Consider the following 57,671-nt stretch of genomic DNA (forward strand, 5'->3'; position numbering starts at 1 on the left):
CCTTTACAAAGGGTACAGTTTATTTATGAACTGCTGCTTTTTTTACAATTTGGATTAGAAAAGCAAAGCGCTGGTTCTGAATTCTATCAGCTGAAGAAAAATCGCTGATTTATTTCCAGACTAGTAATATAACTCGGCTTTTTGTAAGATGAAATCAAATACGGCTGTTATAATACATATACATTATCGTTACACCATATAGAAGAGTCAGGAGGTTGGGTAGATGAATTATCGTATCAAAGTTACCTTGCTGCTATCCATTCTGATGAGTTATATACCGGTTCAAGGGCAGGCAGACGCCTCAGCCCCTCTAAATGAAAGTCGATTATTTCAAAAGCTGGATCAGCTGCGTAGCGAACAGATGATTATCGTCACCGCAAGCCGTCAAAGCTCTACGGCAGGCAGACTGTATCTATATGAGAAGCAGACCGATGGCTGGCATCATCAAATCGGACCGATCCCGGTCGTATTGGGTCAAAATGGGCTTGGTAAAACAAAAGAAGGCGATGGGAAAACTCCTATTGGTACGTATACACTCGGTACGGCTTTTGGCAGCAGCTCTCTACCACCTGACGGGCTGAAGACCGATTACCGGACAGCAGGTGCAGATGACTACTGGGTTGATGCATCGAAGTCTCCAGATTATAACAGCTGGGTTGCTTATGAAGGGAATCCTGATGATCGTTGGTCTTCTTTTGAACGATTGAATAATCCATTATACAAACATGCCATGGTGATCAACTATAATACCGATCCGGCTCTACCCGGTAAAGGTAGTGCCATTTTCATGCATATCTGGCGTGCAGCAGACAAACCGACAGAAGGATGTATTGCCATGTCAGAGTTAAACCTGCTGAAGGTACTTACTGCTATAGATCCTGATAAGTCACCGAAAATCCGTATAGCAGTAGGAAACCAGATCTACTGAGGACATTCATTGCCAAGCTGCCCCCGGGTTCATTATAGACGGGCAACTTGCTCCGGTCATACGGATGATTCCTTGCTTTTTATAATGATACGGTCATGCTATAATTACAGTTAGTGCTTTTTTGTTTATGTCTGCAACAATCGATTAACATCCTTGATATTAGTCAGGCTGTGTTAAATGAGCGATAACATTTCATTTAGCATACTGCCTGTACACTCAGGAAATGTTCATGGTGGGGGAGTGACAGCATAGCATGTCAAAGCAAACAAAAGATTATTCCCAATATTTCGACTTCTCGGATGCCAAAGTCATCTCCGAAGATGAACATGGCAAAAAAATCCGCATTCGCGGACGCGAGATTCATATTATTTCCGAGCCCAATCAGCGCGAAGAGAAAAAGCGCGGCAAGCAGGAGACTCAGGTCATGTATGAAAATGCAGTTCCCGAGGAGCTTCGACAAATTGGTCTGGGCAAACACTATCTGGTCTATACATTTGGCTGTCAGATGAACGAGCATGATTCGGAGACGATCAAAGGTATGCTGGAACAAATGGGCTATCAGGCGACCGAGAGTCGTGAAGAAGCGGATATCATTCTGCTGAATACCTGTGCCATTCGCGAAAATGCGGAAGATCGTGTATTTGGCGAACTGGGTCACCTCAAAACCCTTAAGCTGGAGCGTCCGGGCTTGCTGCTGGGGGTATGCGGATGCATGGCGCAGGAAGAAGGTGTAGTCAACCGGATTATGCAAAAGCATAATTTTGTTGATATGATCTTCGGTACCCATAATATTCATCGTCTGCCGCAGCTGGTCCAGGGCGCACTGTTTAGCAAAGAAATGGTCGTCGAAGTATGGTCCAAAGAGGGCGATATCGTCGAGAATCTGCCGAAAAAACGTCAGGGTATGCGCGGCTGGGTAAATATTATGTATGGCTGCGACAAATTCTGTACGTACTGTATTGTTCCATATACCCGGGGTAAAGAGCGCAGCCGTCTGCCGCAGGATGTTATTGCGGAAGTACGCGAGCTGGCCCGTCAGGGATTCAAGGAAATTACACTGCTTGGCCAGAACGTTAATGCCTATGGCAAAGATCTGGAAGGCATGAATTATACGTTTGGCGATCTAATGGAGGATATTTCCAAAATCGACATTCCACGTGTGAGATTCACTACGTCACACCCGCGCGATTTTGATGATCGTCTGATTGAAGTGCTGGCTCAGGGTGGTAATCTGGTAGAGCATATTCATCTGCCGGTTCAATCAGGCAGTACGGAAGTGCTCAAACGAATGAGCCGCAAATATACGCGTGAGCGTTATCTGGAGCTGGCACACAAAATCTATAACTCTATTCCGAATGCGGTGCTGACAACCGATATTATTGTTGGATTCCCGGGAGAGACCGATGAACAGTTTGAAGAAACGCTGTCTCTGGTACGTGAAGTAGGCTTTGATTCTGCCTATACATTTATCTATTCTCCTCGTGAAGGCACACCAGCGGCCGGAATGGAAGACAATGTACCGATGGAAGTGAAAAAGGAACGTCTGCAGCGTCTCAACAGCACGATCAAGGAATACAGCCGTATCGGCAGTGAAAAGTTCCTCGGTCAGGTTGTAGAAGTGCTTGTAGAGGGTGCCAGCAAAAATAACGATCAGGTGCTGGCAGGACGTACCCGTACGAACAAGCTTGTTCACTTTGAAGGTTCAGAGGACCTGATTGGCGAATTTGTGCATGTACAGATTACCGATTCCAAATCGTTTTATATTAAAGGCGAGCTAGTCGCCGAGCCTGCAGCTATCGGCTGATCGACAGGCAGGAAAGGAGACTTGAACCGATGGAACACGAACATCATCATGAACAGGATTCAGCGGTCTCAAATATACCGGGTATGGACACCTCCGGGCTCTATATTCGTGAAGATATTATCGCCAAAACCCGTGAATTGTCAGATCTGATTGGCGGAAGTGAAGAGGTTGTTCATTTTCGAAAAGCAGAACAAATGATTCAGTCCCATGAACGGGTGCAGAATCTGATCAAGACGATCAAAAAGAAACAAAAAGAGATTGTAGCTTTTGAATCGCTCCGCAACGAAAAGATGGTTGCCAAGATCGAAGCGGAAATAACTGCTCTGCAGCAGGAGATGGATGATATACCACTGGTATCCGATTTTCAGGAAAGCCAGGTGGAAATTAACGATCTGCTGCAAATGGTAGTCTCCGCGATCTATGATACGGTATCCGAGAAAATCAATGTCGAGAGCGGCAAAGATTCACCTCCTTCGTCATGCGGCGATTAATACACTACCTGAGACGCGGAGCTTATGCCGCGTCTTTTTTATTCGTTCAGACCAGCCCTACTAGACATTTTGCGCCATTGTATTGATAAAAGGTATATCCATTACACAGAAAGAAGTGACCTGATTATGGAATCCTCCAATTATTCTAGCGGTGCTTTATCCATTCGTCTCAGGCAAGCGGACGAGCCATTGCCGCTTCCTCTTCTTTTAATAGGTAATCGGGCTTATGGATCTGTAGAACGGTATGCCGAGTACTGCCGTTGGTGGCTGGCAGAGTATGAGAACCGGATAATAGGTATATGCGGTATCCTCCAGCGAAGTACAGAAGAGTGGGAGATTGTGAACATGGCGGTCTCTCCGGAGTATTCACATCAAGAAATCGGCGGTCAGCTGCTGATAGAAGTACTGGATGCCCTGAGAGCTGCGGACGCCGGCAAAGTGACAGCAGGTATTCGCAGTTCCTGTGTAGATATGCTGGCTTTTTATCAAGAACATGGATTCCGGATGGTGGCAGTGGAACAGGATTATTTTGCCGGATTGGATCAGCAGCATGTGGGGAATAAGGTCTGCAGCTGTGATCGAATCATGATGGAGCGTGTGTGGCCGGATGCTGTGAAGCAGCGGAGACCGGTAGTCATGTCTCATTTTCATGCGAGTGTATCGATACGTATTGCCCAGATTCGCGACGCTGGTCCGTTGCTGCGCATGAAGAAGCGGCTGGATCAACAGACTACCTATATGCTGCTGGAACCAGGCGAGCGAATGATGAATGAAGCAGAGCAGAGGGATATGATTCGTTATGCTCTTCGAAGCGCTAATTCCAATATTTTTCTGGCAGAACGGGATGGGCAGATTATTGGCTATCTGGAAGCGATGGGCGGCAAAGTGTCCCGCAATCGACATAGCGCTTACGTTGTAATAGGCGTACTACAGGAATATGCCAACCGTGGAATTGGAAGACGATTATTCCAGACCATGTTGCAATGGGCACAGGATCGGGAGCTGCATCGTATTGAACTAACCGTACAATCTGCCAACGAGCGTGGCATTCATCTATATCGCTCACTTGGTTTTCGTATGGAAGGGATTCAAAAAAATGCATTACTCGTAGACGATCGATATGTGGATCTCATTCAGATGGGGCTACTTTTGTAGAATATTATTTTATGTAAAACAAGTACCAAGACTGCTATGTAGCAGTGAAATCCATTTATATCAGCTTCAATAATGGGGCGTTGATAAAATCACTATGGAACTAACAGGAGGAACGCCCGATGACACAGTGGGATGAAGTATTAAAAGCAAGTGAACAGATGTACTGGGGGCTGCTTGGCTGCCGATTGATCAAAAGTGAACTGGATCATATTACGATAGGACTGACAGCAACGTCACGTCACCTGAACCATATGCATATTGTTCATGGTGGTGTGCTGATGTCCATGATGGATCAGGCGATGGGAATGATGTCGATGGCACTGCAGGATGGACAGCCTTGTGTAACTACCAATATGAATACACATTTTGTACAGGCCATGACCGAAGGTGACCTGCTGGCTGAAGCTCGCGTTATTCACCATGCCGGACGCACAGTTACGCTGCAGGCTGAAGTGAAGGATGGCAATGGCCTGACTGGTGCTATTTCTACAGCTACTTTTATTGCAACTCGTCAGAAGTAAAATGGATCAGCAAATAAACGTTGACCTGCTTTCCACAATGAGTCATAATGATATTATCAAAAAGATAAAATGAACAGTGGTGATGAAAATGACCGATAACAGCAAGCAGCATATGTACGATGTCAAAAAGTACCGTACGCCCGATGGAGCGCCTGCCGATATTGTTATGTTTACACTGACTAAAAAAGAACGGAAAACATTTACCAAGACGCTTCCACTGCGGGAACTCAAGGTCATGCTAATCCGCCGCCGTTCCTGGCCATTTGCCGGAAAATGGGCATTGCCTGGCGGATTCTCAAGAGATACCGAATCTTTGTTTGAGACCGCCCAGCGCGAACTCAAGGAAGAGACCGGTGTCGATGCAGATGCGCGTCATCTGGAATATCTGGGTGTGTATAGCAAGCCTGGACGAGATCCACGCGGCTGGATTATCTCTCATGCCTTTTTTGCATTAGTAGAAGAAGAAATTCTAGAAAAACGCCAGGCTGCCGATGATGCAGAAGAAGTGGGATTGTTTACCATTGAAGAAGCATTAGAGCAGCTGGAACTGGGTTTTGACCATCGCGATATTATCCAGGATGCCTATCACCGGATTCAGGAGCAGATGCTTAGTACAGTAATAGCCAAGAAGTTTCTGCCACCAGAATTTACGCTGAGCGAATTGTATCAGGTAATCAAAGCAGTCGTGCCTGATTTTGAAGAACCGAACTTTATTCGTAAGATTACTTCGACACGAAGCCGTAAGGGGATTATTGAAGAGGTTCGTGATGAGCAGGGAAATCCGCTCAGCTCCAACCAGTATTCCCAGCGTCCGGCTCAGCTGTACCGGTTCACCGGTCTGATGCCGCGTTTGTCCATTTATTCCTGATCACTCACCGTGCTGTATATGAGCCGGTTGAATCCCAAAGGAGGCCTATCTGATGAAAGCCTTGATTGTAATTGATTACACAAATGATTTTGTGGATGGCAAGCTGCCTGTAGGACAGCCGGGTATTGATATAGAGCCAAAGATCGTAGAGCTGACGGAACAGTTCGTGAGGGAGGGCGAATGGGTAGTCATGGCAGTAGATCTGCATGACGAGAATGATTCATACCATCCTGAATCTTCTCTGTTTCCACCGCACAATATTCGGGGAACAACAGGACGCGATCTGTACGGACGCCTCAAGCAGGTGTATGAGCAGCATCAACAGCAGATCTATTGGATGGACAAAACGCGGTACAGTGCTTTTGCAGGGACGGATCTGGAAATGCAGCTGCGTCAGCGAAAGATTACCGAATTGCATCTGATTGGTGTCTGTACGGATATTTGCGTCCTGCATACGGCCGTGGATGCCTATAACCGCGGTTTTCAGATCACTGTGCATGAAGATGCAGTAGCAAGCTTCAATGCAGCCGGTCATGAATGGGCACTTGGACATTTTAAAGGTACGCTTGGAGCAAATGTGGTTAAAAGTTAATCATGCCGATTATTGCCCAATATGTGCAAGTATTCACATATCGGGCAATAGGGCAGGTATAACAAAAATGAGGTGAATGAACTGATGAAACAGCTGGGACTTGCTTTACATACGGATAAATATCAGATCAATATGATGTATGCGCACTGGATTAACGGAACTCATACGAAAAAGGCAGTATTTGAAGCCTATTTCCGCAAGCTTCCGTTTGGCAATGGATATGCCGTTTTTGCCGGTCTGGAGCGGATCGTTAACTATATCAATAATCTGACTTTCCATGAAGATGAAATTGCATTTCTGGCAGAACAGGAAGAAGAGTATGACACTCGTTTCCTGGATGAACTGCGTCAGTTCCGTTTTCATGGCAGCATATCTGCAATGAAAGAAGGAGCCATTGTTTTCGCAGATGAGCCGTTGATTCGAGTAGAAGGAACTATTCTGGAAGCACAGCTTGTTGAGACGGCGTTGCTGAACTTTATGAACTATCAAACGCTGATCGCAACCAAAGCTTCCCGCATCAAGCAGGTGGCCGGAGATGATATTCTGCTGGAATTCGGTACACGGCGAGCGCAGGAGGCTGACGCGGCAATCTGGGGCGCGAGAGCAGCATATATTGCCGGCTTCCATGGTACATCCAATGTATTGGCTGGTGCCAAATTTGGTATTCCTGCCAAAGGAACGCATGCGCACTCCTGGGTACAAAGTTTCGGCAATGAACAGGAAGCTTTTGATCGTTATGCGGCTGCACTGCCGGATGGCGTAACATTGCTGGTGGATACATTTGATACACTGGGCAGTGGAGTACCTCATGCGATCAAAACAGCCAAGGAGCTGGAAGCTCGTGGCAAAAAAATGAGTGCGATACGTCTCGACAGTGGTGACTTATCCTATCTGTCGATCCAGGCGCGTAAAATGCTGGATGATGCTGGGCTCTCCTATGTCAAAATTGTCGCTTCTAATGATCTGGATGAGAATACAATTCTGGATCTCAAAGCACAGGGCGCACAAATTGACACCTGGGGTGTAGGGACACAGCTGATTACAGCTTCGGATCAGCCGTCACTTGGCGGCGTATACAAGTTGGTAGAATGTGATATTGACGGTAAAATGCAGCCGGTGATCAAAATCTCGGCCAATCCCGAGAAAGTAACAACACCAGGCAGCAAAGATGTATACCGGATTATCAGTACTGGCAGCGGCAAGGCCATCGCCGATTATATCTGCTTCCCGAATGAGGATGAGCCGCGTGAAGGCAAACGCCTCAAGCTATTTAACCCGCTGCATCCTTATATTCGTAAATATGTATCGGATTATCAAGCGATCCCGATGCTGGAACCGGTATTCGTTGAGGGCAAGCAAGTCTATGAGCTGCCATCTCTGGATGAAATCAGAGCGTATCATCGTTCTCAACTGGAACAGTTCTGGCCGGAATATCTGCGCAAGCTGAACCCGGAGATCTATCGTGTAAATATCAGTCCCAAAGCGTGGGAAATGAAACAGAAACTGATTGCCGAGCATCTACCTCCGGAAGAAGCCTGAGCAGAAGCAGACAAGTAGCTATCATGCCTATTACTGGATAACTCGGTATGCAAACGGATGATAGCGTAAAAAAGATCTGGCATATGCATCACTTCGTAGTACATTATCTATTTTTTGCTGTTACCTTAATCACGTATCCAGATTATTGACAAAGCCTGTTTCTCGAAAGAGGAGCAGGTTTTTCTGTTTGAAGTATGATGATAATCGTTCACTTGCATCCTCTAATTAAAAGATCTGACTGGGCAGAAAAAGCAGCGTTCAATGGCAAAGCTATGTCTGTATAAGGCAATTTTCCCAATTGAAGCTTTATTGAAGTACTGTGCGAAACAAATTGTATTTTGTATTAGAGATACCTATTTTGGTTAAAGTACTCAAAGAGCGTACGTATGCATCATACTCATATAATCAGCTACTTGCTGCTCGATAAGCATTTCTGCGAATTCCTAATTCCGGTACGTTAACAGATTATATTGCAATAACAGCAGATTCTGTAGCAAGATAATTGACGTCTGGATCAAGCAACTATACTGGTATATGAGAAAGATTATAGGCACAGAGCAGCACATGAGCTACACTGCTTGGTAGATATAAGTACAACAGAGAGGATGGATCAGGATGGAACAGACATTTCGCGCATATGTATTGGAGAAACAAGGAGAAGAGGTAACAGGCTCGGTCCAGCAGCTGACTGCTGATCAGCTCCCAGAAGGAACCGTTACAGTCAAAGTAGACTATTCCGATGTTAACTATAAAGATGGACTTGCCAGTCGGGCGGATGGCAAAGTCGTGAATGAATATCCATTTGTACCGGGCATTGATCTGTCGGGAGAAGTCGTGGAGTCTTCGGACAGCGTATTCCAACCTGGAGACCAAGTGCTGTGTACCGGCTATAAGCTGGGTGTAAGCCACTATGGCGGTTACAGTGAATATGCCAGAGTCCCTGCAGAGTGGCTGGTTAAGCTTCCAGCAGGCCTGAGTGCAGAAGAAGCGATGATGATCGGTACAGCAGGGTTTACCGCTGCCATGTCTGTGGATGCTCTCGTGCAAGGAGGCGTACAGCCGCAAGATGGTCCTATCCTCGTAACCGGTGCGACCGGTGGAGTGGGGACGATGGCTGTATCTATTCTAAGTCGGTTAGGCTATGAAGTGCATGCTTCCAGTGGCAAGGCCGAGCAGAGCGATTGGCTGCAGAAGCTGGGAGCCAGCCAGGTAGTAGCAAGACAGGATACCGAACAACCTGTCAAAGGAGCGCTTGGTAAAACAGCCTGGGCAGGAATTATTGATCCTACCGGCGGAGCTGCACTTGGTGAACGGCTCAAGACGGTTAAATATCGTGGGGTTGTTGCTGTATCCGGTAATACGGCAGGCGTGAAATTTGAGAGCAGTGTATTTCCATTTATCCTGCGGGGTGTGCAATTAATCGGAATTGATTCGGTATTTTGTCCAGTAGATATTCGTCAGCGTATCTGGAATCATCTGGCAGGAGACTGGAAGCCCGAGACGGCACTGCAGCAGGGAGTCACTGTATACGATATGGAAGAGATTCCCCAGGCGCTGGCAACCGTACTGGCAGGTCAGGCAGTAGGCAGACAATTAATCCGTATTCATAATCAACCGGAAGCGTAATATTATTTGTATACAATGATAGCAGGACTTAATAATATGATTCTCCACTGAATATCCATATCGTTAGTGCATTTTGTTTGGACAATGTACAGGTGTTCATAATGATCAATTCGTATCACAATAGCAAAGCTAATAATGTATAACAAAACAGATAGGTGGATGTACAGCTACCCGATCATCGGTATAAACACTAATCATTCCGATGACCGGGTAGTGAATACATGCTTTCTTATCTGTTTTTGTGATTCAATCCTTTATTTGCTTGATAATTCTGATTATATTGCTTGAAATGTGCAATTTACTTTTTGTAAATCTCACGCATCACATGACCCAGTTCCGGCAAAATGATTCGCTCCATAGCGAGTTTGACCGCACCGCGTGAACCTGGCATGGAGAAGACGGCAGTACGTCCTATGGTTCCGGCAATGGCTCGGCTTAGAATAGCGGCGGAACCGATATCCTCAGCAAAACTCAAATAGCGGAAAATCTCGCCGAATCCCGGCAGCTCTTTGGTTAGCAGGCTTTGTACTGCTTCATAGGTTACATCGCGCGGAGCAATACCAGTACCGCCTGTCAGTAGAATCGCTTCAACCTCTTCACGTTCGGCATGATTATGCAGCAGCTCACGAATCTCCTGATAATCATCCTGGACAATCCGGTAATCCACCACCTGATAGCCGTGTTCTGTCAGCAGATGTTGAAGTAACTGACCGCCTGTATCCGTCTCGGGAGTACGTGTATCGGAGACGGTGATTACCATACATTTAACAGTATCCGGGGCTTCTGCCCGGTGTTCATCTACAGATCGCATAAGTGGATCAGCTCCTTTATTTGGATCATATAACATTCTCCTATGAAATGGATATATGGATAGATAAGTACGGAAAAACTGGCTGCCAAACAGCTCTTTTATTTTATCATATCCAACCTGTTTACCGCATGGTTGTACAATTGTCCGGAATTTGTATAGGTTTTGCCAATATCCATAAGAGAAGCAATCTTTCAGCTAGCCCATTCTGGATACAAAATAAGCAGATGTATTCAATTGCAGGTTATTTGCTTTATAATATTTATCAGCTGTTTATTTCAAGACTGCATCCTATGATTAATTAGGGCAGCTGATATATAGCAGAACAAGAATAATGTATCCCATGATGACTATAAGTTACCTTGATAAGGATATAACAGAGTATAAGGATAAGCTTATTATCCAATTAATGGAGGTTGACGATGACAACACCTGTATATATTTTATCCGGATTTTTAGGTAGCGGTAAGACGACATTATTGCAGCAAATGCTGCAAACCTGGCGTGATGAAGGCCAGACGCCAGCGGTAATCATGAATGAGATTGGTGATGTGAATCTGGATGGTATGATGCTGGACCAGGATATAGCAATGGCTGAACTGCTGAGCGGATGTATCTGCTGTTCGAACCGGGTGGATCTGGGACTGGAACTGTATAATCTAATGCAGAATGAACAGCCGGATATGATCGTGATCGAAGCTTCCGGTGTTGCGAATCCTATTGAGATTCTCGATGTGGTTACCGAGATTGCTCTCTATAATCCATTAGAGCTACGCAATCTGATTACAGTAGTGGATACTGCCCATCTATGGCAGCTATACCAAGACCAACAGGGCAAGACGTATCGACTCATGCAGGAACAGATTCGGTCAGCATCCCTGCTTATTCTTAACAAAAGTGATCTGGTTAGTCCCGAGCAGCTGGAGCAGGTACAGCATATTGTACGTGGCTGGAATGCGTATGCTCCTGTTCATGTCGCTGTACGCTGTGAGGTGGATCGTTCGTATTACGAGCAGGAAGGTGCTTCGCTTAGCAGTGAACAGCGTGCAGATACTGTCACTGAACATGATGTACAAAACTGCGCAGTATGCAATTCTTCAGAATCGGAAGATTCAACAGATCATGACACAATAGAGGGGAATAATGGGCATCAGCATATGCATCATTCCCATGAACATGTAATGGTCTATACGCATCATTTCCAGAATCCGATCAACAGTGAAGAATTTGAAAAGATCATTGCGCAGCTGCCAACCGAAGTATATCGTGCCAAAGGGATCCTGACGTTCAGTGATACTTCAAGCCGTTTCTTATTCCAATATGCCTATCGCCAGATGGATTTTATGAAAACCATACCACAAAAACCCATCCCGGATGTCGCCGTATTTATTGGAGAATACTTTGATAAGCAACAAATACAGGAACAATTGCTGACACTGGAGCGTCAAGCTGCGGAATCCTGATTATACCTTCGTTTCAATTTTGCCTGTCCCGGGGTAATAGTTCAATAACCAAACGCTGAGGCCGGACAACGGCGCCTAAATAAGCTGGCTTACACCACGTTTACCAAAATAGAACTACTCGGGAGGCTATTATTATGTCAACACTACAACAATATCATTCGTATATCGAGGCATGTGTAGAAGCAATGAATGCCTGCAATATTTCCTATATTTCCAACCTCAAGGAATATGATCTGGAGAAGCTGTGTGATTGCATTCGTATCAATCGGGATTGTGCAGAGATCTGCTCCTTTACAGCGCAGGCATTGAGTCAGGGAAGTATCTTCGCTGCCGAAATCGCCGAAGTATGTGCCAAAGCTTGTGAAGCATGCATCGACGAATGTCAGAAGCATCCACAGACACATTGTCAGGAATGTGTGCAGGCATGCCGTCGCTGTGCTCAAATGTGCAGAGAACTGATGGAGATGAAAGTTCCTGTATAAATGAACAGAGTTGTCTACATAGGAGTGTGCGTTTTCTGAGAGACAACACCTCAATGATACAACCGGAAGATTGATTCTTTTTCCTTCTGATTCCAATCGCTTGGTCTTGAGATTTACTGGATAGAGTAGACAGGACAGAAGCTCAATATTTGTATATAATTTGAATATTAAAAGCTGCTATCCCCATAGATAGCAGCTTTTTGTATGTAAAAAGCCAAGTAAATACAATCGAAAATGAAGTGGAGAAACAACACGGCAAACAAGCTATTGGAGAGTTGGATAAAATAAAAGTATCTTTTGGCGGGTCATCAACTAATGGTAATCCATCTGAAATTCAAAAATGGTTTTCAAAAAAGAATTGCAAAAAAAGGTTGCTTGTCTGCAGGTTGCCCGATATAATACTGCTAACTTGCATATCATTATGCTGAATAGTTATTTCACCAAATTACATAAAAGTCTATGAACAGGAGAGTAGGTACAGTCTACATTCTTCAAGCGAGCCGGGATGGTGGGAGCCGGTAGAATGCCTTTGCCGAAGCGCACCTGTGAGATGATCCGCCCAAAGCAGCAGTATGCCATAGAGCAAAATGCTGTGCATAGGCGAATCCGGTCCGACACCGTTATCGTATTCGAGTGACAATCTGGGATCTGATGGATAATTATCCGTATGATGCCGATTGTACCAAGAGTGGTACCGCGGGAACAGCAATCGATGCTCTCGTCTCTTAAGCTTTGGCTTGAGGGACGGGAGTTTTTTGATATGTACAAGATTAAAGGGAGTGGACAAAGGATGAGTACAGTAGGATTGTTTATGGAAGAAGCCTCACAAATGTTGCAAAAGGTTACCGATATCGATACAACCGAGCTGACCCGGCTGCTGGAGACGCCCCCATCGGTGGCGATGGGAGATTTGGCTTTTCCATGTTTTACTCTGGCCAAATCCTGGCGTCGCGCTCCGCAGCAGATCGCTGACGAATTGTGTAGCCGGATCAGTGAACTGCCGGACTATGCACATATCCGTGTATCGGCTGCCGGCGCATACATGAATATGCATTGGGATCGTACACAGTGTAGCACAACACTGCTGGAACAGATTAGTAAAGAGGAGCATTATCAGCTTCAGACCGGTAAAGGGCAACGTATTATTATCGATATGTCCTCACCCAATATCGCGAAGCCGTTTGGAGTCGGGCATCTGCGTTCTACGGTGATCGGCGCCGCCCTATATCGCATCTATCATGCTGCCGGATATGAGCCGGTACGTGTCAATCATATTGGCGACTGGGGAACCCAGTTTGGTAAGCAGATTACTGCGCATTTGCGGTGGAGCGATCCGGTACAGATGGAGCAGAATCCGATCGGGGAAGCACTTCGTGTATACATCAAATTCCATGATGAGGCAGCAGAGCATCTGGAGCTGGAGGATGAAGCACGGGACTGGTTCCGCAAGCTTGAGAATGGCGACGCCCAGGCGCTGGAATTATGGCGTTATTTTGTAGATGTGAGTATGGCTTCACTGGATCGGATGTATGAGCGCCTTGGTGTGGAATTTGATGCTGTACTGGGCGAGAGCTTTTATAATGATAAAATGCCTGCAGTCGTGGATCGGCTGCGCGAGCTGAATCTGCTGGAAGAAAGTGATGGAGCCTTGGTAGTTCGTCTGGATGAGCAGGATATGCCTCCCTGCCTGATTATCAAATCCGATGGTACAACTATCTACCCGACTCGTGATCTGGCGACAGCTATTTACCGCAAGGAAGTGATGGAGGGCGATCGTCTCGTATATGTCGTCGGTGGAGAGCAGACGCTGCATTTTCGTCAGGTGTTTGCTGTACTGCGCAAAATGGGCTTTGATTGGGCAGAAGATTGCATACATGTGCCATTTGGTCTGATGAAAGTAAATGGCAAAAAAATGTCTACACGCAAAGGGAAAGTTGTATTTCTGGAAGAAGTGCTGGATGAGGCAGTACAGCAGGCAGCACGTATTATCGAGGAGAAAAATCCTGATTTGCCGAATAAGGAAGAAGTTGCCCGGCAGGTCGGCGTAGGTGCTATCATTTTTAATGATCTCAAAAACAATCGTCAAAATGAAATTGATTTCTCGCTGGAAGAAGCCGTGAGCTTCGAAGGAGAGACCGGACCTTATGTACAGTATGCCTATGCCCGGATTCAAAGTATTCTGCGACGTGCTGCGCAAAATGCGCCGACTCCCGAACTGACGGCAGATGCAGTGACAGATCCGTCACTGGATCAGGTCGACTCCGAAGCTGTTGTGGAAGAACCATCCGGTTGGACGGATAGTGCCTGGGAGCTGCTCTGTCATCTTGCCAGTTATGACAGTGAACTGGAACGGGCAGTTCGTCTGCATGAGCCATCGATCATGGCCAGATATGCACTTCAGACTGCGAGATTATTCAATCAATTTTATAGTCATAATCGTATTCTGGATGGTTCGCCTGCCTGGCGTGAACAGCGCCTGGAACTGAGCCGCCGGACAGGAGAGTATCTGGCTCGATTAATGGAATTGCTCGGTATGAAAGCTCCACAGCAAATGTAAGACTTGAAGAGGTACGCAACCATTTGGTCCTGCCCTGCGTCTGTGATAGTGAAGGTTCGCCGGAAAATAGGTTTTCCCGGTATATCAAAGATTAACCTGATTATCTATATGATGGAGGGATTACAATGTGGAATTCGAAAAAGAAAGCAGCAGCATTGCTGGCATTATCCTGTGCACTTGCAGGCAGTGGAGTAGCTGCAGCAGCAGCATTCTCTGATGTGCAAGGTTCCAATAACCAGTCGATCGTCAGTTCTTTGCAGGAAAAAGGAATTATTAATGGGGTGACAGCTACCCAGTTCAAGCCCAATCAGCAGTTGACCCAGCCGCAGGCGATTCAGATGCTGGTGAATGCATTTGATATGAAAGGTCCCGAGACTGCTTCCGGACAAGTATGGTATACACAAGCCGTAGCAGCTGCTCGTGCCAATGGTCTATCTATTCCGGCCAATCTCAAAGCTTCCGAGCCTGTAACCCGTGAACAGTTCGCGATCTGGCTGCATCAGGCGATTGATAAGACCGGACAGTATCCAGCGACTATGATGATGGTTGTTTTCCAAGACCAGAAAAGCATTAGCAAAGAAGCTTCCAATGCGATTCAGAATCTGGTGAATATGAATGTGATACCACGTAGTTCTGTAGGGCAGGAGTTCAAGCCCAAAGCAGCTATTACACGTATGGATGCCGCTACCTGGGTATACAGTGCAGTTGAAATGGTAGAGCGTCATAAGCAATTACAATCGGGTGACGATACTAGCACTTCACCACAACCATCGGAAGGTGAACAAATGGGGACTACTCCTGAAATGGGCATCAGCAGCACAGCAGATGGCAAACAAAAAGTTACGCTGCATGTTGAACTGCCAAATCCCGGTTACAATCTGAAGATTGATAATGTTAAACTGACTGACGACAAGCGGGCAATCATCAGCTATTCCCTGCAACAGCCAGAGCCGGGGATGATGTATCCACAGGTGATTACCGAAGGGACCGCTGCAACTATTATTCCAGCAGGTTATACACCTGAACTGGCCAAATAAGAAGCAGTCGATAAAGAAATAGAGATAATCCAATATGGTGAGTATCACAAAAAAACCTTGAAGAGCCATTATGCTCCTCAAGGTTTTTTGTGATGCTCATATTACGAATAGAACGTATAATTCATTGATTCTCTTTTTTAAACCTATTAGCCTGGTTATGGAAAACGTATCAAAAATGATAAAGAAGTAAAATCAATAACAAAGATACGTCGAACGAATACTACTTTTTCACATCTACTTCTACAGTAGGTTCGGTAACTTTGTCGGTCTCATAGAGATTGGAACTTACTTTGAGCCAGTCGAATAGATGGGTAACCAGCACTTTGAGTACAGCATAGCCAGGTACAGCCAGCAGGATACCAATCACACCAAACAGATTACCTGATGTCAAAATAACGAAAATGATCGTAATCGGATGAATTTTGAGTGATTTACCCATAATCTGCGGAGAAATCAGTTTACCTTCAATCAATTGCACGATCGTCCAGACTGCGACCATTTTGAGCAGCATGATAGGCGAAGTGACCAGCGCTACAATCAATGCGGGTGTAATGGCGATAGCTGGACCAAGATAAGGCACAATACTCGTAAAGGAAGCGATAACCGCCAGAATCAATGCGTAATCCATGCCGATAATATTGTAGCCAATATACAGCAGAATACCGATACAGAAGCTGACGATAATCTGTCCACGAATATAAGAGCTTATCTGATGATTCATTTCGGACATGACTTTAGATGTCTGATCACGTAGTCCTACAGGAATGAACTTCAGAATATACCGAGGCAGGTTATGGCCGTCCTTGAGCAGATAAAACAGAATAAATGGCACGGTCACGATCGAGACGATAACTTCTGTCAATGTTCCGAGGAAACCGCCAATCCCCGAGAATGTATGGATAAATCCGCTCACGCCGCTCCCGGCAATAGCTGCCCAGCGTTCTGACAGGGACTGAGCCAGTTCATTTGGATTAATGTTGGTAGATTGTTGCAGCTGTTGGAACACATCGCCGCCCAGCCAGTACTGAATCTGATATACAGTCTTGTCGTATAACGTTGGAATACTGATAATGAGTTCTTGTATTTGCTTCTGAATCACAGGAATTACAAGACTAACAATCAGCACCAGAATGCCGATAATAAGAATGTATAGCATAATAATGGAATAAATGCGTTTTATTTTGTATTTCTCCAGCAAATTCACGATGGGATTAAGCAAATAAAATAGAATGCCGCTGAGAATAATAGGCAAAATGACAGTCTTTACAAGTACAATAAGCGGCGTAAACACATACGGGATTTTGGATAATACAAAAATATTCAGTGAAATGAGTAGTAGTACGAATAAAAAGATAACAAAGCGATTGTTCAGAAAAAATAATTTGAATCGCTCGCTCCAGATTCTGGTGCGTTCCATGTGCAATTTCATCTCCTTTAACTTGAGTTCCTGTATACATGATCTGGATTGGTATAATACTTAGCATAGCTTCCGCAGAGGAAGAGAGCAAGCAGGCAACTTCGTAAAGCATCAGATTAGAATATATATTAACAAAAGGAAAAGCAGATTCACTATGAAAATAGTTCTTTAGGCCTTGATTTAAGTATGAGTCTATGACTTTTATCATAACAAGTAATTTATCTTTTTGCTAAAATTTAAATTAATAAGTATTTAATGAATATGGTAATAATTACAAGATAGATTGAATTTTCGCCTATTCAGCATTTATTCCAACTTATAATTACTCAAATTCTGAAGCTATGGGGTGCAGTATGAAATTATCACTGGGTTCGAAGCTGGTCGCAAGCTTTATTGCAGTCTCTATTATTACTTACGGTACAAGCGCTTTCTTTATTTTTTATCTGAAGTCGTTTCTGGCATCAACAATGAGCGATTGGCTCTATGTATCGATTATTTTGCTGCTCGGCATTACCTGGAGCGGTATACTTGGTTATATTATTTCCCGTCTGCTGACCCGCCCGATTGTTAATCTGTCGCGCGCTGCAGAGCGTGTATCGGCAGGGGATCTGACAGTCGATATTCCAGAACGACGTGAAGAAGACGAGATCAAAGTTCTCAACGATGCTTTCCGCATGATGGTAACGAATATCAAGGATATCATTAACGATATTGCGCACAGTACAAGTACCACATCACAGAATGCCGATTATCTGACGGGATCGATCAATGAAGCTACCCAGCAGATCGAATCTCTGTCTACTATTGCTGACGAAATCTACAAAGGGGTCCAGCAGCAGCGCAAGTCTACTGAGACGTCGCTGCAGACAGCCGAGCAGATGCTTGGTTCTTTTCAGGAGATGCGCGATAAGTCTTCCCATATGATGAATCTATCAGGGACGATGGAGAAGTCTGTGCATTCCACCCAGCATATCTTTGCCTCGCTTAAAGAAGGCATGAGTACGTTATCCGAATCCCAGGCCCAAGCAGAAAATACGATTCGTCTGCTGGATAATCAGGCTTCCGATATTGGGGCAGTTACCGGTACAGTCAAAGGACTGGCAGAGCAGACTCATCTGCTGGCACTAAATGCTTCAATAGAAGCAGCGCATGCGGGTGAGCATGGAGCAGGGTTTGCCGTTGTGGCTACAGAGATTCGCAAGCTCGCCGAACAAAGTAATGATTCGGCGCAGCGTATTCACTCCCTGATCGGTGCTGTACAGACACAGATTCATGACACCGTGCAGTTGATTCACAGCCAGAATGAGCTTGTACGCCAGGAATCTACGCATACCATGCAAGTAGAAGAGACGCTGCAGCAATTTGCCGGCGTGGTCGATGAGTTGATGTCCGAGGTGCAGCAGATGGAAGGCTCCATTTCCAAGCAGACTGATCGGGTCGAATTGACCTACCAGAACGTCAACACGATCCGTGAAATGGCAGATCGTTTCTATGAAGGAGCCAAACAGATCTCCACAGCTACTCATGAAGAGACAGCTATTATGGAAGAAATCTCTTCTTCTTCGGAGGAGCTCAGCACGATGACGAATCGATTGCTGCAAAAGACCAAAGTATTCACTGCCTGACGCTCCTAACAAATGGCAGACTGTTGATGCAAGCTGTAGAGTCAGTGGTGGTTATAGACGGATCTCTATGGCAATCCTGTTATTATTAGTGTGTATGTTGGTATCTGCATAAAGTGAAAAGACCTGAAATCCCTCATGGGGTCTCAGGTCTTTTTTGTATATCATCTAAGTTGGATGAACAGCAGCCAGTCTATTACACGTAACTAGGGTGCTATATTCTGGTAAATAAAACGTTACATAATTGTTCCATCACACTTATGAGATTAAATAGTACGACCAGCCAATCCTGCAGGAACAGGATCTTCATCCTTTGCAGGACGTAATCCATTCTCCGGAATACTGCTGGAACTGCTGCCTGTCTGCATATGATACATCTGACGATATCGTCCATCAATCTCCATCAGTTCATCATGCGAACCTCGTTCCACAATCTCTCCGCGGTGCAATACGAGAATCTGGTCGGCACTGCGAATCGTAGACAGACGATGGGCGACGATAAAGGTGGTACGGCCTTTTTTGAGAACCTCCAGTGCGGATTGAATCAGCGCTTCGGTCTCGGTATCAATATTGGCGGTAGCTTCATCCAGGATCAGGATCGCTGGATCATAAGCGAGCGCACGGGCAAAGGAGATCAGCTGACGTTGTCCGGCAGACAGTGTGCTTCCTTTTTCTACGACAGGTTCATCAAAGCCCTTGGGCAGATCGGATAGGATCTTGTCAGCTCCAACTTTGCATAGTGCACGTTCTACCCGTTCACGGCTGATCTTCTCATTATCAAGACTGACATTGGAAGCAATCGTACCAGTGAACAGATAAGGGTCCTGCAAAACGATACCCATATGCTGCCGTATCCACTGTTTGGGCAGATCACGTACATTTTGTCCATCGATCGTAATGGTTCCCTGTTGGGGATCATAGAACCGGAACAGCAGATTGATAATGGAGCTTTTCCCTGAGCCGGTATGACCAACGAGAGCAATCGTCTGACCCTGTTTGGCTTCGAAATTGATATCTTTTAGAACGGGAGTCACTTTATAGGCAAAAGTAACATTTTTGAACTGAACATTTCCTTTGTAGCGTGGCATAGAGCCATCAGTGACCTGCTCGCCTTTTTCATCCATCAGCTCAAATACGCGTCCGGCGGATACCATGGACAGATCCAGCGAAGCCAGCTGATTGACGATACCGGTCATTGGTTGGAACAGGCGACCCAGTACATCGACAAAGGCATACAGCACACCAAGCGAGATCGCACTATCCAATCCGCCAAGTGCTGCCGAACCAAAATACCATAGTACCAAGGCAAATGTCAGATTACGCAGTACATTGACCAGATTATGAGACGTCAGGGAGTTGAGACGCAGCATTTTGTTCTGATAGAACAAATAGTCATTATTCAGCTGCTCGAACTCTTCCTGGGTTTGCTTTTGTTTGCGGAAAATACGAATGATCGACATTCCCTGAATGGATTCATTGATGATCGCGTTGATCTCGCTCAGCCGGGAACGGATTACCGTATTATACTTGGTCGCTACCCGGCGATACAGATAGATCCAGCCGATCAGCAGTGGAACCAGGAACAGACAGATCAGTCCCAGCCGGAAGTCCAGAATGAACATGGCTACATAGACACCGAGCATATAGACAGCACCAGAGCTAAAGTTGGATAATACCGCTACAAACAGATCTTTGACTGCTTCGGTATCATTGGTTACGCGGGATACGACTTTACCTGCAGGCAAATTATCGAAAAAAGGTACTGGCAGCCGCTGAATATGAGCATACAGATCAAGACGCAACTCTTGAATAACCTTGTTGGCTGATGATTGCAGCCAGTAAGTTTTGCCGAATTCCGTAATAATGGTAATTAGCAAGAAGATAAAGTAAAGACCGATCAATTTGTAAATACTCGGCAGCTCTGGTTGGTAGAAGCCGAATAGCTCTCCAGCAGATAGCGGAACTGCCGGATAGAAAGCTTCATGGCCCTGTGCATCACGTATAGTCAGCGTACCGTCGGCATAACTTTTCTCACCGGCGGTATTGTCCATCGGACCTTCAATAAAGTAGAAGGTAGGACCACTTTGCACGACATGAGCTTCGGTACCACGAGCTTCACCGACTGCCCAGAAACCTTCACGTTTATAATATTTGCCGTTATATTCGGCGGTATGTTCACCGGCAGTCGTCTCATAAAACGGCTGCTCAATCGCAAACATATGATTATCAATAATATTTTTGGCGATAAAAGGGCCGGCCAGTTCGGCGCCTACACCAATCACCAGCATGATTAATGCGACGATAAACGTCTTTTTGGCTCGCAGTGCATAGCGGTACAGCCGTTTGGTAATCGTTTTGTTATCCAGCTTTGTCATCGGCTGTTCATAATCTTGTGTCTCCAATTAAGACACCTCCCCATCCAGGGAATTCGCCACCTGCTGCCGTTCGGACTGCTCACGGTACCAGCCACCTGCTTTGAGAAGCTCGGTATGGGTTCCCTCTTCAATAATTTTGCCCCGATCCAGAACCACAATATGATCGGCGTGTTCTATAGCAGACAGACGATGTGTCGCGATTAGCGTTGTTTTGCCTGTACGTTTGGTACGGATATTTTCTATAATGCGTGCTTCGGTACGCGCATCGACAGCCGAAAGTGCATCATCCAGAATCAGAATCTCGGGTTCGGCGATAAAGGCACGAGCCAGGGAGACACGCTGTTTCTGACCGCCTGACAGGGCTACACCACGTTCACCGACAATGGTCTCCAGACCATCCGGGAATGTGTGCAGATCCGTATCAAAGGCTGCTGTATGAATAGCATTCATAATTTCTTCGTCACTGGCATCTGATTTACCAAAGCGAATATTATTGCGTACACTCCGGGAGAACAGAATTTGTTCCTGCGGAACATAACCCAGCCAGCTGTGCAGCTGATCTTTGGCAATATCCTGAATCGGTACACCACTGATGGACAGCTCACCGCTGCCAGCCGGGTATTCATGCAGTAGCTGCTTGAGCAGAGTAGACTTGCCGCTGCCTGTACGTCCGACTACGCCGAGTGTCTCTCCGGCACGAATCTTAAGCGAGACATGCTGAAGATTATCTACAGTAGAGGTAGGGTAGCAGAATGTAATATCATTAAATTCAATCATTTGCGGATGCTTAACTACTACCGGTGAAGGAATATCCTGAACATCCGGCTGGACAGCTAGCGTCTCATTTACCCGATCGAGAGACGCATTACCACGCTGCATAATATTGATTAATTCACCAATAGCAAACATCGGCCAGATCATCATCCCGAGATAAATATTAAATGAAACCAGATCACCGAGTGTCAGCTCATTGTGGAACACCAGATAGATACCGAATCCAAGACCGATAATATAACTAAGTCCGACAAACAGACGAATCGTCGGTTCGAATAATCCATCTACCATCGCTACAGCGAGATTTTTGCGATAAACGTCATTGGTAATACGCTCAAACCGTTTCTCATCCTGGCGTTCCTGTACATAAGCACGGATAACACGTACACCAGCGATTGATTCCAGAACCTGATCATTCATATCACCAAAAGCATCCTGTGCCAGTGTATACCGTGCATGTACTACCTTGCCGTAAATAGCCATGGAAATAGCAATAAATGGAAGTGGCAAAATGGCAGCGAGTGTCAGTTTCCAGCTAATCAGAATGCCCATCGCCAGCAATACAGTCAACAGGTAAACGGTGGAATCAGTCAATGTCAGCATACCGAATCCGACTGTCATTGCAACTGAACGAAGATCATTGGTCGCCCGTGCCATCAGATCACCTGTGCGGCTCCGTTCAAAAAATGGTGGAGTCATACGTAGCAGATGTGCCATAAAACGGGTCCGCAGCAGCCGTTCAACCAAGTTCGAGCCACCGAATAGACTATGCATCCATACATAAGTAACTCCATAAATAACAATCAATGTGCCTACAATAGCCGATGAATAGTAAATCAATGACTGATAGGTAATTGAGCCACTGGAAATCCGATCAATGGCATCTCCCAGCAGTTTGGGCGGAATCAGCTCCAGTACTCCGACACCCGCAAGCATTAGAATACCGATAATATAACGCTTACGTTCCCGGTGGAAAAACCAGCCCAGATTTTTTAAAACAGCGAACATGCCATCACTACCTTTCCGATGCATACCTTATATGCATAATAGGATCTAGCTAATCAAACTGAAAATCTACAGCGAAATTAACGCTCATGTTGTCTGGACCAGAGAAGAAGCCACAAAAAAGGAGACACGTATGTGCAAATGCACATAACATGTCTCCTTGTAAATGTCATATGACGCACGGTTGCGAACAACCGGTGCAGTAATGATAACTGTTATGGATACTTCTCAAGTGTAATGGATAGAAATTCATTACCTCAAAAGGTGCCCACCTGCCGGGTTGTTCCATTTTTTAGTTGTGTAGTCAGATCGCTGGCATAGCCCTGGTTATGTACAATCGTGAGTTTACGCATGGAATTCACCCTTTCTTCATAATGTAGTGGCAGATGGTAATAAATTCTAATTATCCTTCGCCTGTGTCTGATTGTATCACTGCATTTTTGAGCATGTCAACGTAAAACTTGCAATTTACTTAAAAATTTGCTGAATATGAATGTTTTCTTGTCGAATAAAGTCAACAAAGTTTACATAATAGAAAAAAGAAAATAGAAATCATCAAAGAGAACCAAATTCATAAATGATTTACCATCTGCACATGACCGTGTATACGTGTAACATGTTATAATACGGAAAGAGTCAGGGTAATGATTATGAGGCAGCAGTCGTGCAGGAATAACAATTACTTTGAATAATGTTCGCATGATCGTTTATTTGTATGGATGCAAACTTAATGAAAGGTGGAATAAATAATGAGTATCGCCGTATCGGATGAAGCCGCACGCTGGTATAAAAAGGAATTGGATTTACAAGAGGGAGATGCGCTACGCTTTTATGCCCGTTACAGCAGCAATAGCGATATCCATCCAGGATTCTCGCTCGGTATTTCCGTGGAGCCACCGATCAGTCCAGGACTGGAACAGAAGACAGAAGGTATCCAATTTTATATGGAAGCTCAGGATCTATGGTACCTCAACGGATACAAGCTCAATGTAGAATATATGGATAATGAAGATGATATCCGTTACGCCTACATTCCGGAATCTTGAATATTATTTTTATCTCATATGAAAACAACAAAAGTCCCTGTTATCACAAAGATAACAGGGACTTTTGTTGTCTAGACTGTAGAAGTGCCTTCCAGTGCATAAGAGAAGTCTTCAATATCATAGACCTGAACAGGTATTTTGGCTTCGATCATCCGGTGGATCATCTCAAATTGATCTGTCAGCAGAGGCACTTCTTTGCGCAGGGCAGACAGAATCAACTCGGTCTCGATCGGATCGAAGGATTCACCGTAATAGGCATTATCCATCGCATTAACCACCGATAGCTGCACATGATCGGTGAACAGAATAGATGAACTCACTGCCCAAGGCATCTGCAGACAACGCTGGATTTTCTTTTTGTTCAATGGCTCTTCCAGATAATCAATCAGCGCCTTGATGCGCTCGCGGACTTCACGTTCTTCCACCGAATCGTTCATCAGCGGTTCCTGGCTCTCCGCAAATTCATACAGCTCCATAATGGATGTGTAGGGAACAATATAGTTGACCGGCTTATCCGGATGAAGTAATTGACCGTAGATTGCGATCATAATCGCTTCTATGACAAAAGCTTGGGGCATGGATATAATCCTCCTGGCGATGCATACGTGTACACATGGTTGTCAGCCTTGAATGTCAAAGCTGTATTGGCAGTATACCATATCCTGCCCGTTACAATAAATGCGAACTTGCAAAAATATCGTATCCCTCAAAATAGAGTCTCTGCAGATCAGTCAGGATTTACCGATTAATAAGGACAGCAAGCCTGCGGCAATCAATGGACCGACTGGCACTCCCTTGAAAAAGGCAACTCCGATCAGTGTTCCGATCAGCAGTCCGGCGACTACAGTTGGCTGATTGGTCATAAGGATTGTACCCCGGCCACCCAGATAGGCAACGAATAGTCCGATACCGATAGCAAGGAGTGATTTCCAGCTTACAAAGGAAGTCAGGATCGTATCCATAGAGATTTTGCCACTTGCGAGTGGAGTCATAACCCCGATAGTCAGAATAATGATACCAATGGTCAGTCCGTATTTTTCCAGCCACGGAAAAGCCTGATTCCATCCAAGTACGCGAATCAGCAGCAGCACGAGCATAGCGATTGTAACAGTAGTGTTTTTCCCGACAATGCCAAGTCCCGCCATTACAAGCAGGATCAGAGAAGGCATATCGATAGCGCCCATAGTCATCACTCCTTTTTGGAAATATTCTAGAAATACACGGTTGTAAACGAATGATCATTTAGAAGCAGACCAGATGAAAACAATCCGCAGATTTGGTATTAGCTTTTATACAGAGCCAATAACAGGATCTTCGGGATAAAGTAGAGGATTCCCGGAATGAAGCAAAAATGTCCGCCGGAATCCAGCGGACAGAATAGAAAATAGAAATGTATAGCAGAAGTACAGTACAGCCAATGGTATTACGAATAAAACAGATTTAGCCAGATGTATGCGTTAAAGCATCAGCAATATGTCTGGCAATCATTGCTCCGTGACGACGCCCGGTCTCGATAAAGACCTCATTGGCGTTGCGTCCGGAAGCAATAACGCCTGCTACATACAGTCCTGGAATATTGGTCTCCATCGTCTCGGGATCAAAACGCGGCTTGTCCATATCTTCACTCATGGTTACACCCATAGATGTAATCAGTTTACGGTCCGGGCGGAATCCGGTCATTGCAAGCACAAAGTCATTGCCCAGCATCTCGGTATGACCATCTTCGGTATTGGTGATCTCTACTTCGGTCTCGGTGATATGGGTGACACAGGAATTCAGATGCAGCTTGATTTTGCCTTTGGTCACGAGGCCTTCAAAGATAGGACGAACCCAGGATTTGATATTAGCGGATAAATCGCCGCCGCGGTACACCATATCGACTTTGGCACCGACACGTACAATTTCCAGTGCAGCATCGACAGCGGAATTACTGCCGCCAATAATGGCTACACGCATGCCGGTATATGGATGCGCTTCACGGAAGTAATGAGTAACTTTATCCAGATCTTCCCCAGGGATACCCAGATAGTTCGGATGGTCAAAATAACCGGTGGCAATAATTACACGACGAGCTTGGTGGGTATGTTCTTCGCCCTGGCGATTAACGGTTTGCAGGGAAAAAGTACCGTATTCATGACGTTCAATACCGGTAGCTTCCGTGTATGGCTGTACATTGATATTATAGTGCTCTGCTGCCCGTCGGTAATAAGCCAGTGCTTCATGGCGAAACGGCTTCTCATTCGGAGAAGGAAAAGGCAGATTACCAATTTCCAGCAGCTCGGCAGTACTAAAAAATTGCATATTGGTCGGATACAGATAGATCGAATGAACCACATTGTACTTTTCGATGATAAGGGTGTTCAGACCGAGGCGTTCACATTCAATAGCAGCGGATAGGCCGCAGGGTCCTGCACCTACAATAATGACATCTTGCATGTTACGATCAGACTCCTTTCTGAATTCAAATCCTGCTCTATATAGTATTAGAGCGATTCATGTCTGTATAAGGATTACAGAATATAGGGAAATCAAAGATGCTGTACGGACAGCATTCAGCCGATAAAATAGGACCATATACCATCCTACTGCAATCTGTCTATAAATTCTAGCTTGCTGTGGGTGAACAGAACCAATTTATCGTGAAATATCATTATTTTGTAAAAAAGTGAATCATTCTTTGTAAAATGCGGTATAGTTATTGTAAGAGGAGAAAAGTTAGCAACTTTCTCTGAAGCTTCATTGTAAACGTTTTCTGACACTGTCCCTGATATCCCATTCAAGGGAAGGAGAGACGATTATGTCTATTCTGGAAAGGTTCAAAACAAGAAGCAAAACTTCGTGCATGCCTTCAGTGCATGTAACAATGAACGAACTTCGTACAGCGGTATTACAATATGAGAGAGAAATGAGCGGAATTAACCGCACCGCATTGATGCAGGAAGATGGAAGCCTGGATCTATCGAGACTCACTCGATATCTGGGAGGTCGCAGCGATCAGAAGTTTTATCTGTCGCGTGAGACGTTTGAGATCTTCGAAGAAGAAGAGCGTCATATTCCATATCATCTGGATCAAGTGCAGGGAGCCATTGATGATTATGTTCAGGAAAACGGCAAACTGCCGGTAATTGAGGATTCGGCGCATTTTGAAGTAGACTGCCGCAAGCTGTATCAGCAGCGCTATCTTCACGAAATTCCCGATTTCCCCATGTATATTACCGATCAGGAAATGATGGTAACGCACCGCGAACCAGCTATTCTGCCGGAAAGTAAAGAACATACAGACAAATCATACGTGCTGCTCTAGATAATCTATTGCTTCCTTATTTAATTTAGAAACCATTTATATTGATAATGGACCCGTTTGCAGCCGCAGACGGGTTTTTGGTATTGTCTGCAAACAAGAATGCATGTAATCAAGAAATGAAATGCAGATTGCACACTTTCCTAATGAAATGAATCGTAAAGTTTTGCGAAGAAACGAAGAAAAACATGTACAATTAATATGAAATATAATTATTTTCTATACAGGAAGTAGATATACTATACAGAATAGTGCGGAAAGGCTGTGATTCAATGTATATGTATAATCGGGTACTGGGATTTGTACTGCTGGAGGATGTCCCGTTTGAACACATATTGACCAGGGTGGCTGAAGCTTTTCAGATTAATCTGTCTTATGAAGATTATAAAGGCCGCTATATCGCCAAAGCTTATTTGCCGGGTTATCATCTGGAAGTTGTAGATAGGGTGGATCGTCTGAGTGAAATACTATGCGATGAATATCATGTGCTACATATTCGGATTGATTCAGACGACTATTTTAACTGTGCATTTGAGCAGCAGATCAAGCAAATTCTGAAGAATGGTAATATAAGATGGCAAAGACATGTATGGGCTCCTTATCCATTACCCGAGAAGTGTCTATAATAGGATGCGATTGAATCGCCTCAGATACAATACATATAAAAAGGGGTTTTTATGATGGCAGAACAGGCTGTTAAAGCAGTTATTTTTGATTTGGATAATACATTAATGGATCGGGATTATACCTTTCGTGCCTTTTCCCGATTATTAATAAAAGAATATCTGGGACATATTCAGGATGAGGAGAAGTTACGTGATATTCTGGGATATATGCGAATTGCCGATGCAGATGGCTACCGGGAAAAACGCGGATTTTTCGAAGAATTGGTAGAGCGTCTGCCATGGTCACAGAAGCCTGATGTGGATACGCTGTACAGCTACTATAAGGAACACTATATGAAGGAAGCTTCCTTGATGAAATATGCGATCGAAACGATCCAATCCTGCCGCGCTCAGGGATACAAGCTGGGTATGCTGACCAATGGACTGCACGAGATTCAATATGGCAAAGTGCTGCAACTGGGATTGGAACCTTATTTTGACGTTATCCTGACATCCGGAGAAGTCGGCATCAAAAAGCCGGAGCGTCGTATTTACGAAATTATGCTGGAGCAACTGGGAACAAGTGGTGAAGAGACTGTATTTGTCGGCGATCATCCTGTAAATGATATCTGGGGAGCAGCCCAGGTAGGAATGCGAGGCATTTTCCTCAAACGGAGCTTTGATTGGGATCAGACCCTTGGCATGAAGCCGTGGAGAACGATAGATGAACTGAATGAGCTAGAGAGAATATGGGGAGATTTGTAGCGCATAGATCTAGCAAATAGGAAGATCATTTGTTAGATGAGATGACTACGGAAGAATGGAAGCCAGTTCTAAATATACTTCTCTACAAGCCGCCGAAGTTCTGGTACATTTGTATAATAGCTACATAATAAGAATGCACTAAGAGAGGAAGAGGAACATGGGGATTTTTGATGGATGGCTCGGTAATGCATCGACAGTTAATTTGAGTGAGGCACAGCAGGAATATGCTTCAATTATGGCACCGGGAGAACAGATTGAGAGAGCATATAAGCTGGTACGCGATATGTTTATTTTTACAAATAAACGCTTGATCCTGGTTGATAAGCAAGGGATTACCGGGAAAAAGACGGAGTACCATTCCATCCCGTACAAGAGCATTTCCCATTATTCTGTGGAAACGGCGGGTCATTTTGATCTGGATGCCGAGCTATGTATCTATATCTCCAGCAGCACGGTACCGATCAAAAAAACATTTAACAAGAACGTAAATATCTATGAAGTTCAAAGTGTACTGTCCTATTATATTCTGGGATAACCGTATATACATGCCGTTCCTGTTGCCTCGATGGGTGCTGTAACGTCACATTATTCACAAAACGTCCGAATCCCCTTTGTTTAAGAGGATCCGGACGTTTTATTTTTGAAATATAACAGGCTGTATCTTGATTTATGATTCTTCAGCTTGTCCGGTTAGTTCCAAAGCGTTGTACAGCATTACTGCTGCTTCGGCACGTGTAATGGGGTCATTGGGCCGGAAATTATTCTTTTCATCCAGCGAAGCAATCCCGCTATCGATAACCTGCTCCAAAATCTGTTGTTCGGAAGAAGGAAGAGCGTTCGCATCATGGATAGTTACCGATTGATCAGTTAGAGCACCGGTGCTGCCTCCGGATTCATGAATATCCGGATCTACCTGTTCTACACCCTGCCAGAGTAAAGTGGCAAACTGACCGCGTGTCATAACGGAAGAGGCATCCACGTCTGCATTCAGCTGCAGTCCATTCAGATGAGCAATCATCATATCTGTGCTATACCAGGCCTGATCGTCTACAGAAGTGTAATAATCACTGGCTTTGGGTGCCTTGATGAAGCGCATATTATCAATATTGAGATGGAGTCCTTTAACCAGCGCAGCGACTCCTTGTGCAGTAGTCAGTGCAGCGTCCGGCTGGAATTCGGTATCGGTTATTCCGCTGAGAATATTATGATTTTGCAAATAATTGATCTCCTCTCGTCCTGTCGTGTGATCCACATCGTCAAAAGCAAAAGCAGATGCTGGCGAAGCGAGCAGCAGGGTGCCTACCAGTCCAAGCAGCCATTTACGTTTGAACATAAAAAATCACTCCATTCTCGGTCATAAACTGACTAGAAAGAGACAAAACTGACATTACCTATGTATTACCCGAAGCCTTCAAATCTGAATAGAGAATCAGATTTTTTTGATTTTTATGGACGTAGGGTATAAGTTATATAAGAGGGTGCTGGATCTATTACCTATTTACAGGTTGGACAGATGTTGGTGGAATTCAGCGCTGTCCTGCGATTCAGGCACTATATTATGTAACATGAACTGGAGGAGACAAACGATGGAACATCAAAATCAACGCCTGCTGGTATTTGCAGGTTCTTATGCAGAAGCAGCCAATCCGGGTGTATACGTATATGCTTTTAATGAAGAGACTGGTGAATTAACACCAACCGATTCCTTTACTGGACTTCAAAATCCTACATTCTTGAATGTAGATGCCAAAGCCAAACGCCTGTATGCACTTGGAGAAACAGCATCCGAGACAGGTCCAAAAGGTAAGGGAGGCGAAGCCGCTTCTTTTGTTATTCAACCGGAGCAGGGCAAGATTGAACTGCTGAATCGTGTGGATACTATCGATGGTCCACCATGTCATATCCAGCGCTCGGAAGACAGTCGTTATCTGACTATGGTGAGTTACCATGGCGGCATGGTCGGTCTGATCGCTCTAGAGCAGGATGGAAGCGTCGGTGAACTGCTGGATGTACATCAGCATGAAGGACACAGTGTTGATCCTCAGAATCAGGATCGTCCGCATCCACACTCCACATTTTTTGATCCGGCTGGTAAATATCTGATTGTACAAGATCTGGGATTGGATCGCGTGCGTACATATGCGCTCAAAGCAGATTCCAATGAACTGGAATTCACGGTAGATACGGCATCTACACCGGGTGCAGGTCCTCGTCATCTGGTATTCCATCCGAATGGTCAGTACGCCTTTGTGATCAATGAACTGAATTCTACCGTTACTTCTTATCAATATGAAGCAGCTACAGGTACTCTGAACGAAGTCCAGACTATTTCTACGCTCCCACAAGGATTTGAAGGCTTCAACGGCTGTGCAGAGATTGCTATCTCGGAAGACGGAAAGTATCTGTACGGCTCTAACCGTGGGCATGACAGTATCGTGCAGTATGAAGTGGATGCTTCTACAGGCGCGCTTACACTGGTACAGCATGTATCGACAGAAGGCGGACATCCAAGACACTTCTCTATTCTGCCAGGCGGCAAGTATCTGCTGGCAGCCAATCGTGATGGTAATAATATCGTGGTATTCAGTATCGATCAGACTACAGGTCAGCTGACATACACGGGTAAAAGTGTCGAAGTATCCAAGCCTGTCTGCGTCTGGGGCGCTTATTTCTAAAGATCATACGGATTATAAGATGGACGTCTGCATGAAGCATATAAACTACATCTGAGCAGATGAATATTCTCATACGTGTAAATTAACTATGCAACCGAATTACAAGTAAATGAAAAATGAAGTCATCTGTACTATGGGTGACTTCATTTTTTTGTATCAAAAGCAGTTGTACAGAATATAGAATGTATGAATAGTAGGAGATCAGAGAGTTACATATATTGATCCAGACTCATCAGTCTGCTGCACGAATGAGAATTGAATACAAGTTCCTGTTTCAATTTGGCTCACAGAGGTAAAATTACAGTAATACGGTTCACCGGTTACGCCGGTACTTCACAGCAAACCGAATCCGCAAAGGAGATGGAGAATATGACAGAACCGCGCAAAAATGATAAGGTACAGGAACAGGCAGGCAAACGGGATAATCCCGAGCAGTATCCGACGGAAAACGAAAGCCTGTTTGATCGATTCAAATCGGAACAAACGGTAGATTCCCTGCCCATTGAAGATATAAAGCTGGAACAGCAGGAGGAGAAGGACGGCGAGCATATCAAACGTTCTTCATCCAGCCAGAATGCTTTTCCGGAAGGCGAATCGGAAGATGATTCCGATATTGTCCGCTAAGCTGGGCAATAATTATAATAACGTAAACGTATAGGAATGAGTTGGAACCGTACTATCATCACAGCAATCAACCATGAACAGACGATTACTTACAAACTGGGTCAGTCACATGACAGCATCATAAAAGGGAGCAGCTCTGTATTTCATACAGCGGCTGGTCCTTTTTCAAGGTTTGGCAACGTCGGAAAGGTGCGAACAGATGGCATTTGGAATTAACAGAAAACAATTAATACAGTGGAAACGCAGCGTAGAAGCTGGAGAAATCGCTTTTTTGACTCATTACTGGCTGGATGAGCGCTTTCCCGGCATAAAGACCGTTACCAAAGTAGGATGTGCAGATCTTGGTAAATTGGAAAAATGGTGTCGCTCCTATGGTCTTAATCCTGCTTATATTCATTACCGCGAGAAATATCCGCATTTTGACCTGCTTGGAAGGGAACAAGTGCGTATATTAAAAGCGGAAGGACTACAGGAACAGATTAAACATTTCCAGCTGGAATAAGCATCCGGAACGCGCTATCAAAGGCGTTACCGAAAATAACGATTCGACAAAATAACAAAAAAATTTTAAAAGTGGTTGAAATCGTTTACAAGCAGATATATAATAGCGTTGTAGAAACGTTTCGACAAAAGAGTGTAAATAACTCTTGAACAGACAATCCATATTAAAAATGTAAAATTATTGAATTCTGGCTTTGAAATTCGATTTTAAGCGATTTTTTATCGAAAAATCAAATGATATCAATGCAATAGTGTAAGGTATCATGGATTTTTATTTTCAAAAAATGAATAGTTTTTGCTCTTTTATCGAAACGTTTCGATATTTCGCAAAACTACAGAGGTGAGCAGATGGGAGCAACGATCAAAGATGTAGCTGCATTGGCAGGCGTTGCAGTATCGACTGCATCGTATGCACTAAATGGTATTGGCAGAGTCAGCAGCAAAACCCGCAACAAGGTCATCGAAGCTGCCAAGCAGCTGAACTATCAAAAAAATGGAATTGCATCTGATCTGAAGCGTTCCAAAACAAACACGATTGCCCTGCTGCTCAGCGACCTGTCGGGCCCGTATTATTCCAGCCTGATCAAGGGCGTGCAGGAAGTCAGCCTGAATAATGGATATGATCTGATTGCCTGCAGCTCTATCGGTGGCGATTCATCAACAGCCGTCAAATTCATTAAAGAAAAGCGTGTAGATGGAGCGATTATCCTCGCTCATAATATTCCCGATCGTACGATTCTGGATTCTGCACGTGAAGGCTTTCCGATCGTTATGCTGGACAGGCGGCTGGAACATGAGAGTGTCTGTTATGTAGAGGCAGATCATGAGAAAGGCGGTACGCTGGCAACCAACTATCTGATTGAGTCGGGACATCGCCAGATTGCCTTTGTATCCGGGCCTGCCAGCAGCAAGCACAATAATGACCGCTATAACGGATTTGTGCGGGCGATGAATCAGCATGGATTGACGATTGAACCGCGCTGGAACCTGGTTGGCAACTTTACGGAAGAAGGCGGATATCGCGCGGTCAAGCTAATGCTGGCGCAAGGCAATCTGCCGGAAGCTGTATTTTTTGCCAATGATGAGATGGCGCTGGGTGGAATTACGGCACTCTATGAAGCAGGTCTGCGAGTGCCGGAAGATATCTCGGTTGTTGGATTTGACGATATTGTTCAGGCACGATTTTTGAACCCCGCGCTGACCACGGTAAGACAGCCGGATTATGAAGTAGGCGCACTGGCGGTTCACCTGATTTTCCAGATTCTCAAAGGTGAGTCGGTAGCGCAGCATTATACACTAGACACTGAACTCGTTATTCGTGGAACAGTCAGAACAAATCAAAAATGAGGTGTGCTTGATGAAAAAAATGTGGAAACCCCTGTTGGCATGCGTATTAATCTTTTCTTTTGTATTGGCAGGCTGCGGTGGCAAGGATGAAGCAGCAACTACTTCGGATGGCAAACGAATCCTGAAAGTATGGGGGATGGGCGCCGAAGGAACAGCACTTGCCAAAATGGTGCCTGATTTTGAAGCTAAAAACCCTGACATTACCGTACAGGTACAGGCGATCCCTTGGGGAAATGCCCATGATAAACTGCTGACAGCCGTTGCTTCCCAGAGCGGTCCGGATGTAGTGCAAATGGGGATGAGCTGGATTCCGGAATTTGCGGAAGCCGGGGCGCTGCAAGATCTGTCCTCCTACACAGAAAAGTATCCGAATCTGAAAGCGGATAACTACTTTAAAGGTTCCCGCACCAAAATGACTTACAATGACAAACTGGTCGGCGTACCGTGGTACATCGATACCCGCGTATTGTTCTACCGCAAAGATTTACTCAAACAGGTTGGCTACAACGAAGCACCCAAAACCTGGGCAGAGCTCAAGGATGCGGCAACCAAGCTGACTGCACGCGGCAAAGGCAATTACGGTATTTTGCTGGACAGTAAAGACCAACTGTTCACACTGCCATTTGCATGGGAAAACGGCAGCGAAGTGATCGACAGCAATAACCAGGCACTGCTTAATCAGCCACCTTATGTAGAAACGATTCAGTATCTAAGCAGCTTCTTCAAAGAAGGTATTGCTCCAACGCAGAGCGATATGCAGCTGATTCCTTCTTTTGGTGAAGGAATTCTGCCGATGTTTATTAGTGGTCCTTGGTCTGTCAACCAGGTAAAAACCGAACTGCCTGAACTGAAAAGCGATCAGTGGGGCACAGCTGTTATTCCTGCCAAAGAAGAAGGCGGAGAAAGCATGTCGGTACTCGGCGGATCGAATATGTCCGTATTCAGCAGTGCCAAAAACACAGAAGATGCTGTCAAATTTATCTCTTATCTGAATGAGCCGGATGTACAGGTGAAATGGTATGAACTGACACAGGATCTCCCGTCCACTACCAAAGCATGGGAAAACAAAGTATTCCAAGATAATCCTAATATTCAGACTTTCCGTACTCAAATGGATACTTCCCGTTCCATTCCATCTGTAAAAGAGTGGGAGACAGTAGCCAAGCAGATCAGTGATGCTTTTGATCAGATCGTTGTTGGCGGAACCGATATCCAGACGCAGCTGGATCAATTGAATGAGCAGGCCAACTCTACCTTGCAAAGCGGCAGCTAAATTCAAAAGCGGTTGTTCTATGTATCTACTTACAATCAATACGTAACCATGAACCGGTTTACCGTGCAAAGACGCTGTTCGTTGTCCCTTATCCGTTATCCGGACTTGTCTTTGCTTCTCTTTTATACAAACAAAACTAAAGAGGTGCCAAATGGCTAAACTATGGAAATCCATGATCGCATGTATGCTTGTATTCTCGATTGTACTGGCTGGATGTAGTGGTCAAGATAAAGCGACCACAGCGGATGGAAAACGGATTTTGAAAATATGGGGCATGGGCGGCGAAGGCGGATCTTTGCCGGATATGGTTGCGGCATTTGAAAAAGCAAATCCGGAAATTGATGTACAGGTTCAGCAGATTCCATGGGGATCTGCGCATGATAAATTGCTGACTGCGGTCGCTTCCAAAAGCGGTCCGGATGTTATCCAGATGGGGATGACCTGGATTCCGGAGTTCGCCAATGCAGGCGCACTGATGGATCTGACTCCATATGTGGAGCAGTATCCGAATCTCAAGCCCGAGAATTTCTTCGAAGGTGCAAGAGAAACGATGAAATTCAACGACCAGATGATCAGCGTGCCATGGTATATGGAGACACGCGTGCTCTATTATCGTACCGACCTGCTCAAGGAAGTCGGTTATAATGAACCGCCGAAAACATGGGCAGAATTGAAAGACGCTGCGACCAAACTGGCTGCACGTGGCAATGGTAATTACGGTATTCTGCTGGATAACCAGGATGCAGCGTTTACGCTTCCATTTGCCTGGGAAAATGGCAGTGAAGTCATCAGCAATAATCAGGCGCAATTCAATCAGCCTCCTTATATAGAAGCCGTTAACTATTTGACCAGCTTCTACAAAGAAGGACTGGCACCGACACAGAGTGATATGCAGCTGCTTCCTGCTTTTGGTCAGGGCATGGTTCCTATGTTCTTTAGTGGTCCATGGTCGATTAACCAGATTCACGAGACGGCACCGCAGATTGATGGTAAATGGTCGACTGCACTGATCCCTGCCAAAGAAGAAGGCGGCAAAAGTGCTTCCGTACTCGGCGGTTCCAACTGGAGCGTATTCAGCAGTGCCGTAAATAAAGATGATGCTGTGAAATTCATTTCCTTTATGAGTGATCCTGCCAACCAGGTGAAATACTATGAATTGTCCAAAGATCTGCCTTCTACACTGAAAGCATGGGAAGACAAAGCATTCAGCAGCAACGAACAGATCAAAACATTCCGTGAGCAAATGGAAACATCCCGTACTTCACCATTCGTCAAGTCCTGGGAAGCAATCGGTAGTCTGATCAAAGATTCGCTGCAGCAGATCAATATCGGTGGTGCCGATGTGCAGAAACAAATGGAAGAACTGACTACACAAGCAAATGAATTGTTAAAAGACTAATGATGAAGTAGTAAAAATGCTTCCGTAAAGGAGGGAACAGAGATGCAGAAGGCTTGGCAATCGTTGGCCAAGCACAGATACCCCTATCTGTTTATTGCGCCAACACTAATTATTCTATTTATCTTTTCATTTATCCCGATTCTGGTCGCCGTATTTATCAGTTTTACGAATATGGACTTGGCCGGACTGGCTAACTGGTCCAATATCAAGTTTAACGGTGCAGATAACTTTGTTCAGCTATTTGGCGATGCGGTGTTCCGCAAGTCAATGTTTAACACGCTGATCTATGTTGTGGTCGGTGTACCTCTGGTTGTCCTCCTGTCGATGGCGATTGCCATCCTGATTAACCAGGGTACCAGCTGGCTGTTCAAAACGTTCCGTGTTATTTACTACATGCCTTCTATTACGAATATCGTCGCTGTAGCGGTTATCTGGGGATATCTGTACAATTCCCAATACGGTCTGATCAATCAGATGCTGGGATTTTTCGGATTTGATCCGGTCCGCTGGTTACAGGGTCCGACGATTGCCAAGTTTTCCCTGATTATTATGGCAGTATGGAAAGCAATCGGTCTGAATATGATCATCTTCCTGGCTGCATTGCAGGGAATTCCGCGTACGTATTATGAAGCAGCACAGATTGACGGAGCCAGCCGCTGGCAGCAGCTGACCAAAATTACGATACCGCTGCTTGGATTTGCGACTTTCTTCGTCTCGATCACGACCCTGATTGGCTGGATTCAGTTCTTCGAGGAACCGCTCGTTATGACCAAGGGCGATCCATTGAATGGAACAACATCCATGGCCTTGTTTATTTACAATACAGGCTTCCAGCGCAGTGACTTCGGTTATGCAGCAGCAGGTTCGATTGTATTGTTCGCGATCATCATTGTTGTAACGATTATTCAATTCAAAGTACGCAAAAAAGACAGCGATGTAGAGTATTAATGATCCGTACAGCCTGAGCTGACGCCGGATTGAACTGTGAAAGGAGGTTCCGCAATGGATATTCAAGTGAGACCCATTTACAAAACGATCGTTATCGCACTATTGGTTATTGGTGCAGTAGCGATGTGTATACCATTCATATGGATGATTCTGTCGTCCTTCAAACCGGAGAGTGAGGTTACATCACTAACGCCTTCTTTCTGGCCGCAGGAACCGACGATGCATAACTTTACCCGTCTGTTTACCGAGATGAACTTTCTGCAGTATCTGAAAAATACACTGGTTATCGTATTTTTCTCTTTTATCGGATTATTTTTGAATGCAGCAGCAGGTTATGCCTTTGCCAAATTCAATTTCCCCGGTAAAAATGTGCTGTACTATCTGGTACTGGGAACCATGATGATTCCTTCCCAGGTAACCATGATTCCGGTTTACCTGATCCTGAATGAAATGCATCTGACTAATACGATGGCAGGGATTGTACTGCCGGGTATGGTCAATGCCTTTGGTATTTTCCTGTTCCGTCAGTTTATGACTTCGATCCCGAATGATCTGATTGAAGCTTCACGTCTGGATGGAGCGGGAGAGATTCGTACTTTCTTCCAACTCGTCATTCCAATTGCCAAGCCGATCTTTGCGGTACAGGGTATTCTGACCTTTATCGGCGGCTGGAACAGCTTCCTGTGGCCACTGATTGTAGCCAATGACGAGAGTCTGTATACCTTGTCGGTTGGTCTGTCCTTGCTGAAAGGTCAATATGGCGGAGACTTTGCAATTCAAATGGCCGGAGCATCCTTTATGGTTATTCCGATTCTGATTATCTTTATTTTTGCACAGCGTCATATTATTGAAGGTTATACGATTTCTGGTATGAAATAAAACCAACTTGCTGCTCTGCAGATGTTAGTTCGTTATTACTTCTGCATGGCAGTAAGGTGTAAGTTGCAGATGCTGCCCGGTTATTCCATTTTGCATAGGGGTGAGGATCACCGGGCAGAACCTTAGAGACAAATACGATTACACTACGGAGGGATTCATCATGTCTACTGTACACAATCAATCCACAACGCAGCAAAATCAGCTTTTCCAAAATGAATACGGATATTTCACTGAAAATGGTCGGGAGTATGTGATCACGAACCCGCGTACACCTCGTCCATGGAGTAACATTATAAGTAATGGCGATTATTCCTTTATGGTATCCCAGGCAGGTGGCGGGGCTTCCTGGCGGGGCAATGCCGGTCAGAACCGGATTACACGACTTTTCCAGGATGTGATCAAGGATTCATGGGGCAAATTCATTTATCTGCGTGACCGCAGTTCCGGCAAGTTCTGGTCGGCGGCATGGAAACCGGTGATGGCTGAATTTGAACATTATGAAGTACGTCATGGTATTGGATATAGTGTATTCACCCAGCAGGTAGATGGAATTCGCAGCGAATTGACCGTATTCGTAGCACCGGATGCTCCACTGGAAATTATGCAGTTAAAAATTACCAATAACAGCGGACAGACGCGTGAACTGGATGCGACTACTTATTTTGAATGGGCACCGGGATTTGCACCGGATGAGCATCGCGAATTCCACAAAATCTTTATGAATTCGGAATATCGTGAAGACCTTAATGCTATTCAACTGGAAAAATACTTATGGGGATTCCCCGATGAAAAAGGACGCAGCAATAATGTGAGCTGGCCGTATACTGCTTTCCACGCTGCCAGTGAGCAGCCATCTTCCTACGACGCGGATAAGGAATCTTTTATCGGCATGTACGGTGAAGAAGCACGTCCGCAGGCTATGCAGGATCAGGAGTTGGCAGGGCATACCGGACGTTTTGGAGATGCTGCAGCTTCTCTGCGTGTTGCTGTCAAACTGGAGCCGGGAGCTTCCCATACAGTAGTATTCACGATTGGAGCTGCGGAACACGAGAAGGAAGACGCCGCAGCATTGATTCGCGAATATACAAGTGTAGAAGCTGCCGAACGTACCCTGGCACGTGTACACGAATTCTGGAGCGAACTGATCGATACCGAGGAGATTCAGACACCAGATCCGGCGATGAATATCATGACCAATGTATGGCTCAAGTATCAGTCGATTTCCTGTCGTCTATGGGGCAAAACAGCTTACTACCAAGTCAGCGCAGGCTATGGCTTCCGCGATCAGCTGCAGGATTCCCAGATTTTCCTGACCAACAAACCGGAACTAATGCGCAAACAGATTCTGATGCATGCTTCCCAGCAGTTTCAGGAAGGCGATGTGCTGCACTGGTGGTTCACAATCCGTGGAGGCGGACCACGTACTCGTTGTTCCGATGACCTGTTATGGCTTCCGTTCATCATGGATTCTTACCTGAAAGAAACCCAGGATTATCAGATTCTGGACGAAATCACTCCATTCCTCGATGGCGGAGAAGCGACCGTATACGAGCACTGCAAGCGTGCTATCGAGAAATCGTTCCTGCGTTTCAGTCCACGCGGCGTACCATTGATGGGCGAGCATGACTGGAATGATGGCCTGAGCGCAATCGGTTACGACTGGAAAGGCGAGAGCTTCTGGGTAGGTGAGTTCCTGTATATGATCCTTGGCAGCTTTGCACCGGTGGCACAGCGCCGCGGAGACCAGGCTTTTGCTGACAAAATGATCGAAGTACAGGGCAGCCTCAAGCAGACTTTGAATGAATATGGCTGGGATGGCGAATGGTATCTACAGGCGACAACTGATGATGGTCTCAAAGTAGGCTCCAAGGAAAATGAAGAGGGACAGATTTTCCTGAATCCGCAAATCTGGGCAGTTATTTCCGGAGTAGCCGATGAAGAACGCGGTCAGCAGGCGATGGCTAGTGTCAGCAAGCATCTGCTGCGCGATTACGGCTCCTTGCTGCTGTATCCGGCTTATACCAAAGTACGCCGTGATATCGGCTACATTACCCGCTATGCACCGGGTTTGCGCGAGAATGGCGGTGTCTATACTCATGCCGCTACATGGGCGGTATGGGCCTATACACTGGCTGGTCAACCCGAGAAAGCATACGAAGCCTATAGCAAAATCTGCCCACCTAACCGTTCGGACGATCCAAATGGTTATGTAGGCGAGCCTTATGTAACACCAGGTAACTCCGATGGTCCGATCTCGCCAAATTACGGCCGCGGCGGCTGGACCTGGTATACCGGTTCTTCCCAATGGCTGCAGCGTATGGCGACCAACTGGATTCTGGGTGTTCGCGCAGAACACGAAGGTCTGCTGGTCGATCCGAGCATTCCGTCCGAATGGCCGGAATTCAGCTATCGTCGTAATTTCCGCGGGGCAACCTATCTGATTCATGTAGACAATGCAGCAGGTGTATCCCGTGGCGTGAAATCAATTACAGTAGATGGCAAAGAAATTGAAGGCAATATTCTGCCGGACTTCCAGGATGGCAAAAAGCATGAAGTGAAAGTTATCATGGGCTAAGTCATTCTACAAAATAGAATATAAAAATATAAAAGAGCATCGCTGCTATTGTTTCCTGCAGCGATGCTCTTTGGGTTTTGATTTATTTTCCGTGAAAAAGGATAAGTATACTGCTGCGAGTACAATGCTGCCCTGCTGATCCTGCAGCTTTATTGGTCTGGTTCTGAGGCTGAATGAAGTGGATTGATCCGGTTCATTTGTACAAAATTCTGATGAGCTATTAAACAAAATCGGTTTTCAATTTATAATATTAAAATTATTACAAAATCCAAATACAGAAGTCCTAAAGGAGAAGGAATCATGACCTGGCATATCAAGCATTTTAATGAGCTGAATACAAAAGAGTTATATCAGATTCTAAAAGAGCGTACCGATATTTTTGTGGTCGAACAAAATTGTCCTTATCCTGAAGTGGATGGCAGGGATGTAGACTGCTACCATCTGTTCAAGTTGGAGAATGAGCAGATTGCAGCCTATGCACGTCTGCTGCCGCCAGGAATAGCCTATGCGCAGGCTTCGATTGGCCGGGTCATCGTGCCTTCTATTCACCGGGGTAAAGGGTATGCCGGTGAGCTGTTCACACGTGCCGTAGACTTTATCCAGCAGGAACTGCATGAAATGGAAATTAAAATCCAGGCGCAGGAGTATCTATGCCGCTTTTACGGTGCATATGGATTTAAGCCGATCTCCGATTCTTATTTGGAAGACGGTATCCCGCATGTGGATATGCTGCTAAAAGAGCGCAGAGTACAGCAGCAGGTCTGAACATATTAATTTGCTTGTAGTGTACATGATAATTGCTTAGCTGGATCACTCTCTGTTGTATCCAGCTAAGCGAGTGTATCGTGCAGAAACGACATTTATTAATCCCACCAAAAATACCAGGTTGTTGAATGCTTCAAATGACTTGCTAGACTGCGGATAGTAGCTGTAGACTCCTCTGCCTGATAGACACGATCGCTGCAAAAGGCAAAATGTTCTCTTGCCAGCAATTCAGCCACGTGGTTATCTGCAGGTGGACGAGTCAGCTTCAATTCCCAGGTATCATGAGAAACAATAGCAGGTATAGCTCCATAATGGTCATACCAGTATTTGAACACCGCTACCTGTTCTTCAGGAGGTGGACAATCATTAAATCCTCCCATAGGTACCCAGGCCGCCAGCTCCCAGGCTGCCATAGTCGGAATACGCGCGATAATAATCTCGGAATACGGTACTGTTCCATTCAGATAACTATACAGCTCATGCTCTGCTACTGCAGGAATGAAATCTCCATATAAATCAGAATATTCATCATCAAACTCATCTTCGTCTGCAATGCTGTCTTTCCAGCGCTGTTCAAGTAATTGAGGAACATGGATCTGCATAGCATCCTTGATTACCTGTTGACGAAAATAATGGATACGATCAGGTGAAGGCTCATCTTCGATTTCTTCGAGAACATATTCAATCATTTCTGCCAGAACATTACTGACTACAATAATAAGAGGAATAAATCCGTCCTGCTTACCCTGTTTACTCATCCGTTCATAGGCTTCCACAATAAATGCTCCATCGTTGGTATTTTCAAATAATTCATATTCACAATCTAGATAATCCAATATGTACTGACAATCATTCGTCATAGTTATTCTCCTTTAGATCAATTCATAACTACTATAGATTGATCATTTTGAATGATATTTTCTTCATTGTAAACCTGGCTGCAAAAGGAACACGATTTTTGTATTTATGACAGTTCCAACAAGCAAAAGACACAAATTCTTCGTACCTGACACAAAACAGTCAAAAGCAATACAATATTGTAAATAATCATCGGATCGTTTGGCTGGTTAGATTTGGACAAAATAGATAAAAATTAAAATTGGAAATCTATACCTGACTATTGTAGAATGGGAATTGTAAAGCGGATCACAGTTCGAATAAGGGGGCATGAACAGCTAAGTATTACTTCAAATGATGCTCAATGTCATGGACAAACTCTTGCTAGACGATTTGCTAAAATCGCATTTTTTTGATTAGTAGTCATATTCGGCTTTAATCAGGCTAAAAAACCTGAATTATTCTTTACACATGACAAAGAAAACGTTTTCTTAACTCAGCATCGCTTATCCTCCCTGATAGTCCCATTTTAGACTATTTTGTGATTAATCAGATAGAGGTATAATTGAAAGTGTTGCAATTCCGTCACAAAAATATTCACAAAAAATTCAAGACGGAGGGAATCCTCGATGACAATCGACGAATCGAACAGACCATCATTATGGCAATCCTATTACGGGCCCAATCTGGGGTACGTACAGGAGCAGTATGAAAAGTACAAACAAGATCCTAATTCGGTTGATGAGGGATACCGCGCATTATTCGAACAACACGGGGAACCTGTAGCGCCTGCCGCAGCTTCTGGCCAGGCAGCAGACAATGGTACTAGTACCCCGGGCAAAGTAGACACTAATTTACTAAAGAAAGCGGTTGCAGCGGAACGATTAGTTTGGAATATCCGTACATACGGACATTTGGCAGCAGATATCGACCCGCTTGGACTGAGTACTCCGTCAGATGTACGTCTGCTTGATCCGCAGGAGTATGGATTAGGACAACGTGATCTGGCTCAGCTTCCTGCATCTCTCATCTGGGAAAATGCACCGGAAGAAGCTCGTGATGGATGGGAAGCCATTCAGATCCTGCGTAAAAAGTATACGGGTCCAATCGCTTACGAATTCTCCCATGTACATGACGAGAAAGAGCGCAACTGGCTGAATCGCCAGGTAGAGACCAACTCTTCTTCCCAGGCACTGAGTGATGAAGAGAAACTGGAATTGCTCCATCGCCTCGTAGAAGTAGAACAGTTCGAGGAGTTCCTGCACAAGACATTCGTAGGACAGAAACGTTTCTCAATCGAAGGTAACGATGCACTCGTACCAATGCTGGATACGATTATACGCATTGCTGCACGCGGCGGTGCAAGGCACGTACTGATGGGTATGGCTCACCGTGGCCGTCTGAATGTACTGGCACACGTACTGAACAAGCCTTATGGCAAAATTTTCTCCGAGTTCCAGCATTCACCGAATAAAGATATGATGCCGTCGGAAGGTTCCATGGGCATTAACTTTGGCTGGACCGGCGACGTTAAATACCATCTGGGTGCTCGTTATTCGATGACCGAGGAAGGGCAGAGCTTTGAGACTCGCCTGACGCTGGCGAATAACCCGAGTCACCTGGAATATGTCAATCCTGTAGTTGAAGGCTTCACACGTGCAGCACAGGATGACCGCAGTGAAAAAGGATACCCGCGTCAAGACAAGGATAAGGCGGCAGCGATCATTATGCACGGCGATGCTGCATTTGCCGGTGAAGGTATTGTAGCGGAGACGCTAAACTTCAACCAGCTGCCTGGCTTCCAGAATGGCGGCACAATCCATATTATTGTCAATAACCGTCTGGGCTTCACCACAGACAGCAAAGACTCCCGCTCCACACATTATGCGAGTGACCTAGCCAAAGGCTATGAGATCCCGGTAGTGCATGTGAATGCGGATGATCCGGAAGCTTGTCTGCGTGCAGCAGAAATGGCGATGCAATATCGTAATCTGTTCAAAAAGGATTTCCTGATTGATCTGATCGGTTATCGCAGATACGGACATAATGAAGCGGATGACCCGGAAACGACTCAACCGCTGATGTATGGCAAAGTCAAAAATCATACGCGTGTCGCATCCCTCTACGGCAAAAAGCTGGCAGAGCGCGGAGTAGCAGACAGTCAACAGTATGAAAAATATAAAAATGAAGTACAGGATAGCCTGAAAGCTATCTATGAAGAAGTGAAAAACGATGACAGTCAGCAAGCATTTGGTCCAATGAATCCTGCTGGCGAAGGTGCTGCCAAAGCGTCTACCCAGACAGCGGTACCAGCTGATCTGCTCATGAAGATCAATCAGGGCCTGCTGACATGGCCGGAGAACTTTAGCGTGTATCCGAAGCTGCAGCGTATTCTGGAGCGTCGTACCAATGCACTTGCTCCGGATGGCAAAGTGGACTGGGGTCATGCCGAGACATTGGCGTTCGCTACCATTCTTGCGGAAGGCAAGCCAATCCGGATTACCGGACAGGATGCGGAACGTGCGACTTTTGCTCATCGTAACCTGGTGCTGCATGATGCCAAGACCGGTGAAGAGTTCTGTCCGCTGCATCGCCTGCCGGAAGCCAAAGCATCCTTTGCTGTGCATAACAGTCCATTATCCGAAGCAGCTGTAATCGGCTTCGAATATGGTTACAATGTACATGCACCGGAGACACTGGTAATCTGGGAAGCCCAATACGGTGACTTTGTGAATGCCGGACAGGTACTGATCGACCAGTTTATCTCTGCCGGACGCAGCAAATGGACACAAAAGTCCAGTCTGATGATGCTGCTGCCGCATGGTTATGAAGGTATGGGACCAGAACACTCCAGTGCACGTCCGGAGCGTTTCCTGCAGCTGGCAGGCGAAAATAACTTCACTGTAGCCAATCTGACATCCGCTTCGCAGTATTTCCATCTATTGCGTCGTCAGGCACTCAGCACTGAGACCGAAGAAGCTCGTCCGCTCGTTGTGATGGCGCCGAAGAGTCTGATTCGTAACCCTCGTGTAGCTTCTGCAGCGACAGAGCTGAGCGAAGGAAGCTTCAAACTGGTCGTTGAACAGCAGGGTCTGGGTGACAAAAAAGAAGCAGTAGAGCGTGTTATTCTGTGTACGGGTAAAGTAGCAGTTGACCTGGAAGAAGCACTGGACAAAGAGAAGGATACCGACTTCTCCTGGCTGCATATTATCCGTGTCGAGCAGCTCTATCCATTCCCGAAAGAAGAAATTTCCAAAATCCTATCCGGTTTTACCAACCTGCAGGAAGTCATCTGGGTACAGGAAGAGCCGAAAAATATGGGTTACTGGACATATATGGATTCCAGACTCCGTGAAGTGGCGCCTGCTGGCAGCCACGTGAGTTATATCGGTCGTCCGGAACGTTCCAGCCCGGCAAGTGGTTATCAGCATGTTCACGCTATCGAACAACAGCGCATACTAACATCAGCACTCAAACCAAATTCGTTGAAAAACATATCCCTGGGGAGGTAACCAGCTGTGAGCGAAATTAAAGTACCTGAAATGGGCGAGTCTATTACTGAAGGAACCGTATCGAAATGGGTAGTCAAAGAAGGAGATACTGTTAGTCAGGGTGATGTTCTGCTGGAACTGGAAACCGATAAGGTCAATCTGGAAATCAGCGCTGAAGAGGATGGAGTCATCGAATCCATTACCAAACAGGAAGGCGAGACCGTTCAGGTCGGCGAATCAGTTGGTGTGATCAGTGCAGGAGGCGGTGCCAAAGTACAGCCAAGCGTAGAGGCAACTCCAGAAGCGCCACCTGCTCAAGAGACTGCTCCTTCATCCCAGCCTGCACAAGCGAATGAACAGGCTCGTGAATCCAAAACGGACCTGGCAGCTGCGGTAGCAGCAAGCAAGCCTGATAATGGCGATACAATCGCTACACCGGCTGCACGCAAACTGGCTCGTGAGCGTGGGATTGATCTGAATAGTGTACAGGGCAATGATCCTATGGGTCGCGTGAAGCATGACGACGTGCGCAAGCATGAAGACAAGCCAACCAACCTGGGTGCTGCACCGACCAAAACAGGAGGCTCTTCTGCGCCAGCAGCCAAATCTGCTCCAGAAAGCAATCCGTTAAAACCGGCTGATCGTGTACCTATGTCCCGTCGCCGTCGTACAATCGCCAATCGTCTGGTAGAAGCACAGCACAATGCAGCGATGCTGACCACTTTCAACGAAGTGGATATGACAGCGATTCTGGATGTACGCAAACGTCGCAAAGACAAATTCAAAGAGAAGCATGATGTAGGACTCGGCTTTATGTCCTTCTTTACCAAAGCGGTTGTAGGTGCTCTCAAAACGTATCCAATGGTCAATGCGGAGATTGATGGCGACGATGTTATCATGAAGCATTACTATGATATCGGTATTGCCGTATCTGCCAAAGAAGGTCTGGTTGTACCGGTAGTACGCGATGCCGATCGTCTGGGCTTTGCCGGTATCGAGAAAGAAATTGCCAGCCTGGCATCCAAAGCACGCAGCAATACACTGTCCCTGGCTGAACTGCAGGGCGGTACATTCACTATCACGAATGGCGGCGTATTTGGTTCCCTGCTGTCGACACCAATCCTGAATGCTCCACAGGTAGGTATCCTGGGCATGCACAAAATCCAGCTGCGTCCAGTGGCAATCGATGCAGAACGTATGGAAAACCGTCCGATGATGTATATCGCCCTTTCCTACGATCATCGTATTATCGATGGTAGCGAAGCAGTAAGCTTCCTGGTCAAAGTAAAAGAATTGCTGGAAGATCCGGAAACCCTGCTGATTGAAGGTTAATACCTACAATTAAGTATATTTACAGAAAAAGCCTAGCCAATGTGGCAAGGCTTTTTCTTTGTGCTGGCTTGAATTTGGTATATGAAAAAAAAACCTAAACAGCATACTGCCAAAAGAAATACAACAAAAAAGGTACCCTCTAAGGGTACCTTTTTAGCTTCAAACGATTAAAATGGAATGGAGGTCATATCGATTAGTTTTCATGTTTTTTCTCTTGAGCAGGAGGCTGTGTACGTTTGGTACGAGATAGCTCTCTAGCATCAGCATTCAATACTTTTAACAGGCTCACAGCCATTAGTATAATGACCACAGAGAAGGGAAGGGCAGCAATAATCATCGTATTTTGAAGAGCCTGCAGACCACCGGAATACAGTAACACCAACGCAATAGCTGTAAGCAGCAACCCCCATACTATTTTCAAAGTATTATTCGGGTTCTGATCACCGTTGGTTGTCATCATAGCAAGTACAAATGTACCTGAATCGGCTGAGGTAATAAAGAAAATGGCAATCAGGCCGATTGCTACAACCGAAATCGCTGTACCCCAGGGAAACGTTGAGAGCATTCCAAACAAGGATTCCTGAGTAGCCAGTGCTGAGATAATCTTGGTGCCGCTGCGCTCGATCGAGATAGCAGAACCGCCAAATACAGAGAACCAGAGGAAGCTGATCAGCGATGGTGCCAGCAGTACATAAGTAACAAATTCACGAATCGTACGTCCTTTGGATACGCGGGCAATAAATATCCCTACAAATGGAGACCAGGCAATCCACCAGGCCCAGTAAAAGATAGTCCATACGTTGATCCAATGACGATTATCCGAATTTAATGGAGCCAGACGGAAACTCATGTTCACAAAGTTTTGCAAATATTTGCCCAGTGTATCGGTGAATAGATTCAATGTAAATAACGTAGGTCCGAATATAAATACAATCAAAAATACAACAGCGGCGAGCAGCATATTGGCATTGCTGAGAATTTTGATTCCTTTATCCAGTCCGCTTAATGCTGAAATCATAAACAGTACGGTAACCGCCAGAATGATAATGAATTGACTAACCATATTCGAGGGAATACCGAACAGATAGGATAATCCGCCATTAATCTGCACAGCGCCAAAACCAAGAGAAGTAGCGACTCCCATAACGGTAGCAAGTACAGCAATTACATCAATAGCTTTGCCAAGAGGGCCTGATGCATGACGACCAATAACGGGCTTCAATGTGGAGCTGATCAGTCCGGTCTCACCGCGTCGGAACATAAAGTAGGCAAGGCACAAACCAACCAGACCATAAACTGCCCAGGCGTGAATACCCCAGTGGAAAAAAGTATACTGCATGGCATCACGTACAGCCTGATCACTTCCGGTCTCTCCGGTGGGTGAACTGAGAGCAAAGTGACTGATTGGCTCGGCGGTTCCATAGAATACCAGTCCGATTCCCACCCCGGCACTGAACAGCATAGCGACCCAGGTTGGCCGGGAAAATTCCGGTTGATCATCCGGCTTGCCCAGCTTGATTTTACCTGCTGGGCTAACCAGCAGATAAATACAGATAGCGACGAAGGCCGTCACAATAATCAGGTAATACCAGCCAAAGGTATCCGTGATAAAGGATTCGGTATTACCGGTAGCAGTCTCAAATGCTTTGGGAGCGATCACTCCTATCACAACCAGCATCAGCAGAATAGCTGCTGATATATAAAATACACTTGATGCTTTTTTCATAAATTCATTAACAACTCCCATCTTTGATGTGCTCGCAGAGGGTATTTTAATTTGCGAGTTAGTTAAACAGTCTTTAAAAATCACAAAATTCCAGTGTGTGTTATTGATCTGATTCATTCTCAAAAGTTCTACAATATCAAGTCGATCTAGCGTACAAATACATTGCAATGCACCTGTTAGGGGCAGTAGCGGTCTTCATTATAGCGAAACCCTAAAAACAATGCAAAAATGAAATTGTATAAATGATATAATGTAAGCGATACCAATACGGGTGTAAGAAGAAACTTAAAATTTTAAAATTATATTTCTTTACATCGAAGTATGGATAAATTCTGCAAAGAAATTATGTATTACTGTTCCTTTTTTTGAATCAATAAGTCAAGTTTATGCAAAATTTCATCGTCTTTTTTTAGTTTGCGACGCAGATTGATATCAATTCCAATGACACTGATGCATATTATTAGCAGAATTAGTATGATGAGGAGTTTCATTTATTCATTCCTTTCTGTAAAGATCAAGTTCATAAGACTTACGGAGGGAGGGGAGGATGGCTTGCTGGCATAGCGTGTAGTTGCAATCAATTCCTATAATACTCTACCCACGATTGCAGACAAAGTAAACAGACAGATGTAAATAATCAGTAAGATAGCAAAAGAGCATCTATATTTCGTTAAACTATAGAAAACAGGTATAATGTAAATAAAAGTATATTATACGAGGAGGAGTACATAATGATCATTGAAGAACGTGCTTATCATATCAAAGGACTGGACTATATTATTCGCTCTGCAAAACCTGAAGATGCCGCTACAATGTCAGAAGTACGACTTCAGATCGATGGAGAAACCGAAAATCTGGATCGCAGAAGAGGAGAGGCTTTTCTCGAACCAGAAGCATTTGAACAATTGATTCGCAACGACTCCGAGAAGGAGACCAATCTGTTTTTGGTAGCAGAGACAGCCAATCAAATTGTAGGATTCTCCAGATGTGAAGGTAGTCCATTAAGTCGACTGGCACATAAGGTTGAGTTCGGTGTAGGTGTACTGCGAGATTACTGGGGACATGGTATCGGCAAGCATCTGCTCGAACAATCCATTTCCTGGTCCGATGCAACAGGTATCCAGAAGATGACGCTGAATGTATTGGAAACCAACGTGAATGCGATTGAATTATACAAAAAGGCCGGATTTGAAATTGAAGGCGTATTGAAACGCGATCGTCTGCTGGCAGACGGAAATTATTATAATACTATCGTCATGGGACGATTTAGAGTGTAATTCAGTTTGATGTTTTGCTATTATTTATCGGCTGATCGAGATCACAAAAGAAAAATAATAAATATGAGGCCAGTTGCCGTCTAACCTTGGACGCGACTGGCTTTTTGCTATATATACACATAATTACGTATCCAAGCAAGACAGCAAGGAAGATTAAACTTTAAAAAGGATGGGTATATTGAATTTACGGAAGTACAACATAATTATACAGAAACGGATCATCATCCGGCGTACAGAACAGAAGAGTCATGGACCAGTTGCAAAAGAACAGCTTGTTCATGAACGGATCGTATCGGCCTACAACAGCATTATATTTTGCAGCCGCACAGCCAGACTCCTTCTACATAGCGTACGGGAAATAAAAAGGAGTGGGGTACTATGCAACAAGGGAATAACGATGCCGCAAGTCAAAAGGCATTCCTTCGCAAGATCGTTCTTATTTCCACATTGGGTGGATTATTGTTTGGTTATGATACCGGAGTGATCAATGGCGCGCTGCCGTTTATGTCTGCACCGGACCAGCTTAATCTGACTTCTTTTACACAGGGACTGGTTACCAGCTCATTGCTGCTTGGTGCAGCTTTTGGTGCTGTACTGGGTGGACGACTGTCCGATGCGATTGGACGTCGCCGCAGTATTAAATATCTGGCCGTACTGTTTTTCTTTGCTACTATTGGAGCAGCATTATCCCCGAGTGTACCTGTAATGGTCGCTTGTCGCTTTATTCTGGGACTTGCTGTCGGCGGCGCTTCGGTTACCGTGCCTTCTTATTTGGCCGAGATCTCACCAGCCAATCAGCGCGGCGGTATTGTTACGCGTAACGAGCTGATGATTGTCAGCGGTCAGCTGCTTGCTTTTATTTTTAACGCTATTCTGGGTACCACGATGGGTGATAATACCCATATCTGGCGTTATATGCTGTCTATTGCTTCTATTCCTGCGATCTTCCTGTTTATCGGTATGTTCCGTGTACCAGAAAGTCCTCGCTGGCTCGTCACCCAGGATGAAAATAAACGCGCATTTCGTATTCTCAAAAGAATGCGCAGCGAGAAACAAGCGATTCGTGAGATCAAAGAGATTACAGCTAATACAGAAGTGGAAGAAGAAACGGAAAGAGCCGGCTTTAAAGACATGGCGATTCCGTGGATTCGCCGTATTGTACTGATCGGTATTGGTATCGGTGTCGTTCAACAGATTACCGGAGTGAACTCGATTATGTACTATGGTACCGAGATTCTCAAGCAGTCTGGCTTTGGTACCAATGCTGCATTGATTGGTAATATCGCGAATGGTGTAATTTCTGTAGCAGCTACTTTCTTCGGCATGTGGGTAGTAGGTAAAGTAGGACGTCGTCCGATGCTGATCACCGGTCTTGCCGGTACGACCAGTGCGCTGCTGCTGATCGCAATTCTCTCGAATATGTTAATAGGTACGGCTGCTCTGCCTTATGTGATTTTGGGATTGACCGTGACATTCTTGGCATTCCAGCAGGGTGCGGTATCACCTGTTACCTGGCTGATGCTATCCGAAGTATTCCCGCTCAAATTACGCGGATTCGGTATGGGAGTAAGTGTATTCTGCAGCTGGATGGTTAACTTTGCTGTAGGACTGCTATTCCCGGTGTTATCCGGAGCATTCGGTTTGTCCGCTACGTTCTACATTTTCGTAGTGCTGGGAATTCTGGCTATTGCTTTTGCTGCCAAATTCTTGCCGGAAACCCGTGGTCTTACACTGGAACAGGTAGAAGAGAAAATTCGCAGCTTTGGCAAAAAGCGTGTAAAAGCAGCACCAGAGGCTGCTATTAAATAATAGAATGTATCTCCATACTCAGCATAAATAATAAGAGAAGAAAAAGATTCTGCATACGCTGCAGAGTCTTTTTTCTTCTATATAGTAAAGATTAGATAAAAAGTGAGAAGGGTATACAAAGGATATGCTTCTCGTAAATGACATATGGTTATTGCCGCTTGTAAAATCAGGCGATCGTCATACATAGGCATCGCTGCAGCAGATCATGATCAAGAGAGAAGTAAGCCTCTAATGACGAAAGGAGCAGATCAACAAATGAGACAGCAGACACGAATCGGTACAACCGAACTAATGGTAACTCCAATTGGACTCGGTACCAACAAAGTCGGAGGACATAATCTGTTTCCGAACCTGAAAGATGAGGAAGGCAAAGATATTGTAAGACGTGCATTAGAGCTTGGTATCGACTTTCTGGATACTGCCTATATTTATGGACCGGAACGATCGGAAGAACTGATCGGCGAAGTATTGCAAGAGACTGGTCAGCGCGAAAATGTCGTTATTGCTACCAAAGGTGCTCATCGTATTCAGGGAGAAAAAACAGTATTCGATAATTCGCCAGCTTTCCTGCGGCAATCGGTAGAAGATAGCCTCAAACGGCTGCAGACGGATTATATTGATCTGTACTATATCCATTTCCCGGATAAGGATACCCCCAAGGATGAAGCGGTTGGTGAACTGAAGAAACTTAAAGATGAAGGCAAGATCCGCGCGATCGGTGTATCCAACTTCTCACTGGAACAGCTCCAAGAAGCGAACCGACATGGCGACGTAGATGTACTGCAATCCAATTACAATCTACTGGAACGTGAAGTAGAGCAGGAATTTTTCCCTTATCTGCTGGAAAATAAAATCTCCTTTATTCCTTATTTCCCACTGGCTTCTGGATTGCTGGGCGGTAAATATACCAAAGACACACCATTAAGCGATAGTCAGAAGAAAAAGCCGCTGTTCCAGGACGGCAATTATGAACAGAATCTGGATAAAATCGACCAGCTGCGCAGTATTGCGGAAGAAGTGAGTTCTGCAGTTGCCAACGTAGCGCTCGCATGGTATCTTACACGCGGCTGTATTGATGTAGTCATCCCGGGTACCAAGAATCCGCAGCAGCTGGAAGACAACCTGAAAACGCTGGATATTCATCTATCCGAAGAACAGATCAAGCGGATTGATCAGATATTTGCAATCTAAGCCCAAATAGGAAGTTCGACATCTGTTTAACATCAAAAGAGAGCAGTTCAGCAGATTATATAAAGCAGAACGTATCCTAAATAGGCTGTAAGAAGTGTGCAGAAGCTACAATAGAAAGTACCATCACAAAAAAAAGGCAGAGAAGAATCATCTTCCTGTCTTTTTTTGATTCGTTTTTACAATTTAAGTAGTGTTTATTTATAAGATATAAAAAATTAATACATGAAAAATTCAAATAAGTAATTTCGATTTTGGCCTATTAATTTCGAATTGCATCATACAAATCGTTATAATGGGAAGAAGAAACGGAACCTATATGTATTGTGTTCCGAAGCCAAGGAGCGATCATTACGATGATTGGAAAACACAACTCCCGTCAATCCGAAAACCATCCTACTTTTGTCGTACGTCATGACAGGCGTATCTTGTATCTCTTAACAGGTATACTAACGATGCTGCTGGGTCTAGCGTCGCGGCGTTATGCAGCTATGCTGCCGAACTGGCTGGCTGTTCATGCGGGTGACGCGCTGTGGGCAGCGATGATTTACTGGGGATTACGATTGCTGAGCTGGCCACGATCTTGTGTATCCGCAGCTATAGGTTCGTTATTATTCAGTTATCTTATTGAATTCAGCCAGTTATATCAGGCTGAGTGGATCAACTCTATCCGTCATACAACACTGGGAGCATTGATTCTCGGAAAAGGATTTCTGGTCGCAGATCTGCTGCGATATACAGCCGGTATCCTGATAGCGATAGCACTGGATGTGCTGATCATTCGATTCAGCTTATCTACCAAAATCATACATAGACAGGAGAGATAAAATGGCTTCATTTCTGCCTGACAAAAATGAAAATAATAGTTCTTTCCCGGATTCCAATAAGCAAGACCAGGTAAACAATATTGCCAATAATCCGCCGATATCCCTTAAACAGGAACTAGAAGGAGAATCGGATTCCTTTATCCTGAAGCTGCGTGTGGATCTGCGCTGGGAGCCAGGTCATGCATTAACCTTGTTGACTACCCTGTATTCCTATATTTATTCTACGACAGGAGCGGATAGCTTGGATCGTAAGACAGCAGGAGAGATGTGGCAGCTGATTCAATTTATCCAAAGTTGGTCTTCTCATCCAAGCTTTCGAAGTGGTAATCCATATACTGATGAATATTACAACGGCGTTTATGAAATTTTGTTTTGGCTGGGTGACTGGTATTTTACCGGTGAATGTCCATTTACCGAATCCGAAGCCATACTCGAAGAAATTCAGCGTCTGCAGCAGATACTGACAGATTAAGTTCGTATTATGACGTATTGAGGTCTAATCTATATTCTGCAGGTGAAGATGTGGCAGCAATGCATCAATCAGTAGAGTGCTTGGCTAATGTCAATGACAGTGATAGTGCTAGATTACTTGTACTATATCCTGTATAGCTGCTGTATATAGCATATTGTCTGAATATATCAGTATCTGATCACGACGGAAATCGCTGTAAGCCAGATCAAGCAATTGATGATTTGCTCCCTGCAATTGTATGGCTGTTTTGCCTGTGAGGCGACCTGGTTGTTCGCGTTTCTTGAAGAAAAGCTGGTTGCTGTCGTTGTAACCGCCTCGGAACAGAAAATGATAGCCATCTGTACAAAAACCTGAAGAGCCGGAAATCTGTGGATTGATCCATTCCAGCTGTGGATTTGCTGTACCACCTGTAATATGACCCAGCATAAAGTCTGTATAATAATAAAACCAAATGTCTTCATTACTAACAACATTTAGTGCGTAACAATCCATAATATCCGCCTGATCATTGGTATATAACCGGTTTCCCTGTGCATCCCAGGCGAGCAGGCCTGCCTGACCAACTGGTGGATTCCAGCCGTAATTGCCAAAAATACCTTCATCAAAATAACCAGTCCAAATTGTACCTTCAGAAGTCGCCTGTACATGCTCGATACCATCACCAAGTAGGAAGTCATGGAGAACATGACCATATCTATCACAGACTCGGGCATTTAGATCATAGCGGTTATGACCATAATAATGGCAGCGTGCACCAACAAGCAGCAATTGATCCTGTAAAGGCTGTACTTCATGGTAATGAAATGACTGATTGGTTAGTACGACTTCATGAATTTGTCCTTCGTCTATAATCAGTATTTTGTATGTTCGTGGTGCATTTAGAGAAGCTTGTACAAACATACCCTTGATTCTGTCGGGGATCCGGTCGATCAGCAATACAAATATACGCTGATCCGGACCAAGTCGAACAGACTGTATTGTATACCCTTCGATATAACCAGTAAGATCAATTGTTGGTTGTAGTTGCACCTTAATATTCGTTTTCGACATGATAAACCTCCTGTTTAATGCAGAATGCAAAATATAAACCAGTCCAATCAAAGCTTGTCTGCTTAGTATGGTGCCGTTAGCATCGAATCACCAGGGCACAAGTATGGCGACAGTAAGCTTTGTTGAGCAGGAAGCATTGACTACATACATCCGATAAACGCAGGGAGGGAAGCAGAAGTAGAAAATAAGGACGATCTGTTTTGGATAAAGCGAAACATCATACAGCTATTGTCAGGCATTCATTGTGGAATGAAAATAAAAAAAGGAGGGACTACAAATGGATTCCGTAGCAGTACAGAAAATTATGGAGGCGATCGAAAAAGGTAAAATGAGGGGATACGAAGAAATTATTGCGGGTTCACCAACAGATAAAAATCCAACCGGTGAACCCGCTAATCTGATTCAATATGCTTTACAAAAAAGAGGCGATATATATGTTGCTTATTTTTTCATGATTGCCGTTGACCGAATGCATCTATATGAAGATGAAGCGATCGAACAATCGGTTTCTTTTGACGAACGGAGTCAGGCTATCGATTTTTTGATTACCCGGGGAGCGAAGATCGAGCGGTTTGCTCCTTTTCGAGGACAGCAGCCATTCTAATCGGACAGCTTAACGAGACTGTATATCCTGCCAGAGCTGGCTGTTTAGATATTGCTCCTGCTCGGTTACATCTTCACCAAACCAATCTGGCGCCTGATACGCATGGAATTCATCTTCGCTGTCGAATTCGATCTCGATCGTTATCAATCCTTGCTGAACCGTATTATGGTAGATATCCATATCATAGGTACGACCGTCCATCAGCACTTTATGACGTGTTTTCTTGAGCGGAGTGACCTGCAGACGTTCCGTCAACTGCTCATACATCTCCTTGCCAATCTGGAATTCTGTCTCGTCGCGCGAGATGCCGCGTCCGGCTTTGTGAGTCATGGTAAATGTCTCTTCGCCATTACTCAGCAGTCGGCGTACACGCAAGGACTCACTTTCCGTAGAAGCAAGATACGTCTGGTCGATCTCTTGGGTACGTGTAATATGGAGATTGTCCGGATAGCCGGTGAGCAGATATTTACGTTCGATTTCCTGTGCCATAATAAGCCTCCTGAATAATAGAGTCAGTCATTATTTCGTAGACGAAGCAGAGATGCTCGGATCAATGTCGTCTGTTTGCAATAGGGCTTGATTTACTTTTATAATACTATAGAATGATTCGAATGCCGAATTATGAAGTGGAATGGCTTTATATAGCTGGACCAGATATAGAATAAAACAATGAACACGATCGTTTTAGAGGCAGATTATTCTCTCCTATACCATACATACAATGAGGTGACGTTATGAAGCTGGCAGAAGCACTGATTTTGCGTTCTGATTTGCAAAAACGTTTTGAACAGGTCAAATACCGCCTGGATAACAACTCCAAAATACAGGAAGGGGAACAACCTTCCGAACAGCCTGCAGATTTATTAAAAGAAATGGATCAGCTATTGGGCCAGTTGGGACTCCTGATTCAGCAGATTAACCGGACCAATAATACGGTCATGCTGGACGATACACGCACACTCGCGGATGCGCTGGTAGACCGTGATATATTGTCCATGCGCCGCAAAGCACTGGCTGATCTAGCCCAGTCGGCGAGTATACGGCAGGATCGGTTTACACGTACGGAGGTTCGTTTTATATCTACTGTAAATGTAGCCGAACTGCAGCGTGAAGCAGATCAGCTCGCCAAAACCCACCGTGAACTGGATACACGCATTCAGGAACTGAACTGGCTTACCTCATTATTGGACTGATTGGTTGTCGTAGAGTAGACCAGGCTCAGTAAAGACATTTCCTACAAAATAAAAACAGGATTCCTGCAAGCAGGTAATTGCCGTATAAAGTGAGCACA

Annotated in this window: 51 protein-coding genes and 1 other annotated feature; of the genes, 39 read left to right on the top strand and 12 right to left on the bottom strand. The window is 45.0% G+C overall.

The features are described from left to right. The first annotated feature begins 223 nt into the window (after nt 1-223). From H065_RS26485 to H065_RS0120450, 9 genes are all read left to right on the top strand, one after another. Nucleotides 224-928 carry a L,D-transpeptidase family protein gene (locus tag H065_RS26485; protein WP_017814943.1) on the top strand — a complete coding sequence of 235 codons (705 nt, stop codon included), beginning with the start codon at nt 224-226 and terminating at the stop codon, nt 926-928. 253 nt (nt 929-1,181) lie between these two features. Continuing rightward, nucleotides 1,182-2,732 (top strand): tRNA (N6-isopentenyl adenosine(37)-C2)-methylthiotransferase MiaB, encoded by a 1,551-nt coding sequence (gene miaB, locus H065_RS0120415; protein ID WP_017814944.1) that lies wholly within the window; start codon nt 1,182-1,184, stop codon nt 2,730-2,732. Nucleotides 2,733-2,815: 83 nt separating this feature from the next. Next, complete coding sequence (locus H065_RS0120420) at nt 2,816-3,223, top strand: YlbF/YmcA family competence regulator (protein WP_152425954.1); 408 nt, start codon at nt 2,816-2,818, stop codon at nt 3,221-3,223. Between the two features lie 126 nt (nt 3,224-3,349). Then, the gene (locus tag H065_RS27490) at nt 3,350-4,378 is read left to right on the top strand and encodes a GNAT family N-acetyltransferase (RefSeq protein ID WP_193746793.1); all 1,029 of its coding nucleotides are present in this window, start codon (nt 3,350-3,352) and stop codon (nt 4,376-4,378) included. 119 nt (nt 4,379-4,497) lie between these two features. Beyond that, the gene (locus H065_RS0120430; RefSeq protein WP_017814947.1) at nt 4,498-4,899 is read left to right on the top strand and encodes a PaaI family thioesterase; all 402 of its coding nucleotides are present in this window, start codon (nt 4,498-4,500) and stop codon (nt 4,897-4,899) included. Between the two features lie 88 nt (nt 4,900-4,987). Next, nucleotides 4,988-5,767 carry an NUDIX domain-containing protein gene (locus H065_RS0120435; RefSeq protein ID WP_017814948.1) on the top strand — a complete coding sequence of 260 codons (780 nt, stop codon included), beginning with the start codon at nt 4,988-4,990 and terminating at the stop codon, nt 5,765-5,767. 52 nt (nt 5,768-5,819) lie between these two features. After that, nucleotides 5,820-6,359, top strand: coding sequence for a cysteine hydrolase family protein (locus tag H065_RS0120440; RefSeq protein WP_017814949.1), 540 nt, complete (start codon nt 5,820-5,822; stop codon nt 6,357-6,359). Nucleotides 6,360-6,443: 84 nt separating this feature from the next. Then, complete coding sequence (locus tag H065_RS0120445; RefSeq protein WP_017814950.1) at nt 6,444-7,898, top strand: nicotinate phosphoribosyltransferase; 1,455 nt, start codon at nt 6,444-6,446, stop codon at nt 7,896-7,898. A gap of 615 nt (nt 7,899-8,513) precedes the next feature. Further along, a complete protein-coding gene (locus H065_RS0120450; protein ID WP_017814951.1) occupies nt 8,514-9,524 on the top strand; it encodes an acrylyl-CoA reductase family protein in 1,011 nt (336 codons plus the stop codon). Between the two features lie 298 nt (nt 9,525-9,822). Here H065_RS0120450 and H065_RS0120455 read toward each other — a convergent pair whose 3' ends face one another. Continuing rightward, nucleotides 9,823-10,335: a MogA/MoaB family molybdenum cofactor biosynthesis protein gene (locus tag H065_RS0120455; protein WP_017814952.1), complete on the bottom strand. Its 513-nt coding sequence runs from the start codon at nt 10,333-10,335 to the stop codon at nt 9,823-9,825. Between the two features lie 20 nt (nt 10,336-10,355). On the opposite strand from H065_RS0120455, the gene H065_RS28355 reads away from it, so the two are divergent. The 5 genes from H065_RS28355 to H065_RS0120475 all read left to right on the top strand — a co-directional run bounded on the left by H065_RS28355 (nt 10,356) and on the right by H065_RS0120475 (nt 15,871). After that, a complete protein-coding gene (locus H065_RS28355) occupies nt 10,356-10,637 on the top strand; it encodes a hypothetical protein (protein WP_238558003.1) in 282 nt (93 codons plus the stop codon). 117 nt (nt 10,638-10,754) lie between these two features. Next, nucleotides 10,755-11,795 carry a CobW family GTP-binding protein gene (locus H065_RS0120460; RefSeq protein ID WP_017814953.1) on the top strand — a complete coding sequence of 347 codons (1,041 nt, stop codon included), beginning with the start codon at nt 10,755-10,757 and terminating at the stop codon, nt 11,793-11,795. A gap of 134 nt (nt 11,796-11,929) precedes the next feature. Then, complete coding sequence (locus H065_RS0120465; protein WP_017814954.1) at nt 11,930-12,277, top strand: four-helix bundle copper-binding protein; 348 nt, start codon at nt 11,930-11,932, stop codon at nt 12,275-12,277. A 450-nt stretch (nt 12,278-12,727) separates the two neighbouring features. Beyond that, nucleotides 12,728-13,006: a binding site (T-box leader), on the top strand. A 61-nt stretch (nt 13,007-13,067) separates the two neighbouring features. After that, nucleotides 13,068-14,834 carry an arginine--tRNA ligase gene (gene argS, locus H065_RS0120470; protein ID WP_017814955.1) on the top strand — a complete coding sequence of 589 codons (1,767 nt, stop codon included), beginning with the start codon at nt 13,068-13,070 and terminating at the stop codon, nt 14,832-14,834. Between the two features lie 125 nt (nt 14,835-14,959). Next, the gene (locus H065_RS0120475; protein WP_017814956.1) at nt 14,960-15,871 is read left to right on the top strand and encodes an S-layer homology domain-containing protein; all 912 of its coding nucleotides are present in this window, start codon (nt 14,960-14,962) and stop codon (nt 15,869-15,871) included. 220 nt (nt 15,872-16,091) lie between these two features. On the opposite strand, the gene H065_RS0120480 is transcribed toward H065_RS0120475, so the two are convergent. Beyond that, nucleotides 16,092-17,288, bottom strand: a complete 1,197-nt coding sequence (locus tag H065_RS0120480; protein WP_017814957.1) for an AI-2E family transporter — start codon at nt 17,286-17,288, stop codon at nt 16,092-16,094. Nucleotides 17,289-17,641: 353 nt separating this feature from the next. Here H065_RS0120480 and H065_RS0120485 point away from each other — a divergent pair, with 353 nt between their 5' ends. Beyond that, the gene (locus tag H065_RS0120485) at nt 17,642-18,913 is read left to right on the top strand and encodes a methyl-accepting chemotaxis protein (RefSeq protein ID WP_017814958.1); all 1,272 of its coding nucleotides are present in this window, start codon (nt 17,642-17,644) and stop codon (nt 18,911-18,913) included. Between the two features lie 263 nt (nt 18,914-19,176). Here the strand turns inward: H065_RS0120485 and H065_RS0120490 are convergent, their stop codons facing one another. Next, nucleotides 19,177-21,285 (bottom strand): ABC transporter ATP-binding protein, encoded by a 2,109-nt coding sequence (locus tag H065_RS0120490; RefSeq protein ID WP_051058748.1) that lies wholly within the window; start codon nt 21,283-21,285, stop codon nt 19,177-19,179. 27 nt (nt 21,286-21,312) lie between these two features. After that, on the bottom strand, nt 21,313-23,067 hold the full coding sequence (locus H065_RS0120495; protein ID WP_017814960.1) for an ABC transporter ATP-binding protein: 1,755 nt from the start codon (nt 23,065-23,067) through the stop codon (nt 21,313-21,315). 746 nt (nt 23,068-23,813) lie between these two features. Between H065_RS0120495 and H065_RS0120500 the strand changes: the two genes are divergently transcribed. Further along, nucleotides 23,814-24,110: a HesB/YadR/YfhF family protein gene (locus tag H065_RS0120500; protein WP_017814961.1), complete on the top strand. Its 297-nt coding sequence runs from the start codon at nt 23,814-23,816 to the stop codon at nt 24,108-24,110. A gap of 71 nt (nt 24,111-24,181) precedes the next feature. Here H065_RS0120500 and H065_RS0120505 read toward each other — a convergent pair whose 3' ends face one another. The 3 genes from H065_RS0120505 to H065_RS0120515 all read right to left on the bottom strand — a co-directional run bounded on the left by H065_RS0120505 (nt 24,182) and on the right by H065_RS0120515 (nt 26,546). Then, nucleotides 24,182-24,688: a hypothetical protein gene (locus tag H065_RS0120505; protein WP_017814962.1), complete on the bottom strand. Its 507-nt coding sequence runs from the start codon at nt 24,686-24,688 to the stop codon at nt 24,182-24,184. A 153-nt stretch (nt 24,689-24,841) separates the two neighbouring features. Next, nucleotides 24,842-25,285: a DUF441 domain-containing protein gene (locus H065_RS0120510; protein WP_026136364.1), complete on the bottom strand. Its 444-nt coding sequence runs from the start codon at nt 25,283-25,285 to the stop codon at nt 24,842-24,844. A gap of 265 nt (nt 25,286-25,550) precedes the next feature. Further along, the gene (locus H065_RS0120515; protein WP_017814964.1) at nt 25,551-26,546 is read right to left on the bottom strand and encodes a YpdA family putative bacillithiol disulfide reductase; all 996 of its coding nucleotides are present in this window, start codon (nt 26,544-26,546) and stop codon (nt 25,551-25,553) included. Nucleotides 26,547-26,907: 361 nt separating this feature from the next. On the opposite strand from H065_RS0120515, the gene H065_RS0120520 reads away from it, so the two are divergent. The 4 genes from H065_RS0120520 to H065_RS0120535 all read left to right on the top strand — a co-directional run bounded on the left by H065_RS0120520 (nt 26,908) and on the right by H065_RS0120535 (nt 29,316). Beyond that, on the top strand, nt 26,908-27,414 hold the full coding sequence (locus tag H065_RS0120520) for a DUF3939 domain-containing protein (RefSeq protein ID WP_017814965.1): 507 nt from the start codon (nt 26,908-26,910) through the stop codon (nt 27,412-27,414). Between the two features lie 269 nt (nt 27,415-27,683). Beyond that, nucleotides 27,684-28,037 (top strand): hypothetical protein, encoded by a 354-nt coding sequence (locus H065_RS0120525; RefSeq protein ID WP_017814966.1) that lies wholly within the window; start codon nt 27,684-27,686, stop codon nt 28,035-28,037. A gap of 51 nt (nt 28,038-28,088) precedes the next feature. Next, nucleotides 28,089-28,781 (top strand): HAD family hydrolase, encoded by a 693-nt coding sequence (locus tag H065_RS0120530; RefSeq protein WP_238558004.1) that lies wholly within the window; start codon nt 28,089-28,091, stop codon nt 28,779-28,781. A 157-nt stretch (nt 28,782-28,938) separates the two neighbouring features. Continuing rightward, entirely contained in the window at nt 28,939-29,316 is a 378-nt protein-coding gene (locus H065_RS0120535; RefSeq protein ID WP_017814968.1) for a PH domain-containing protein, read from the top strand. A 132-nt stretch (nt 29,317-29,448) separates the two neighbouring features. Here the strand turns inward: H065_RS0120535 and H065_RS0120540 are convergent, their stop codons facing one another. Then, nucleotides 29,449-30,114 (bottom strand): S-layer homology domain-containing protein, encoded by a 666-nt coding sequence (locus H065_RS0120540; RefSeq protein ID WP_017814969.1) that lies wholly within the window; start codon nt 30,112-30,114, stop codon nt 29,449-29,451. Nucleotides 30,115-30,367: 253 nt separating this feature from the next. Between H065_RS0120540 and H065_RS0120545 the strand changes: the two genes are divergently transcribed. The 10 genes from H065_RS0120545 to H065_RS0120590 all read left to right on the top strand — a co-directional run bounded on the left by H065_RS0120545 (nt 30,368) and on the right by H065_RS0120590 (nt 41,767). Continuing rightward, nucleotides 30,368-31,456 (top strand): lactonase family protein, encoded by a 1,089-nt coding sequence (locus tag H065_RS0120545; RefSeq protein WP_017814970.1) that lies wholly within the window; start codon nt 30,368-30,370, stop codon nt 31,454-31,456. Between the two features lie 369 nt (nt 31,457-31,825). Beyond that, nucleotides 31,826-32,080: a YczO family protein gene (locus H065_RS26490; protein WP_017814971.1), complete on the top strand. Its 255-nt coding sequence runs from the start codon at nt 31,826-31,828 to the stop codon at nt 32,078-32,080. Nucleotides 32,081-32,279: 199 nt separating this feature from the next. Beyond that, a complete protein-coding gene (locus H065_RS0120555; RefSeq protein WP_017814972.1) occupies nt 32,280-32,582 on the top strand; it encodes a hypothetical protein in 303 nt (100 codons plus the stop codon). 347 nt (nt 32,583-32,929) lie between these two features. Beyond that, a complete protein-coding gene (locus H065_RS0120560; protein ID WP_017814973.1) occupies nt 32,930-33,928 on the top strand; it encodes a LacI family DNA-binding transcriptional regulator in 999 nt (332 codons plus the stop codon). A 10-nt stretch (nt 33,929-33,938) separates the two neighbouring features. Continuing rightward, the gene (locus tag H065_RS0120565) at nt 33,939-35,201 is read left to right on the top strand and encodes a sugar ABC transporter substrate-binding protein (protein ID WP_017814974.1); all 1,263 of its coding nucleotides are present in this window, start codon (nt 33,939-33,941) and stop codon (nt 35,199-35,201) included. Between the two features lie 151 nt (nt 35,202-35,352). Then, entirely contained in the window at nt 35,353-36,600 is a 1,248-nt protein-coding gene (locus H065_RS0120570; protein WP_017814975.1) for a sugar ABC transporter substrate-binding protein, read from the top strand. 42 nt (nt 36,601-36,642) lie between these two features. Continuing rightward, nucleotides 36,643-37,548, top strand: a complete 906-nt coding sequence (locus tag H065_RS0120575) for a carbohydrate ABC transporter permease (RefSeq protein ID WP_017814976.1) — start codon at nt 36,643-36,645, stop codon at nt 37,546-37,548. A gap of 54 nt (nt 37,549-37,602) precedes the next feature. Then, entirely contained in the window at nt 37,603-38,427 is an 825-nt protein-coding gene (locus H065_RS0120580) for a carbohydrate ABC transporter permease (protein ID WP_017814977.1), read from the top strand. A gap of 160 nt (nt 38,428-38,587) precedes the next feature. Next, complete coding sequence (locus H065_RS0120585; protein WP_017814978.1) at nt 38,588-41,002, top strand: glycoside hydrolase family 94 protein; 2,415 nt, start codon at nt 38,588-38,590, stop codon at nt 41,000-41,002. A gap of 300 nt (nt 41,003-41,302) precedes the next feature. Continuing rightward, a complete protein-coding gene (locus H065_RS0120590; RefSeq protein ID WP_017814979.1) occupies nt 41,303-41,767 on the top strand; it encodes a GNAT family N-acetyltransferase in 465 nt (154 codons plus the stop codon). A gap of 98 nt (nt 41,768-41,865) precedes the next feature. Here H065_RS0120590 and H065_RS0120595 read toward each other — a convergent pair whose 3' ends face one another. After that, nucleotides 41,866-42,627: a DUF4253 domain-containing protein gene (locus H065_RS0120595; protein WP_017814980.1), complete on the bottom strand. Its 762-nt coding sequence runs from the start codon at nt 42,625-42,627 to the stop codon at nt 41,866-41,868. A 606-nt stretch (nt 42,628-43,233) separates the two neighbouring features. On the opposite strand from H065_RS0120595, the gene H065_RS0120600 reads away from it, so the two are divergent. Beyond that, nucleotides 43,234-46,116 carry a 2-oxoglutarate dehydrogenase E1 component gene (locus H065_RS0120600; RefSeq protein WP_017814981.1) on the top strand — a complete coding sequence of 961 codons (2,883 nt, stop codon included), beginning with the start codon at nt 43,234-43,236 and terminating at the stop codon, nt 46,114-46,116. 6 nt (nt 46,117-46,122) lie between these two features. Then, on the top strand, nt 46,123-47,427 hold the full coding sequence (odhB, locus tag H065_RS0120605; RefSeq protein WP_017814982.1) for a 2-oxoglutarate dehydrogenase complex dihydrolipoyllysine-residue succinyltransferase: 1,305 nt from the start codon (nt 46,123-46,125) through the stop codon (nt 47,425-47,427). A 193-nt stretch (nt 47,428-47,620) separates the two neighbouring features. Here odhB and H065_RS0120610 read toward each other — a convergent pair whose 3' ends face one another. Continuing rightward, nucleotides 47,621-49,153: a glycine betaine uptake BCCT transporter gene (locus tag H065_RS0120610; RefSeq protein ID WP_017814983.1), complete on the bottom strand. Its 1,533-nt coding sequence runs from the start codon at nt 49,151-49,153 to the stop codon at nt 47,621-47,623. Between the two features lie 731 nt (nt 49,154-49,884). Here H065_RS0120610 and H065_RS0120620 point away from each other — a divergent pair. The 5 genes from H065_RS0120620 (at nt 49,885) to H065_RS0120640 (ending at nt 54,726) form a co-directional block, all read left to right on the top strand. After that, the gene (locus tag H065_RS0120620) at nt 49,885-50,430 is read left to right on the top strand and encodes a GNAT family N-acetyltransferase (protein ID WP_017814985.1); all 546 of its coding nucleotides are present in this window, start codon (nt 49,885-49,887) and stop codon (nt 50,428-50,430) included. A 378-nt stretch (nt 50,431-50,808) separates the two neighbouring features. Beyond that, on the top strand, nt 50,809-52,239 hold the full coding sequence (locus tag H065_RS0120625; protein ID WP_017814986.1) for a sugar porter family MFS transporter: 1,431 nt from the start codon (nt 50,809-50,811) through the stop codon (nt 52,237-52,239). Between the two features lie 255 nt (nt 52,240-52,494). Beyond that, complete coding sequence (locus tag H065_RS0120630; RefSeq protein ID WP_017814987.1) at nt 52,495-53,430, top strand: aldo/keto reductase; 936 nt, start codon at nt 52,495-52,497, stop codon at nt 53,428-53,430. Nucleotides 53,431-53,783: 353 nt separating this feature from the next. Beyond that, nucleotides 53,784-54,254, top strand: a complete 471-nt coding sequence (locus tag H065_RS0120635) for a ribosomal maturation YjgA family protein (RefSeq protein ID WP_017814988.1) — start codon at nt 53,784-53,786, stop codon at nt 54,252-54,254. A 1-nt stretch (nt 54,255) separates the two neighbouring features. After that, on the top strand, nt 54,256-54,726 hold the full coding sequence (locus H065_RS0120640; protein ID WP_017814989.1) for a hypothetical protein: 471 nt from the start codon (nt 54,256-54,258) through the stop codon (nt 54,724-54,726). 108 nt (nt 54,727-54,834) lie between these two features. Here the strand turns inward: H065_RS0120640 and H065_RS0120645 are convergent, their stop codons facing one another. Continuing rightward, nucleotides 54,835-55,776 (bottom strand): hypothetical protein, encoded by a 942-nt coding sequence (locus H065_RS0120645; protein WP_017814990.1) that lies wholly within the window; start codon nt 55,774-55,776, stop codon nt 54,835-54,837. Nucleotides 55,777-56,053: 277 nt separating this feature from the next. On the opposite strand from H065_RS0120645, the gene H065_RS26495 reads away from it, so the two are divergent. Continuing rightward, entirely contained in the window at nt 56,054-56,380 is a 327-nt protein-coding gene (locus tag H065_RS26495) for a hypothetical protein (RefSeq protein WP_017814991.1), read from the top strand. 9 nt (nt 56,381-56,389) lie between these two features. Here the strand turns inward: H065_RS26495 and H065_RS0120655 are convergent, their stop codons facing one another. Continuing rightward, complete coding sequence (locus H065_RS0120655) at nt 56,390-56,869, bottom strand: CYTH domain-containing protein (RefSeq protein ID WP_017814992.1); 480 nt, start codon at nt 56,867-56,869, stop codon at nt 56,390-56,392. Between the two features lie 245 nt (nt 56,870-57,114). Here H065_RS0120655 and H065_RS0120660 point away from each other — a divergent pair, with 245 nt between their 5' ends. Next, nucleotides 57,115-57,573: a DIP1984 family protein gene (locus H065_RS0120660; RefSeq protein WP_017814993.1), complete on the top strand. Its 459-nt coding sequence runs from the start codon at nt 57,115-57,117 to the stop codon at nt 57,571-57,573. Nucleotides 57,574-57,671: the final 98 nt, after the last annotated feature.

Origin of the sequence: Paenibacillus shenyangensis (assembly GCF_000346635.1) — a bacterium.
GTDB classification, from domain to species: Bacteria; Bacillota; Bacilli; order Paenibacillales; family Paenibacillaceae; genus Saccharibacillus; species Saccharibacillus dauci.

What these genes read in the sequence shown, in the direction of transcription:
- H065_RS26485 (WP_017814943.1), top strand. Translation starts at nt 224, where the DNA reads ATGAATTATCGTATCAAAGTTACCTTGCTGCTATCCATTCTGATGAGT.
- miaB (WP_017814944.1), top strand. Translation starts at nt 1,182, where the DNA reads ATGTCAAAGCAAACAAAAGATTATTCCCAATATTTCGACTTCTCGGAT.
- H065_RS0120420 (WP_152425954.1), top strand. Translation starts at nt 2,816, where the DNA reads ATGGACACCTCCGGGCTCTATATTCGTGAAGATATTATCGCCAAAACC.
- H065_RS27490 (WP_193746793.1), top strand. Translation starts at nt 3,350, where the DNA reads ATGGAATCCTCCAATTATTCTAGCGGTGCTTTATCCATTCGTCTCAGG.
- H065_RS0120430 (WP_017814947.1), top strand. Translation starts at nt 4,498, where the DNA reads ATGACACAGTGGGATGAAGTATTAAAAGCAAGTGAACAGATGTACTGG.
- H065_RS0120435 (WP_017814948.1), top strand. Translation starts at nt 4,988, where the DNA reads ATGACCGATAACAGCAAGCAGCATATGTACGATGTCAAAAAGTACCGT.
- H065_RS0120440 (WP_017814949.1), top strand. Translation starts at nt 5,820, where the DNA reads ATGAAAGCCTTGATTGTAATTGATTACACAAATGATTTTGTGGATGGC.
- H065_RS0120445 (WP_017814950.1), top strand. Translation starts at nt 6,444, where the DNA reads ATGAAACAGCTGGGACTTGCTTTACATACGGATAAATATCAGATCAAT.
- H065_RS0120450 (WP_017814951.1), top strand. Translation starts at nt 8,514, where the DNA reads ATGGAACAGACATTTCGCGCATATGTATTGGAGAAACAAGGAGAAGAG.
- H065_RS0120455 (WP_017814952.1), bottom strand. Translation starts at nt 10,335, where the DNA reads ATGCGATCTGTAGATGAACACCGGGCAGAAGCCCCGGATACTGTTAAA.
- H065_RS0120460 (WP_017814953.1), top strand. Translation starts at nt 10,755, where the DNA reads ATGACAACACCTGTATATATTTTATCCGGATTTTTAGGTAGCGGTAAG.
- H065_RS0120465 (WP_017814954.1), top strand. Translation starts at nt 11,930, where the DNA reads ATGTCAACACTACAACAATATCATTCGTATATCGAGGCATGTGTAGAA.
- argS (WP_017814955.1), top strand. Translation starts at nt 13,068, where the DNA reads ATGAGTACAGTAGGATTGTTTATGGAAGAAGCCTCACAAATGTTGCAA.
- H065_RS0120475 (WP_017814956.1), top strand. Translation starts at nt 14,960, where the DNA reads ATGTGGAATTCGAAAAAGAAAGCAGCAGCATTGCTGGCATTATCCTGT.
- H065_RS0120480 (WP_017814957.1), bottom strand. Translation starts at nt 17,288, where the DNA reads ATGGAACGCACCAGAATCTGGAGCGAGCGATTCAAATTATTTTTTCTG.
- H065_RS0120485 (WP_017814958.1), top strand. Translation starts at nt 17,642, where the DNA reads ATGAAATTATCACTGGGTTCGAAGCTGGTCGCAAGCTTTATTGCAGTC.
- H065_RS0120490 (WP_051058748.1), bottom strand. Translation starts at nt 21,285, where the DNA reads ATGACAAAGCTGGATAACAAAACGATTACCAAACGGCTGTACCGCTAT.
- H065_RS0120495 (WP_017814960.1), bottom strand. Translation starts at nt 23,067, where the DNA reads ATGTTCGCTGTTTTAAAAAATCTGGGCTGGTTTTTCCACCGGGAACGT.
- H065_RS0120500 (WP_017814961.1), top strand. Translation starts at nt 23,814, where the DNA reads ATGAGTATCGCCGTATCGGATGAAGCCGCACGCTGGTATAAAAAGGAA.
- H065_RS0120505 (WP_017814962.1), bottom strand. Translation starts at nt 24,688, where the DNA reads ATGCCCCAAGCTTTTGTCATAGAAGCGATTATGATCGCAATCTACGGT.
- H065_RS0120515 (WP_017814964.1), bottom strand. Translation starts at nt 26,546, where the DNA reads ATGCAAGATGTCATTATTGTAGGTGCAGGACCCTGCGGCCTATCCGCT.
- H065_RS0120520 (WP_017814965.1), top strand. Translation starts at nt 26,908, where the DNA reads ATGTCTATTCTGGAAAGGTTCAAAACAAGAAGCAAAACTTCGTGCATG.
- H065_RS0120525 (WP_017814966.1), top strand. Translation starts at nt 27,684, where the DNA reads ATGTATATGTATAATCGGGTACTGGGATTTGTACTGCTGGAGGATGTC.
- H065_RS0120530 (WP_238558004.1), top strand. Translation starts at nt 28,089, where the DNA reads ATGATGGCAGAACAGGCTGTTAAAGCAGTTATTTTTGATTTGGATAAT.
- H065_RS0120535 (WP_017814968.1), top strand. Translation starts at nt 28,939, where the DNA reads ATGGGGATTTTTGATGGATGGCTCGGTAATGCATCGACAGTTAATTTG.
- H065_RS0120540 (WP_017814969.1), bottom strand. Translation starts at nt 30,114, where the DNA reads ATGTTCAAACGTAAATGGCTGCTTGGACTGGTAGGCACCCTGCTGCTC.
- H065_RS0120545 (WP_017814970.1), top strand. Translation starts at nt 30,368, where the DNA reads ATGGAACATCAAAATCAACGCCTGCTGGTATTTGCAGGTTCTTATGCA.
- H065_RS26490 (WP_017814971.1), top strand. Translation starts at nt 31,826, where the DNA reads ATGACAGAACCGCGCAAAAATGATAAGGTACAGGAACAGGCAGGCAAA.
- H065_RS0120555 (WP_017814972.1), top strand. Translation starts at nt 32,280, where the DNA reads ATGGCATTTGGAATTAACAGAAAACAATTAATACAGTGGAAACGCAGC.
- H065_RS0120560 (WP_017814973.1), top strand. Translation starts at nt 32,930, where the DNA reads ATGGGAGCAACGATCAAAGATGTAGCTGCATTGGCAGGCGTTGCAGTA.
- H065_RS0120565 (WP_017814974.1), top strand. Translation starts at nt 33,939, where the DNA reads ATGAAAAAAATGTGGAAACCCCTGTTGGCATGCGTATTAATCTTTTCT.
- H065_RS0120570 (WP_017814975.1), top strand. Translation starts at nt 35,353, where the DNA reads ATGGCTAAACTATGGAAATCCATGATCGCATGTATGCTTGTATTCTCG.
- H065_RS0120575 (WP_017814976.1), top strand. Translation starts at nt 36,643, where the DNA reads ATGCAGAAGGCTTGGCAATCGTTGGCCAAGCACAGATACCCCTATCTG.
- H065_RS0120580 (WP_017814977.1), top strand. Translation starts at nt 37,603, where the DNA reads ATGGATATTCAAGTGAGACCCATTTACAAAACGATCGTTATCGCACTA.
- H065_RS0120585 (WP_017814978.1), top strand. Translation starts at nt 38,588, where the DNA reads ATGTCTACTGTACACAATCAATCCACAACGCAGCAAAATCAGCTTTTC.
- H065_RS0120590 (WP_017814979.1), top strand. Translation starts at nt 41,303, where the DNA reads ATGACCTGGCATATCAAGCATTTTAATGAGCTGAATACAAAAGAGTTA.
- H065_RS0120595 (WP_017814980.1), bottom strand. Translation starts at nt 42,627, where the DNA reads ATGACGAATGATTGTCAGTACATATTGGATTATCTAGATTGTGAATAT.
- H065_RS0120600 (WP_017814981.1), top strand. Translation starts at nt 43,234, where the DNA reads ATGACAATCGACGAATCGAACAGACCATCATTATGGCAATCCTATTAC.
- H065_RS0120610 (WP_017814983.1), bottom strand. Translation starts at nt 49,153, where the DNA reads ATGAAAAAAGCATCAAGTGTATTTTATATATCAGCAGCTATTCTGCTG.
- H065_RS0120620 (WP_017814985.1), top strand. Translation starts at nt 49,885, where the DNA reads ATGATCATTGAAGAACGTGCTTATCATATCAAAGGACTGGACTATATT.
- H065_RS0120625 (WP_017814986.1), top strand. Translation starts at nt 50,809, where the DNA reads ATGCAACAAGGGAATAACGATGCCGCAAGTCAAAAGGCATTCCTTCGC.
- H065_RS0120630 (WP_017814987.1), top strand. Translation starts at nt 52,495, where the DNA reads ATGAGACAGCAGACACGAATCGGTACAACCGAACTAATGGTAACTCCA.
- H065_RS0120635 (WP_017814988.1), top strand. Translation starts at nt 53,784, where the DNA reads ATGATTGGAAAACACAACTCCCGTCAATCCGAAAACCATCCTACTTTT.
- H065_RS0120640 (WP_017814989.1), top strand. Translation starts at nt 54,256, where the DNA reads ATGGCTTCATTTCTGCCTGACAAAAATGAAAATAATAGTTCTTTCCCG.
- H065_RS0120645 (WP_017814990.1), bottom strand. Translation starts at nt 55,776, where the DNA reads ATGTCGAAAACGAATATTAAGGTGCAACTACAACCAACAATTGATCTT.
- H065_RS26495 (WP_017814991.1), top strand. Translation starts at nt 56,054, where the DNA reads ATGGATTCCGTAGCAGTACAGAAAATTATGGAGGCGATCGAAAAAGGT.
- H065_RS0120655 (WP_017814992.1), bottom strand. Translation starts at nt 56,869, where the DNA reads ATGGCACAGGAAATCGAACGTAAATATCTGCTCACCGGCTATCCGGAC.
- H065_RS0120660 (WP_017814993.1), top strand. Translation starts at nt 57,115, where the DNA reads ATGAAGCTGGCAGAAGCACTGATTTTGCGTTCTGATTTGCAAAAACGT.